Source organism: Mesorhizobium sp. M1D.F.Ca.ET.231.01.1.1, assembly GCF_003999155.2.
Classification (GTDB): domain Bacteria; phylum Pseudomonadota; class Alphaproteobacteria; order Rhizobiales; family Rhizobiaceae; genus Mesorhizobium.
The window spans coordinates 1-57,671 of sequence record NZ_RZOZ02000010.1 but is presented as its reverse complement, the minus strand read 5'-3'; the positions used below and the strand labels follow the sequence as shown (position 1 = coordinate 57,671).

The window sequence follows — 57,671 nt, the reverse complement described above, 5'->3', positions numbered from 1 at the left end:
TTTGCGGAGGATGAGATATCTGCCGTGGAAACCGCTGCAGAACGAGCGGGGCTTTCCATTTCGGCTTTTTTCCGGTCGCTCTCGCTCGAGGGCGCCGGTGTCCGGCCGTTCATGAACAGGGAAGATCGGGCGATCCTCGAGATGCTCATCCAGGACATGCGCGCCGTCGGCGGCAACCTCAATCAGATTGCCCGGGCCCTTAATGGAAGTCGGTCTGTGGCTGGCTCGGATCTCAAAGGAGCAATCGACGATGCCCGCGCGATCGCAACCACGGTTGCGGCCGAGCTCGCTGCGATGACGAAGCGCGCCGGGGCTGCCCGGCGCGGTGAGGCGACGTGATGGAGTTCTTCCTGGGCGCCTTCGAGCGGGATTGGGAGCGCCGGCGCGCCGCGCTGCTGCACGAATTACAGATGGGCGAGCACGAAGATCTCGACTGGGACCGGCCGCGAAGGGGAGGGGTTGCCCATCTGCCGGCGGGTGTTGGTGGTTGGGGCGGCGCGCGGCGGCAGGGCCGCGCCGTTGCATTCCGCGGAACCGGTGGCGGCCGGCCAATGCATGCTCGGTTTGCGGCGCTCGCTCGAGGAAGCCAGCCGGCGGTGGTCAAGCTTGCCTCCTATGGCGGCGGCATCCGGGCGGCAGCCATGATGAGCTACGCCTCGCGTTCCGGTGAACTCCCGGTTGAGAACGAAAAGGGCGAGCGCATCATCGGCAAGCAAGCGCTCGCCGAATTGCGCGGGGACTGGGAGCATCTCTTCGACAACCGCACCGCCAGCCGCGATGTGGGCATGTTTCAAGCGTCTATTACCGCGGCATCGGTCGCGGGCATGGACGATCGGGAGGAATTTGCTCGTGAGGCCTTGAGAGCAGGCTTTGGCGAGCGGCGCTTTGTCTACGCCATTGAAGAGAAGAAGGCGGACGAGCTCGAGGTGCGGGGCGTCGTGGTGCTGCGCGACCCAGGCGGCGAGCGCCTGACCGCTGACGCCAAGGCAACGGCGATCGTCCAGGAGAGGGTAGACAATTCCGATGTCGGACGGGAAGCGAAAGTCCGTTTCCGGTTCCGCGGTTACGGCAATGGCGTGGAATTCGCAACGGCGCGGGTACGAGATCTGGTCGAGCGCATGCAACAGGGTGGCGTGCGAGATGAGACGGCCCGCATCGTCGGAGACTTCGAAAAAGCCGGCGACCTGGTCCAGAAGGAATGGCGGCGGGAGCTGCACAGCCGCAAGGGCAGGGACGTCATGCATCTCATCGTCTCGGCACGCGCCGGCACAGATGTAACGGCATTCCAGGCCGCGGTGCGCGATTTTCTTGGTGAGCAGTTTGGCGGTCACCGATACGTGTTCGCACTGCATGATCCGGCCGACGATCCGAAGGAAATGGGGCAGGGCGGACAGCGTCCGCATGTCCATGCCCATGCCATCGTCACCATGCGCTCTGAGACGGGTGATCGGATCGTGACCAGCCCGCAAATATTCCGGCAATGGCGTGCGCTGATGGCCGAGAAGGCTAGGGAGCATGACATCGACATGGAGATGACCGACCGCCGCGAATTTGGCAATCCACCGGCATATGCGCGCAATCAGGTGCGGCCGGTGAGTTACGCCGGGCGGACCGAGCACGAAGGCACGAGCAGGGCCGCGCAGGTCCGCTATGATCGCAAACGTACCAACCAGCGGTCTGCGGCCCGATCGCCGAGCAGCACCGACTACGCTGTCGAAGCGGTCCAAGCCTGGGACGAGGTCATGCGCGGAAGGCCCGAAAAAGCCGTCGCGGACTTTGCGACCGAGCAGATAGATCGCCTTCAGACGGCATTAGGAGAGAGTCAAATCGACATCGGGAAATTTGAAAACTCGCATAATGCTACAAATTTGAAAGCCAATATGATAGAGTTAGAGAAATTGGTCGCAGCCGGAGGCCTGCCCATGCATTCGATGACACGAATGGAATTCGAAGCCTATGAAAAGCGCGTCGAAGCAGTGCTCGCAACCGTCGAGGCCGCCATCGAGCCGGTCGAGAAAAAGGATTTCGACGAGATCGCCGCGACGGCACGCGAGGTGGTGGAAATCCGTCGCGAGTATCTGGAGCTTTCGGAGCGAGAGGCTCAGGCCGAGCGTCTCGAGGCTGCTCCGCAGGGTCAGGGCGAACGGGACGCGCCGCGGCCTCCGCAGGATGCGGTCAAGTTCCAGATGGCGGAGCGGGCCGGTGCTGACGGCGCAGTAGAAGGAAAGGTGAAAGATAACCCTGATCAGAGGCGCTTCGATAGCGAGGCACGCGTCTCGCGGGACGATCTCTTCGACAGTGCAATCGCTCGCCATGGCGAAAGGGCTGTGCGTGAAGGAGATGAGATCTTGGCCGGGTATGATGCTGCCGCCCAATCACTTGAGCGCGCCACGACCAGGTTCTCGAACGAGTATTCCGGCAGTGACCTATCCGATGACGAGCGTGCAACCATTCGCGCTGACTATCTTGCGGCGTCAAGTCGATATGACGCCGTGCTTCAACGCTACGCCCGGGAAGCACTCGACGGAAACACCTATCTCTACGAACAATCGAAGGGAGAGGAAAACCTGCAGAAGGCGCTGAAGGAGGAGGCTCAGCACCGTGCTTCCCAGCGGGCGATCGACATGTACGATCCTACAAGGAATCTCCCTGCACGACAGCATGACGAGCAGATGGTGCGAGCCGGTGACGAGTTGTTCGCCCGCATCGACGCCGCAAGGATCGCCGCTTATCGCCTTCACGAGCCGGAAAATCGCGACAGCCGATCACCCGCTTCGAGCCTTGCCGAAACAGAAGCCGAGCGTGACGCCCGGATTGCAAAATTGAGCGAGGCGGAGATCCGATACGCCGATCTGTTGCGGGAGGCTGCCCGAGCCGCGATCGACGGCAACGGCTACATCCGCGATATGGCAACGATCAGACACGATCTGAACAACGAAATCCACATGGAGAGCCGGCGCAGAGCGGAAGCTGAACAGGAACGTGACGATAACGTACGGGTTACATCTGGACGGTCTGAACCGGGCAGCCGTGCGGCGAGGTTGAATGAGGAGTACCGGGCGGATCCGCCACAACAGCAGGTTCCGCGCTTGCGCGAGTTGGAGCGTGAAGTCGAGCAGCGGCACGACCGCGAGCGTAGCGAGCAGGAACGCTAGGTCAGGACAATGAGGCAGCATTGGCACATTAAACCACTTCCGCCGCCCGACGACAGTGCTGATCGTCCGGATGGCTTTGTGGGATTTGCACTGTTGGCTCTGATTGTCATCGGCCCATTGATTTTGTTCGGGCATGAGCTGGGTGCTATGGAGACGTGGCTGGTCGACGTCTACAAAGCGGTCGAAAGCTGGCTTTCACCCGTTCGGGATTGGTTTTTGGGCTAGTAGCGTGCATCTCCATTGTATTTTCCGGCAATATGCCCTAAATTTGTAGGCACATTGCCGGAGTTGAACCATGGCCACTGCCATTGCTGTCATTGAAGAGGTGTCACGCAAGCTCGGGGGACCGAGCGTGCTGGGAACAGATGTTCGTTCTCAGGCAGATCTCGCCATGATCGTCCGTCGCAGATTGCCCTTGGCCACCTTGAAGGGATTGTCGCTTGCCGGCCTCAGCGAGCAGGAGATCGAGCGCTTCGTCATCCCGCAGCGCACCCGTCGCCATCGGGCCGAGAAGAACCAGCCGCTGACTGTGGAAGAGTCCGATCGCGCCGTAAGACTGGTTCGCATCCAGGCGCTGGCGGAAGAGACCTTTGGGGATGCAGCAAAGGCCAATCGGTGGCTGCGTAAGGAGCTCGGCGAATTGGGTGGCGAGACGCCTTTGAGCGTCGCCCAGACCGAGGCCGGCGCCCGCGTCGTGGAAACCATCCTCGGGAAGATCGCCTGGGGCGCCGCCGCCTGATGCGGTTGTGGCGGCTTTCGAGCCTCCAGTATGCGAATGCGATGGACGGCGGCTACGGCCTGCTGTTCGATGGCCGCTGGAATACGGTCGGGCATCCAGTCACCTACGCCGCCACGTCGCCCTCGCTCTGTATCTTGGAGAAGCTTGTCCACGTTGAAGACCCGGCATTGTTGCCGGCCCTCGCCATGGTGGCATACGATATCTCGGATGAGATACCGGCATCGCATCGATCCGTCCGTGACCTTCCTGCAGATTGGCGCCAGCAGGAAGCCATGACGCAGCGCCTTGGCGACGAATGGCTCACCGCAAATGACACGGCGCTGCTCTTTGTTCCGTCGGCAATCGTACCGATCGCGGATAGCCCGGACCGCAATGTCCTTATCAATCCACGCCACTCTGAGGCCGCAGCGGTTCAGATCGCGCGCGTCGAGCGATTCGAGCTGGACATCCGGCTGTTAAGGGAATGAGATGGGAAATGACCTTTTTATTTCAATGCGTTAGGTCGTTACGCCAAGACTGAGGCAAGTGACGCACCAACCCCATACAGATCATCGCTTTACACAGGTCAGCGCCCCCGGACAGACTTACCCAACAGAAACCGCTGCACGCTCAACCCGGCCAACAGAACGTAAGGCGGCACGCCAAGCGAATAGTGACCACAGTTCAATTCCAAAATATTTGGCCTAGCTCCGGCGTCCTTTAGCCTCTGCATGAACCTCTCCGAGAGTGCCGGCAACACCACTTTGTCTCTCTTGGCCAACACAGCGTGAAGTTCGAGATCAGGGCGTGCCAAATTATGTGCGTAATTCTCCAGGTTAAGTGGACCCCAGGCCCTTCTGAGATCCGTCACCTCAATCTCAGGCTCAAGGCTATCGCGTATCAATCGTGTCGCGCGACCCGTCCAAACCATGTCCGCCAGACTCCCCGCCGTCAGAAACAGCGAGGCTTTTGACACGGCTTGGTCGCGTGCAGCAATCAACCCCGCGACCCAGGAACCCAAGCTCATACCAAGAACCGAAATCTCTCTATAGCCTTCGCTCTTCAACCAACGGATGAGCTTTCGCCCATCCAATACTGCCTGCCTTATGGACTGGATCGTTCGACCGAGATTGGGGCTAAGCATATAGTCGGCGTGGAGGGAGCCGGGACGGCTGCGCTCGAAGTGATAAGGCATGGCAATCTCGACAACGGTGATACCACGCCGGGAGAAAAAGTTGGCAATCTGACGGTTCCGCGCGCTTGCATTCCAATGGTGAAAGATCACCATCGCTCGATCGATCGACCCGCTTTCTGTGACTTTCGCCCACACAACATTGTTCGCTGCGATATCAGTCGCAATGTCCGAGGGAAACTTTAGCCACCCATCTTTCCTTTCAAAACCCTGATCGCTCTCACTCGGCTCATCGAAAAAGGCTGGATCGGCCACGGCCTGGTCGGCAAGCACACAAAACTCCTCGATGCTTGCAATCTTCCCCGCCCCCGGAAAGGCGCGGTCCGCGTCAAGGATGAAATCCGATGTCCTCTTCCCTTCCTCACCGCGTCGAGCACGCCGCTCATCCCAACGATCAAGCCAGCTATGATACACTGTGATTTTTTCCTAACTCGCTCGCTCGCCATCGCCCAAATCCGGGATCAAATAAGCCGTATGTCGCGAGCAGCACTCCAACGCCCAGAAGGATCGAAAAGCCAGCAAATGCACCGATCAGCAAGTAGCTAGCAACGAGTAACGCCAAGACCGCTGACATCTTCCACAAAGGCGCTTGAATCCGACTTCCGAAACCTAAACGGATGGTCCCATACACAAAAACAACGCAGGTCGAAATAACGATAAGAAAGCTGCTGTAATGCGTCGGCATCCTATACGCGATCCCGTCGCTCACGTCGTTGCCGCCATATAAGGCTGAAGACATATCGCCGACCAACCAAGCCACGATATTTTCTCCACGCGATGTCAGGTAAGCGCTTTGGGCCTTCATGCATATGGCGATCAGAACGCCCAAAACAGTACATCGAAAAATCCCACGCATCACCCTGAGGCCGACTTCATTGACCTCACGTTGGTAATCCGCCTCCGACCCGCTTTTCGATGCCCCGCCAATTGTCCAAAGATCATGGACAACCGTGTAAAGCAAAATGAGACCGACAAAGAACAGATAAAAGCACAGGCACATATAGAAGTAAGCGAGCCCGGTGAACACGACCTCTTCTGGCACCGATATGAGCTCAGGGCGCACAATCGCCAACTTGCCCCAGTCCGTCGCATAATTGCCACCGCCTTTCATCAGCGGGAGCAAACACACGCCGATCCACTGAAAAAGACCGGCGAACACCACACAAATCAAAAAAACCGCCCAGTATGAATACGAAGAAGCGTCTACGTTGTGCGCCCATGCATCGTCGTTCCTGATCCGGTCGCCCTCCGTTACAAGCTTTAAGCGCCCCTCATTTTTCCAAAAGACAAGCAGCTCTGTCACGAATGCAAAAAACAGGGGCAAAAGCACCATGAACAGGAATGTCCAATTCGGCGCCCAAAGAAACCCAACCTGTTTAACGAGGCCTGCCCGGACGTAGGTAGCGTCGTGAATCCCCGTAATATACGACAAAAACCCAAGAGCGGCGGCACCCGCAAACACCGACGCCGGTAAATTCAACGGAGATCCGCGACTAAAAAGCGCTTCCGATCTCCCCGCCAAACTGAAACGCTGCCTCGGCCCCTTGGCGTCAGGATCCCGTGCCAGCGCCTCCGGGGGGTCTGAGTCGTCTTCGAAGGTCGTGGCCTGAGCCATATCTGGAACCGCCAGCGCAACATCGCTTCCGGCGCTCTTCGATTCTCGTCTCTTGGCCGCTAACCGCGATTGCGCGGCACTCAGCTCCATCTGCCATTCGCTGGTAGCCACAGGATCATCGCAGCCAAAAACCCTTGCCAGCCAACGGATGTTGGCAGCGCTAATTCCCTTCTCGTTCTCTTGAAACCAAAGCTGCACTGTTCGCAGATCGACCCCAATCCGGTTGGAATCAATTTGTGTAATCGCTTCTGCAAGAAGCTCGGGCGTCCATGGGCCTGCAGGAAATCCATCTTTGCCCAATGGCCGGCCAGCACCCGCAGCGGCTAATCGTTTAAATAATTCTTTGAAATCACTCCCGTCTCTCGGTGGAGGGAGAAATAACTTTCCATTTTTAAACAAAGACTTGCAGGCTCTGATTTCGCTTCGTTTCGTATCCTATCGTGCCATCGCTCCTGATCAACGTATTTCTCGACTCGATGCAACGGGCGAGGGGCGGGCCGCGAATCACTCGGAGCAGGACAATGGCTGTTGAACTGGCATGCAGCAATGGAAAGGTGCAGGAGGCAGACGCAGTCGTCGATCTGATCGCGGCGCACCGCCGCGCCATTTCAGAGCTGGAGTGTCTCGGGAAACGTATGATGCACGCCGGAGAGGCCGAGGCGGCGCTGATCGGGCCACGGCTTGACGCCATCTTCGCGGACGAAACGGTTATTCGACGGCAGGCAGCGATGGCGCCGGTGGCCGATGTCGGCGATCTGAAAGATGAAGGCCGAATATTTCGCGCGGCTCATCTTCCTTCGGAGCTGGCAAGAGGATGGCGGCCCTTGAGAATAAGGGGATACAGCCTGACGAGATCAGCGGGAATGTGATTTCGTCGCCATGGCGCGCACTAGAAACTTCCACTGGCTACGCATGGTTAGTGACCGCGGACTCGCCCCATCGAAGACGATTGCTGAGCTCGACCGGATAGGCGCTGCCAATCGGAGACTTCAGCGAATCTTGCGCTTGCGCTGGCAACCGATCAGATTGCCGCTGACTTGGATTATCAGACGAGATATGCGACGGGCGGTTGCCAAGCTGATCGCAGCTGAGCCCACGAACGCGCCGGACGCTTGCGATAAGATACTTGGTGTCGCGGCCGTCATGATCGCCACTGGCGCCGACATCGATGACGAACAACAAGCCCGGCTTCTTGCGTCCACGGCACGCTTCCGGGACGAAGTCGCGGAACTGCTTTGCTCGAAGCAACCGAATCCGAAGCCAGGTTCGCCAGGCGGATCAAGCGCTAACGCCGGAGATTGAACCAGTGCCGGGACACGGACCCGTCTTTGGCAGAAATATCGAAGTAATACGGATCCCGGCGTGACGGGCGAGGCATCGAAATCGTATCACTGCATCCTTCGCGACGGCTGCATGTATTGCGATCCTTCTGGACGCACAGACTCAGTTCGCTGCGCGTCCCGTGACCGACCTCGGAATATCCGACGCTCCACCCGGCCGGACAATCAGCGTATTTTTCGTAGCCGGGCGAGCCGGCGCCTGCTTCGGGGCAGGTGGGCCACGAGAAACCCCAGCCGCTCATGGCCGAGATCAATCGATCCATGGGCGGGTGGCAGGCAGGCACGCCATGCCAGGATGGGTTTGATGACGACGCGCACAAAAGGACTTCGCAACCCCACTCGCTGGCCTGTGTGCCAACAACGCTGGCTGCTAGTGAAGCGAGGGTAGTTGACGCAAGGATGATAGTGGATCCGATGGGGCGCATGGTCATTTTCTCCTGGGCATCCAAGTTCAGTGGTCGGCTCGGCGCGGCCGTTTATGCGCGTCGGCGAATGGCGGAGAGATTTCTCGTCCGCGCTCCGCCAGCAAATTGAAGTCGGCGATCGGGCGTCTCTCAAGCGTTCGATCGACGGCCTTTCCGCGCCACTCGTCCATGTCGAGCACGTAGGTGGCCCACATCCCATAGCGAGCTGCCATGGCTTGGCGTTGCCACGTGGCGTACCCAGGAAGGGGAGGGGAGGCGACCCGCGCCCAGCCGACGCGAAGCATCTCGACAGCGAGGTCGCGTCCGCTCATGGAACAGGAACCGACATAGGTACCGTCCGAATCGAACGCAGTCACCCGACACGTTACCTGATCGTCGCTGACCGCCCTTTTGAGCCAGGCCTTGGCAAGGGGACCGCACGGCACGGGCTTCAGCGCAGTCTTCTTGCCGTATCGGGTCGGGTCGAAGGCCCACTGAGGTAGTTCGCACACGTCGATGCCGGCAAGACGGACTTTCTCGGCCGATCCCGGAAACCAGAGTGTCCGTCCATCGATGATCGCTACCCGGCCGGTGATTGCTTTAGAGACCGCTTCACTGGGCAGCGAGGACGGCGTAGTCCGCAGACCGACGGCATCGGCCGACCAGCAAGGGGAGGTGGCAACCGACACCGCGAGAAGAGCAGCAAAACAGGTCGCCTGCATTCTCATTGGGCTGCCGGGCTCCGTGCCACGGCACGGCCGAGCAGGATCGCTGGGTGCTGCACGTCCTTGAATTGCCACAGGCCTGCACGCTTTTCGCGCGCGACCTGCTCGGCAACCGCATAGGCAGGCGAATAGGGAAGGCCATCCGGCTGCAGGGCAGCGAAAGCATAGCCGGACGTGATCATCAGATTGCCGAGATCCAGTCGGTCGGCGCCAACCGCGGCGTAGCAGACGACATGGGCAACGTTGGCAATCGTCGCCACCGGCGCGCAGACCGGCTTTGTGTCGGCAATGAATGCCGCCATGACGGCAAGGGACGCCTCGCCGCAATCCTCTCGATGGCCGGACCGATCCGTGTAGAACGTGCCGCGAAGGCAAGCTTGGACGCCATAGAGATGGTACCTGGCGCCAGCCTCTGTCCAGCTGTCACCGCTCTCGAGCGCCACGCCGGGCCGGAGGTTGAAATAGCCTGCGGGGGCGGCGGCCACAGGCCCCGAAATCACGGCCGCCAATACGACAGCGAGCGATCTCATTTCGTCTTGATCCGGGGATCTGCCCACATGCCGTAGCCGCCACCCCGGCCAATCTTTTCTGCCTGCTCAAGATCGGGCCGCGCGAGGCCTCCGCCCGGCTTCCTGGCAAGTCGATGCGTGCCGAGCGATACCAATTGCTCCTCGAACATGTCGACCGTGTCGAGACTGCCGGGGTAGTTGTAGTAGCCGTAACAGGTCGCGTCCTGGATAGGCGCGTTGGCTTCGCTGACGAAGGCGCGGCAATAAATCACCTTTGGCGACTTCAATAGTGTCTTGAGTCCCTGCTCGGCATAGTCGGCGCAGCTGCCGGCGAAGTTCTCGCGACGGTTCACCATGTCGCCCTCGCAGGGCTCGATACCGAAGAGGTGGACGGTGATCTTGTCGTCGACCGCGAAATCGGTCGGCGAAACCGTTTTGAAGCCACTGGCTGAGGCGAAGCCTCTACGATCCGTGACGCCGCCCTTGCCGTCGTAATATTCGATGACCAGCACGGTTTTCCCCGATGCGGCGAGCGAACGGATATAGGCCTGGTCCACGGGACTCGCGGCAAGCGCCGGCATGGCCATCAAAAGGGACAGACCAAGGCTGCTGAGGCAACGTTTCATAGGGACCGTTTTCCTCGGTTGCGGGCGGCGGGGCGAATTGCAATGTGCTCTTTTCGCATTCTCGACGCAAGAAAAAATCATAGGCAAATTGACATTCTTTTTTATCTGACATACCGATTCTTGCATTCGACGTTCCTGCCTCGGATGATCTGGAATGGCCTTGTCACGTTTTCACTCGCAAGTTTTGCCATACGTCGCGCCAGTCCTGCTCGCGACCATAGGAATGCATTCCGCCGGCTCGGCACTCTCGGCAGAACAAAGGCATGAGACTGCGCAATCTACCGTCAGGTCCGCTCAAACTGCTGGTCCAGAGACCGATTCCGAAGCAGTGGACAGCGTCTTTCGCAATCGTTGGCTCGATGGTGCCCGGCAATACGTTGTTTCCGCAGATGGCAAGCTTCAAACGGCAGATGGTTCGCTTGGTGACGTCGATGTGGGAAAAGCGACGATTGCCGGGACTGCCAATGATGGCTCTGGCCAGCAGAGTCAATTTGACCTTTCTACAATCAAGCCTGCATTGCCATGTGGCCCATCACCTCTAACGGCAGCGGAAATTGCTCGTCTGGTGGTCGAGGCGGCACAAAAGTACCGGGTCGATCCCGCTTTCGCGCTCGCCGTTTCGACGGCCGAGAGCCGTCTGGATCGCGATCGCAATTCGCCCAAGGGCGCTCGCGGGCCGATGCAGCTCATGCCTCCGACCGCAGATTTTCTCGGGGTCACCGACATTTGCGATCCCGCTGCGAACATCGACGGTGGGGTCAGGTTGTTGAAGTCGCTGTTCGAGACCTACCGGAATCCGCTGATCGTCGCGGCTGCCTACAATGCGGGCGAGACCAACGTCCAGAAGTACGGGGGCGTGCCGCCATTCCCGGAAACCGTCCGCTTCGTCGCCGAGGTGATCAATCGCCAGATCGGACTGCCCCTGCCAAGGGCAAAGGACCAAGGCACGAAGGGGACTTTGACCCAGAGAATTGACGACGACGCCGCGGCCGGCGTGCTTGCCAATGCCAAACCGCGCCAGTGGGTTGGCGGCGTCATGCAATTCTAGAAGGAGACCGACATGAAGAACCACATCCTCTCGCATTTGGGGTCGCCCGCCGCTCGGCCCGCGTTGCTTCTGCTGATGGTTGCGGCATTGGCGGTCACAGCTGCCGAGCCGGCGCTTGCCCAACAGACATCGGGCGCGTTCGCACCGCTGGAAACGGCCGTCCAGATGATCGTCGATTTCATCACTGGACCTTTCGGGCGGCTGCTGGCGATCATTGCTGTGATCGGTCTCGGCTTCCTCGCCTTTGCCGGGCGGCTCTCCTGGTTTACGGCCGGCGCTGTCGTGATCGGTATCGGCCTTGTCTTCGGCGCCCCAGCGATCGTCGACCAGATGATCTCGGCGGTGGGGAAGTGAGCCATGAGCGACCTCTCCGACGACAGGCCGTATCTTACGCCGCTGGTCATCGGCCTAACGCGGCCGCCGATGATGTGGGGCATACCGCTCACTGCCTTCTATCTGATCATCGGCCTCACGCTGATCACTTTCCTGGTGACGACCAGCTTCTGGGCCGCGACGATAGCGCCCGTCGCCTATCTGGCGCTCTTCGCACTCACCAGCCGCGATATCCGCATCCTTGACCTCGCCCAGGTGGCTGGTCGCCGCACACCGCGGACGCCGAACAAGCTGTTCTGGGGCACGAACTCTTACGGGCCATAACCATGCTTACTGTCGTTGCCGACGAACTGGGTTTCGGACGCGAGCGCCGCCGCGAACGGTCGATCGCCTCGCACATCCCTTACATGCGCCACCTTTCCGATACCGTCATCGGTCTCGAAAGTGGTGCCGTCCTCAGCGTCATCAAGCTCGATGGGTTGTTCTTCCAAACCGAGGACCAGGCCGAGCTCAACATGCGCGCCAGCGTGCAGAACACCTTGATCCGCGCGCTCGGATCAAGCCGCTATTCGCTCTGGTCGACGGTGATGCGCAGGCAGGTCAAGCCGGAGCTCGGCGGCTCGTTCTCCGATCGCTTCTGCGACCTTCTCAATCAGCGCTACTCGGCGGTGCTTAGCGAGAAGCGCATGTTCGCGAACGAACTCTATTTGACGATCGTACGGACCGGCATGCGCGGTCCCTTAGGAACCGCGGAGGCAATCTCAAGGCTGTTCGATCGGTCCACGCGGCCGCAAGTACGCCGGCAGCGAACCCATGAACACATCAACGAGCTGGAAGAAGTCGTCGGCAACGTCACACGCGAGCTGCAGAAATACGGCGCACGTGCTCTCGGCGTCACCTATCGCGACGACGAGCCCTATTCCGAGCCGTGCGCGTTCTTCAACGCCATACTGACCTGCGGCCTGTCGCGGGACATGCGGCTGCCCCGGATGGGAATCCGCAGTTATGTCGGGACCTCGCGGCTGCATTTCTCACGACGAACGTTGCAGGCGCAGGGTCCTACGGACGCCGACAATCGCTTTGGCGCGATGCTGTCGATCAAGGAGTATCCGCCGTTTTCGGGCCCGGGCATGCTCGACGGCCTGCTCCAGGTCAATCACGAGTTCATTCTTACCCAGTCCTTCACGCTTGCTGACAAGCCAGTCGCGCAGGAACGGATTTCACGCCTGCAGCGGCAGATACGAGCTTCCGACGAGGCCGGCAGCACGGTCGAGACGGACATCGATTTTGCGCTCAACAGCCTGGTCAATCAGGAAGCAGTGTTCGGCTATCACCATTTCAGCCTGCTTTGCCTGTCGCGCGAGTTGGCCGGGCTCGACAAGGCGGTCTCGGAGCTTGGCGCCTGCCTCACCGACATGAACGTCAACTGGCTGCGCGAGGACCTGAACATGGAGGCGTCCTTCTGGGCGCAACTGCCGGGCAACCATGCGTACATCGCGCGCTCCTGCATGCTGTCCAGCGCCAACTTCGCCGGCTTCTCCTCCATGCACAATTTCGCGACGGGTCAGGCGTCCGGCATCCATTGGGGCCTGCCGATCTCGATCCTCGAGACCACGTCGCAGACACCCTACTGGTTCAATTTTCACCAGCGTGACGTCGGGCATTTTCTGGTCACGGGCCCGACGGGATCCGGCAAAACCGTCGCACTTACGTTCCTGCTTGCGCAAGCGTTTCGCATCTCGCCCGAGCCTCGGGCAGTGTTCTTTGACAAGGATGAGGGCGCCTCGATCTTCATTCGCGCCGTCAACGGCAACTATGAGGTCCTGCAGCCGGGCACGCCGACCGGTTTCAATCCGCTGCAACTGGAAAACACCCCCGCGAACCGCGAATTCCTGGTTCGTCTTCTGAAGGCCATGCTGTCGCCTGCGGACGGTCACGGCTTCTCCCAGGAAGAGGAAGACACGCTCGAGCGCGCTATCAGGCGCATTTGCGAGGAGCCGGTCGAGCAGCGGACGCTCGCCAATCTGTCCGGGCTTCTCATGGGGCGCTCACGCTCGGCCGCCAATGATCTCCAGTCGCGGTTGAGGCCATGGTTCGAAGGCGAGAAGGCATGGCTCTTCAACGCGCCGCACGACGCACTCTCCTTTTCCGGCAGGCGCATCTTCGGGTTCGACATGACGCATATCCTCGATAATGAAGACGTGCGCACGCCGGCACTGATGTATCTGTTCCACCGCATCGACGAACTGCTCATAGGCGATCCGGTCCTGATCTTCATGGACGAGGGCTGGAAGCTGCTGCAGGACCCAGCGTTTTCCAGCTATATCGTCGACAAGATGAAGACGATCCGCAAACTGAACGGGATCGTTGGCTTCGGCACCCAGTCAGCCGCGGATATAGCCCGCGCGCCGCAATCGCACACTTTGATCGAGCAGTCGGCGACGAATCTGCATTTCCCGAACCCGCGCGCGGATGAGGAAAGTTACATCCGACGCTTCGGTCTGACGGCCAAGGAATTTGCCTTCATCCGCAACACGCCGCCGGAGCGGCGGACCTTCCTCATCAAGCATGGCAACGATTCCGTCATTGCCCGGCTGGACCTTTCGGCGATGCCGGACATCGTCAAGGTGCTGTCCGGCCGCAAGGACACGATCGAAGCCTGCGCGGCGCTGCGTACGCGCCTTGGCGAGGATCCGGCGGCGTGGCTGTCCGAATTCTGCGGCTGGGGGAGGGCGGCATGATCCGACGAATTCCCCTGTTGCTCGTTCTTCTCGCGACGCCGGCCGCGGCCGATATTCCGACCATCGATGGAACAACACTGGATGAGCGCCAGGACCGGAACGACAAGACCACCGAAATCGACAAGGTCGATCGCGATCGCTACACCACCAATGAAAGCGTCACCTGCGCGGTGTATCGGCCAGGCCGAAAGGATGATCCGGTCGCCGCGGCCAACGCGAATCCGTCAATCGCAGGCATGGTGAGGCGCGTCGCGCGCGAAGAGGGGATTGACGAGAACCAGTTCCTGGCGCTCGTCTATCAGGAGAGCCGCTTCAATCCTTGCGCCAAGTCCAGCGCCGGGGCGATCGGACTGTCCCAGCTCATGCCGGGCACGGCCTCGGACCTCGGCGTCAATCCTTACAACATCGAGCAGAACCTGCGGGGTGGCGCACGGTATTTCAAGCAGCAGCTTAAACGCTTCGACGGAAACGTCTCGCTGGCGCTCGCCGCCTACAATTCCGGTTCGGGAAATGTCGAAAGCTACGGCGGCATTCCGCCTTTTCGCGAGACGCAGGATTACGTCCGCGTTATCACGCAGAAATGGCTGCCGGCCTTCGGCGGGTCTGACAAATCGGGCATTCCTTTAAACTATGGCGGCACGAGCACGGCCTATGAAGGCATGCGCTCGAGCACCATCAATTCGATGGGACTAACAAGCGCCACGGGCGACGGGTCAGGCGATGTCACGTCCTGGTTCCAGCAGTTCGGTGCGAAAGCGACCGGCACAGTGCAGGACAGTTGGGACCAGAATTCCGGCGCCCGCAACGCCAACATCGATATGCTCAATCGTATGATCGGTCTCGGCGCCAGCCTGGCCGATCTCGTCAACTCCAGAAATGCGGTCACCCTCAGCGACATTTCCGGCGCCAGCCGCTCAGGCCGTTACCAGGACGGTGACGGCGGTGACAATCGCGCCATTACCGGCTTCTGCGACGATCGCACCGGCCTGGTCTGGAATCCCGAGATCAAAGCTTGCGTCCAACAACTCAACCAGAACGCCGAACTGCTCCTCGTTCCTCAATGACTGGAGATTCCTCATGAGACGCATTCTCTTCCTTGCTGCCGCCACGGCCATCACTTCGACGGTAGCGCGTGCCGATATACCGGTCATCGACAAGACCAACTACGCCGTCGCCAAGGATACGGCTGAGAAGACCTCCAATATCCTTGACACGAATAAGGATATCCTGACGACGGTCGAAAAGACCCTCGAGGCGGTCACCGGCGATCGAGGCAGCGATGCCGGATCGCTGAAGGACCTCGCCATCGGCAACGGCTTCAGCGTCACCTCGGTCCCGTCCTTCGACAGTCTTCTGCAGAGCGGCATGCCTAACTTCGGCTCGATGGGGCCCGAGATCGCGAAGGCGGCGACGCTTTTCGTAAACGGCCTCCAACTGTTGAAATCGCTCTCCGGCAAAGACGATAGTTCGCTTGCGAGCGACAAATCCTATGAGGAACTGGTCAAGACCGTGCTTGGCGTTTCGGCCCTGATCAATGGCTCGCAGCAAGCCGTCGAGAGCCGACGGGCAGCGCTCGAGAGCGCGGGCCAGGGGATCGGAACCTCGAAGGACATCAAGGGCTCGATCGACCAGAACACGCAGCTTCAGGTGCAGACCGGCCTTACGCTGAACGAGATGATCGGCACGATGAACGGCGCGGTGCAGTCGCTGCAGGCCGACAACCAGCGCAAGCTCACCGACATCTCCAACACCAGGAAAGCGCTCAGCTACAAATGAGTGCGGTGAAGGTTTCCACCCTCATGTCCATTGTCGCGATCTCGCTCCTCGCTGCCGGCTGCGGCACGCCGAAGGAGAAGACAGCACCCTGCAAGCGGCCGGCCAGTCTCACCGGCTACGCTGCCGATCCGCGTGTCGAGTGTGGACCAATGCGATCGATCAATCCGGACCGCGGGGCGGCGCTGGCCGCGATCCGATGGCCTGGCCGGACAGGCAGAGTAGGATAAGGCAGTGGAGGACTTCATTGGCGAACTGCTGCAGCGTATCGACGCGTCGGGCCAGAATTTCTCGCAGCGTGCTTACGAAGCACTGAGCGCCAATCTCGAGCCGCTGCTTCGGTTGCTCTTCGTTCTCGTCGTGCTCCTTTACGGAACGCAGCTGTTTCTCGGAACATCCCGGCTGAGTGTTGCCGAGATCATCGGCCGTCTTGCCCGCGTCATCGTCATCTTCATCCTTGTCGGCACCTGGTCCAATTTCGACACGCTCGTCTATGACTGGCTGACCAAGGTGCCGGAAGCAGCCGGTCGCGCCGTGCTCGCCGCCTCAGGCACTGGCGTGACGGAACCGACCAATGGCCTATCGCAGATCTGGAAGACGGCGAATGTCGCGGCCTCGACTTTTTCCGAACAGGCCGGCTATTTCTCGGTGCTGCCGGCACTGATCGGCATGGTTATCATGGTCTTTGCCGGGCTCTTCGTGGCGATCGCGCTCGGCATCCTAGTGCTTGCCAAGGTGATCCTGTGGGTGCTGCTCGGCACCGCGCCGATCTTCATCTCCTGCACGCTCTTCAATCCGACCCGCAATTACGCCATCGGCTGGCTGAACCAGTCACTGCTTTATGCGCTGATTCCGCTCTTCGTCTATGTCATCGCCGCTTTCCTCATTGCGGCCATGGCGCCCGAGCTCACCAAGATCAACCAGATCTCCGGCAACCGGGAGCTGAAGCTTAGCGACTTCGCCGCCTTCATCATGCTCTGCCTTGCCGGCTCCTTCGTCCTGATCCAGATCCAGGCATTAGCGCAGGGTATTGTCGGCGGTCTAGCGACGCCGATCGGACATCGATCACGCTCCTTCACCGACCGCGGCATCATGCTCGGGCGCATGGCGATCGGCACGTCGTCGCGACAGATGCAGGCCGCCGTCCATCGCGTGCAGGCGCAGCTTCACCCGCCGCGCAATATGGCCCGTGAGGCAATGCAGCGCGCCATCACAGCCAACGGAACACCCGGATAGTCGCTCGACCCCCGACCGATGATTGTCCAAACCAAACTCGACGGAAAGCATGGCAGACAGCACCGACGACAGACTGCGATCGTACTTCCAGCAAGGCGATATCTGGGAAGCAGAAATCATCAAGCGGGCGAAACGCTCGAGCCGCATCGCCTGGTTCTTCGCTCTGGCGTTTGCCGGCATTGCCGCACTCAGCCTTCTGGCAGTCGTTCTGATGCTGCCGCTCAAGAGCTTCGAGCCATACTTGGTCGAGGTCGACAGGAACACCGGCTCCATCGAGGTGAAGTCGGGTCTGACCCGGCCGACCAATCTCACCGAGCAGGAAGCAGTGACGCAGGCCAATGTGGTGCGCTATGTACGCAGCCGCGAGGGCTACGATCCTTACGCGATCGAGGAAAATTTCGGGATCGCAGCACTTCTGTCGACAAGGGATGCTGCGCGCGAGTTGCAGGCGCTTTACAGCGCCGCCAACCCGCAGAATCCAGCCAAGGTCTATGGCAAGCTGAAACGGGTCCTGGTCGACATCAAGTCGGTCAGCTTCCCGAACAGTTCGACCGCGATCGTGCGTTTTTCCACCACGGAAAAAAGCGAGACCGAAGCGACCGACCGCCATTGGATCTCGGTCGTGCGCTTCCGCTACACCGACACGCCGATCAAAAACGAATGGCGTTTCGAGAACCCGCTCGGCTTTCAGGTTTACGACTATCGCCGCGACCAGGAAACCGTGACGCCGGGAAGCCCGTGATGAGGACGACAATGGTCCTTGCCACGGCACTATGCCTTGTCGCCTTCGGCTCCGCCGCCCTCGCCGCGCAGACGCCAAAAGGCGGATCTCTCGATTGGCGGATTACCAGCGTGGTCTACCAGGAGAACAATGTCGTTCAGGTCTTCGCCACCTACGGCATCTCGACCATGATCATTTTCGATGAGGACGAGAAATTCCAGACGATCTCGCTCGGCGACACCGACAGCTGGCAGGTCGTCCCGGCCGACAAGGGCAACATCCTCTTCGTCAAGCCGATCGCCAAGAACGTGATCACCAACATGAACGTCGTCACCGACAAGCGCATCTACTATCTCGAGTTGCGCGACAATGCGCCGGAAGCGAGCAGGGAAGTCTTCGGCATTCGCTTCATCTACCCTGAAAAGAACCTCAATGCGGCGTTGCACAAGGAGGCCGAGCAGCGCGCCGCCTGGCCGAATATTGCCAGTATCGACAAGGCCAACGTCAACATCGACTATTCCTTCTCGGGCGACGCGCGTCTGAAGCCGCTCATGGTTTTCGATGATGGCGCCAAGACCTTCTTCAAGTTCGACCGGCGCGTGCCGGCGATCTTCGCCGTCAATTCTGACTTCTCCGAGACATTGGAGAACTTCCGCAAGGAGGGCGACTATATCGTCGTCGACGCAACGGCCACGCAGTTCACGCTGCGCGACGGCGACCAATGGGTCTGCATCTTCAATTTGAGAAAACCCGATTTTGGCGCGCCTGACCCCGGTGTCCTTGGACCTGTCGAGGATCCTCATGCGACGAAGCGCAGGAGGAGTGGCAATTGATCCAGCGCAGCCCCGAGCTCGAGGTTCTGGCGAGCGGCGATGAGCCGGCGATCGCCGACAGAAATGTTCGGCGCAAGCAACTCATCGGCGGCGGCGCGCTCATCTTGGCCGGCATGGTCGCGGGCTATGTCGTCGTCGCCGGCGGACGGCCGCAGCAGCGCGATATGCTATCCGGCGACGAAGAGTTTTCGACCACGACGTTTCGTCCGCCATCCTTCGTTCGTGACGGCGAGCCGCAGGCGAAACCGGCGGAGCCGGAAGTCCTGCAAATCCCGCCGCCACCACCGCCGGTGAAGGAGGAAGCAAAGCCCGACACAACGGAGTTCAACGTGCCTCCTCCGCCGCCGCCTGCAACCGCGCCCTCATCTGTTACAGCGGCACCTCCGCCTGAAGATGAATTCCCGAAGCGTTACCGCTCCAACATGGTGGTCTTCGATAACAAGGGCTCGAGCGGCGAGCAGCTTGGGTCGTCGGGGGCAGAAGGGGCGGGCGCTACCGTCGCTGGCGAGGACCGCAACAGCAAATTCCTGGCTGCCTCAATCAGTGTGGGCGACCGTACGGCGAAGGCCAGGAAAATCGACCGCATCGATGCATTGGTGCCGGAAGGAACGCTGATCCCGGCCATCCTGGAGACGGCCATCGTCAGTGACCTGCCTGGCCAGATCCGCGCTATCGTCTCACAGGACGTCTATTCCTTCGATGGCCGGCGCGTTCTCGTTCCGACCGGCACGCGGCTGATTGGGGAATATCAGTCCGACATCGTGCGCGGCCAAAAGCGTATTTTCGTGATCTGGAGACGGATGCTGCGCGATGACGGCGTCAGCGTCCGTCTCGATTCCATCGGCGCCGACACTCTTGGCCGCTCCGGCCTGACCGGCCAGGTCGACAACAAGTTCCGGGAACGCTTTGGCGCCGCGATCCTGCTGTCCATCGTCGGCGGCGGCGCCAGCTACCTAACCGGCTACGGAAGCCAGTCCGCGACCAGCAACAGCGACGACAGTCAGCGTGCAGAGGATATTGCTCGCACCACGCTCGCGCAGACCTTCTCCGACATGGCCAACCAGGCCCTCGGCGACAGCCTCAAGATCCCGCCGACCATCAGCGTGGCCCAGGGCGAAAGAATCTTCGTCTTCGCCCGCCAAGACCTCGACTTTTCCGCGCTCTATGATGACCCGGTATCCGAGGCGCTCAAGGAGATCCGTCATGAACGTGGTCTCAACTGAGTTCGGCCGCAACGATCGCCACTATTTTCTCTACCGCGCGCTGGAGCCGCTCAAGCCGTTCCTCGATGATCCAAGGGTCGTCGAAATCTCGATCAATCGGCCAGGCCACGTCTATGTCGAGCGGCTGGGCGACGAGCATATGGCGTTCTTTTCTTTGCCGGAACTGACGACAGCAGAGATCGTCAACATCGGCGAGCGTGTGGCGGCGTCGACGAACCAGTTCATCAGTCCAGCGAGCCCGGTCCTGAGTGCCGCCTTGCCGACTGGCGAGCGCATCCAGGTCGTTTTGCCGCCTGCGGCGCCTGAGGGCGGCGCCGTCTCGCTGCGCAAGCAGGTCGTCAGCGACTTCAGCCTCGATGACTATCGCGATAGGGGCGCATTCGAACGGGTATCTGTCGCCGTCGGTGGTGTGAATGATGTCGACCGCGAACTGATCGAGCTCCTGCGCAAGGAGGATATCTATGGCTTCATTCGGTCGGCGATTGTCAATCGTGTTTCGATCCTCGTCAGTGGCGGCACCTCGAGTGGCAAGACGACATTCCTCAACGCCTGCCTTAAATCGGTCGACGAGCGTGAACGCATCATTACGCTCGAGGACACGCGGGAGCTGTTTCCGCCGCAGCCGAATGCGGTCCATCTCCTGGCTTCCAAAGGCGACCAGGGCACCGCCAGCGTGACAATTCAGAGTCTGCTCGAGGCCTCGCTTCGCATGCGGCCTGATCGGCTGTTTGTCGGCGAGGTGAGGGGATCGGAGGCTTTCTCGTTCCTGCGCGCCATTAACACCGGGCACCCCGGCTCGATGACGACGGTCCATGCTGACACTCCGCTCGGCGCCTATGAGCAGTTGGCAATGATGGTTTTGCAATCAGGTCTCTCCGCCGCTTACCCGAAGGCAGACCTGATCTCCTACATCCGCAGCGTCATCCCGATCGTCATTCAGCTTCGCCGCGACGGCGGCCGTCGCGGCGTTTCCGAGATCTTCTTCGCGCGTGGGGAATGATCATGACCGGCTCCCTACGGCTCGTCTACGTCGCGTTCTGTCTGGCGATTGCCTTCGCCACCTGGCTGCTTGGCTATGGCCTGGCGCTGAAGCTTCTCTACGGTGACGGCCGCATCATTCAGGCAACGATCACCACAAACCCGTGGGCGCCTCTCCAGCAGCTCGCGCTCTACGCCGGCAATCCTGTGCTGCGGCGGGTCTGTTTCGGGGCGGCGGTCCCCGCGTTCCTCGTCGCCGGCATTGTCGCCTATGTCGGTCTGCGGCCCGTATCCAATCCGCTTGGCGACGCACACTTCCAGAACGCCATGTCACTTCGCCGCCGCAAATGGTTTCGACGCAAGGGGCACATTCTCGGGCGTTTCGGCCGCCAGATCCTGCGCGTCGATGACGAGCGTCATCATCTGGTCATCGGACCGACACGCTCAGGTAAGGGGGCTTGCTACGTCATTCCGAACGCGCTCGCGCATGAAGGCTCAATGATCGTTACCGACCTCAAGGGCGAGATCTTCCGGTCGACCGCCGGCTATCGCAAATCGAAAGGCAACCAGGTCTTTCTTTTCGCGCCGGGATCGGACCGGACGCATCGCTACAATCCGCTGGATTTTATCCGGCCCGATCGCGGCGATCGCACGACCGATATCCAGAACATCGCCGGCATTCTGGTTCCCGAAAGCGTGGATTCGGAGAATTCGATCTGGCAGGCGACGGCACAGCAGGTCATGGCCGGCGCGATCAGCTACATCAATGAGAGTGTCTTCTACCGCGGCCGTCGCAATCTCGGCGAGGTCACAGCCTTCTTCAATAGCGGCGTCAACCTGCAGGCGCTGATGGAATTCATCAAGGAGAAGGAGCCTGGCCTGTCGCGCTTCACCGTCGAGAGCTTCAACGCCTACATCGCGCTTTCCGAGCGCGCCGCGGCCTCCGCGCTGCTGGACATCCAGAAGGCACTGCGGCCTTTCCGCAACGAGCGCGTGGTCGCGGCGACGTCGGCCACCGACATGGATCTGCGCTCGCTGAAATACAGGCCGATCTCGATTTATCTGGCTCCGAACATTACCGACATCACGCTGCTGAAGCCGCTGCTGGCGCTGTTCGTCCAGCAGACGCTCGACACGCTTCTGCTCGAGCATGATCGCCGGTCGCTATCGGTTTATTTTCTTCTCGATGAGTTCCGGCAGCTGAAGAAACTCAGCGAGATCACCAGCAAGCTGCCCTATGTCGCCGGCTACAACGTCAAGATGGCCTTCATCGTCCAGGATCTGAAAAACGTCGACGAGATCTATGGCGAAACCGCACGGCAATCCTTGATGGGAAACTGTGGCTATCAGCTCGTCCTCGGCGCGAACGACCAGGCGACCGCCGAGTCGGTCTCAAAAAGCCTTGGCCGGCGTACCGTCCGGTATAAGACAGAATCTCGGACGATCGAACTGATGGGGTTGCATCGCCGCACCAAGGTGGAGCAACTGAGGGAACGCGATCTGATGATGCCGCAGGAAATCCGCCAGCTTCCGCCTGAAAAAATGCTCGTATTGGTCGAAGGACAGAGCCCAATCCTCGCCGACAAGCTGCGCTTCTTCGCCACGAAGCCGTTTCGCGAGCGGGAGGCTTTCTCGCGCAACCACGTCCCCTCGGTGCCAGCGATGGAATTCTTCCCACCGAGGGCCGTGCCAGCGACCACTGGGAGCTACGCCAGTTCGGGCGAGGAGCATGAAATTCTCTCCCATTTGCCGCCTACGGTTGGGTCATTTGACCCATCGAAGGAAAACGACAGCAATAAGTCGATTGTGAAAGGCAACACGGCTGTCGCCTCTCAAAGCTCTCGGCGTCGCGAACCGCCTTTCGAGGCGCTGGAATCGCGCTTCGATTCAGCTACGGCGAAATTGAAGAAACTGGTGGTGGCGAAATCGACAGGAGGCCCGAGAGATTGGTCGATGGTATTTGATGAGACCGTTCCAGACGCTGACTTGGAACGCGGGCTGGAAACGGCGTGAGCCAACCATATCGGATGGGTACCTGCACTCAGGATTCGGTGTCGGTGAGCCAGTTTTCGACCACCAGCCCAGGCACACGGAAGAATTCGCGCTCATTGTCGGTGACCAAGACAGCGTTGATGGCGAGAGCCTGTGCTGCGATCCAGGTGTCGTTTGCACCAATAGGTGTACCGTGACGCTCAAGGAAGGCACGGATTTTTGCATAATGCCGTATTGTGTCCTGGTCGATGCCGACCAGCGGTAGGCGCTGCGTCAAGGTGGCCAGACGGGCGCGATTGCGGTCACCATAGGCACTTTTCTCCGCGCCGAACTCCAATTCGCCCATTACGATCGCAGAGAGCCGGATAGCGCTTATTTGCTGGGCCTCCAGCCGTTTTCGCACCTCCGGGCGGCCTTTCATGGCTGCAATGAGAATATTCGTGTCCAAAAGATAGAGCGACGCCACGATCTAGTCGTCCAGCGAGGCCACATCCTCCGCAGGCTTGTCCTCTGGTGCAACCAGATCGAACTCGTCGGCATCCGCCCAAAAATCACGAAAGGCGTCGGCGGCAACACGGCGATGGTCAGGCACCATGCGTGCGATGACCTTGCCATGTCGGGTGACAGCAATTTCCTCGCCCGCCTCGACTTCGGCAAGGAGCCCGGAGAAATTCGCTTTTGCCTCAACAACGGAGATACTCTTCATCGGCGCTAGTCCAATTTATGGCCACATGGCCAGAATATAGAGGCTATGGTAGTTTTCGTCAAATGCTTGGCCCGGCCTTGTAACTTGAGATTGCTTGGCGTACTGCAACTTAAAGTTGCATAATCTATCTTATGGAACTTGAAATTTACGTGTAGAAGCTAAGTTGGCGCGACATCTCCAATCGCTTTGCTGAAGACGCCTCGTCTTGCGCTAGATCGCCAGTTCGCCTCCGTCGATGCGAAAAGTGGATCCCGTGACAAACGATGCGTCGCTCGAGGCAAGATAGGTGAATAGTCCTGCCACTTCGGCAGGGGCGCCCATGCGTTGTAGGGGAACCGCGTTCTTGAGGAACTCTGCCCTGACGTCGGTTGCCTTGCGCCCGATCATGGCGCTCATCACCTCGAGATCGGAAGCATTCATCTCGGTGTCTATCTGCCCCGGAGCCACCGCGTTGGCGGTAATGCCGTGTTCGGCGAGTTCCACGCTCAACGCCCGCATCAGCGCCATCACGGCACCCTTGCTGGCGGCATAGGCAGTCGATGGGGCATGGGCCTCGCCACGAAGACCGGCGATCGAGGCGGTGGCAAGAAGCCGGCCCCCGTTTCCGGCTTCGATCATCGCGCGGGCCGCAGCCTGCAACGTCATCATCACGCCGACCAGGTTGACGTCGATGACGCGCATCCAGGAAGCGCGGGTCCCGTCGACAAAATGCTCAATCTGCCCAACACCGGCATTCGCCACGCAAATATCCACGCCTCCGAAGGCCTTGGCCAGATCGACGGCTTGGGCCAGGTCGTGATCGTTGGTGACATCCCCCTTCACCCATTTCAGCCGGGGATCCTGAAGCGTTTGATCGATGATGCGATCAAGCGCCACGACCTTTGCGCCCTCGCGCAAGAAGCGCTCCACCGTCGCGCGACCAATGCCGTTGCCAGCACCGGTTATGATTGCGACCTTGTCACTGAGAATTCCCATGTCTTCCTCTTGGGCATTGTGCCGAGCTACTGCGGCAGGTGATTGTTTTTTGATGCGCATGAAAGGGCGCTAGTTCCTTGGCAGTTCCTGATCATCATCCTCGACGAAGATGACATCCTCTGGCGACCAGCTCATGAAGATGCGAGCGCCGGCCGGCGGTGGTGCAAATGCATGAGGTCCGGCTGAGACCTGGATGTTCAGGCCGCGATCGGTGAGCACATGAATGTCATATTGCGAACCGGTGAAGACGCAGCGCTGTATGATGCCTGCGAGTTGATTTGCTTTCGCCGGAGTTTCCTGTTCGGAGATGGTTGCCCGTGCACGCGGCAGCACCGCCGCCAAGCGGGGACAGTCGGCAAGCCAGGACTGGGCCGGTCCTTCGAGCGTCAGGTTGGGGGCTTCCAGGCGAAGCTGGTTTCCCGAGCGTTTCACCTCGCCCCCGACAACGGTGCCAACGTTGATGAACCTTGCAACATGCGTCGTGCGCGGACTGCGATAGAGGTCTTGAGGGGTGTCAATCTGCACGATGCGCCCGCGATCCATGATCGCGATGCGATCGGCGATGGCGCACGCCTCCTCCTGGTCGTGCGTGACGTGGATAAACGTCGTTGCGGTTTCCTGCTTGAGGGCAACCAGTTCGTCCTGCATCTGCCGGCGCAATTTCAGGTCGAGAGCGCCGAGCGGCTCATCAAGCAAAAGCACCGACGGACGCGTTGCGAGCGCGCGCGCCAGCGCAGCGCGCTGCTGCTGGCCGCCTGACAATTCGGCGATCTTGCGTTTCTCCATCCCGTGAAGGCCAACCAGGTCCAGCACCTCTCGGGCACGTTGCTCGCGCTCTCTTCGGCCGCGCCCGGCCATTTTCAGGCCGAACTCGACATTTGTGCCGAGGCGCATGTGTGGAAAGAGCGCGTAGCTTTGGAAGACCGTGTTGGTCGGGCGCTGATAGGGCGCCCTTCTGGTGACGTCCTGGCCGTCGATGGTGATCGAACCGCGGTCGGGCTCGACAAAGCCGCCGATGATGCGCAGGATCGTTGTCTTGCCGCAGCCGCTCGGGCCGAGCAAGGCGAAGAGCTCTCCCCGCTCGACTTCGAACGAAACACCCCTTCCCTCATCGCCCAACGCAGGTCCTTGCTGCCCTGGATATCGCTTGGCCAGATCGGTGCACAGCAAGGCAGATGACATCACAAGGCTTCCTCATTGTTTGAAACGGGCTCAGGCAGCCGCATCTCAAGCGGCGTGCTCGAGAGAGAACGGGCCGGCGGCACTGCTTTTGTCTCTGCGCTGCCCGATGTTGGATACGAATGCACCAAGCACGAGCAGGATGAAGGAGACCGTAAGCAGCATGACGGCAACGGCGACGATCGCCGGTGTCACGCTGAATCGCAGTTGCCCGAAGATGTAGAGAGGCAGCGTGCTGTCGGAACCGGTCACGAGAGCCGTCAGGATGAATTCGTCGATCGATAGCGCAAAGGTGATCAGGGCGGCCGCCACGATACCTGGCAGGGCTTGCGGTACCGACACCAACAGGAACGCTCTCGAGGGCGTCGCGCCCAGATCCATGGCGGCGAGTTCAAAGTTGGGGTCCAGGCCTTCTAGGCGGATCAGCACGAGGAGGGTGACGATGGGGAGACTAAGCACTGTGTGGCCAGCGACGATGGTCCACAGACCGCGTTCGACCCCCAACGCGTTGAGCCCGATGATAATGGCAAGGCCCAGCAACATCGGCGGCAGGAAGATCGGCAGCGATACGATCGCCATGCTGACCTGGCGCCAGCGGCCCGGGCTGCGCGCAAGCTGGACGGCGGCCACCGTACCAAGGACGAGGCTGATCCCGACGGCGGTAACCGCAACGATCAGGCTGTTCTTCATGCTCTCGATCATCAAAGGGTCCTGGAAGACGGCGACGAACCATTGCGTGGTGAACCCGAGGAAAGGAAAGCCGATGCCTGGGTTTGCATTGAAAGCAAATATGAACAGCAGCGCGATCGGCGCGTAGAGGAAGCCAAGAAATAGGTACGAATAGGTCCGCAGCAACGGCGCACGTGTGGGCGTGAAAGCCCGCGAGAACGTCCCGACCTGGGTTGCCCCTCCAGTGGCCCAGCGCAGCATCAGTAGCAGGCCGAAAACCACAACCATCAGGATCAGAGCGAGCGCCGATCCAAGACCCCACTGGACCGATGAACCAAACTGCAGCTGGATGATGTTGGAGTAAAGATAGCCATCGGTGCCACCAATCAACTGCGGCGTCACGTAGTCGCCAAGGATGATGATGGCGCCGAACACGAAGCCGCCCAAGATACCAGTCCGGGCGATTGGCAGCGTGACGTGCACGAGCCCTTGCCAAGGCCTGGCGCCGAGATCGGCCGCCGCTTCCAGAACGGTGGGGTTGGATCGTTCGAGCGCGATGAATGTGGTCAGGAATGCCAGGGGAAAAAGCAGGTAGACGAACGTGATGACAATCCCAGCCTTGTTCAACCCAAAGATCCACAGTGGCTGGTCAATCAGACCGATCTGCATGAGCCCCTGGTTGATCAGACCGGTGTCGCCAAGCAGGTTCATCCAGGCGAAGACGCGGATCAAATAGCTGGTGAAGAACTGCAAGACAGCGAACAAGACCCATATCAGTCGCTGGTGCGGGGGGACCTTGGTTGCGACGAAATAGGCAAAGGGAAACGTGACGCAGACCGTCACCGCCGAGGCCACCCCGGCAAACAACAGGCTAAGCAGCAGTACGCGCCAATAGACGGGTGCAGCGAAGAACCGGGCGTAGTTGCTCAGCGTCCATTGCGGAACGATTTGCTGATCAACTGTCGGCCAAAGGGAATAGACCGCGAGCACCGCCATCGGCAAAAAGACGCCGATGACGATTACTGCGACCGCTGGAAGACTCAGCAGCGGGCTTTCCAGTCCGCGCCGCATCCACTTGCGCCGGCGAGGCGGCATCGCGGCTACCTTGGCTGACTTCATTGTGACAAGATCGGCCGGGATGTCGTGGGGAACCGAGAACACACTCAGCCTCCGACAACCTCGACATAGGCCTGCGTCCATTCGGACGGATTGGCCGGCGGTCCCTGGAACAGCAATTTCTGGACGGCGTTGGGTTTATCTGCGCCGCGGTCAAGAAGCTGTTGCGCGCCATCGCCACCCTGGGCCAGGGTCCGCTCCGTCGCGGTCTTACTACACTGCGGGAATCCGTAGGTTGCGTAGAGGTAGGTCTGGATTTCCGGGCTGTTCCAGACCTCGATGAATTTGAGCGCGCCCTTTCGGTTCTTGGCGCCCTTGACCACCATGGGACCGTCAATCCAGCCAAGGCTGCCTTCTTCGGGGATGACGGCCTTCACCACTTCCTTACCCGCGGCTCGGTTGAGACGGGCTGCCAATGCAAGGCTGGATGTCTCGCCGATGAACGCCTTGCCGGTGCGCAAGGCATCCATCAGGACCTCATCGCTAGGTGCGATCTGGAACGGCTTCAACTTTGCCAGATGCTGGGCGGCCGCCTGAAGCTTGTCGCCTGTCATCGAGTAGATCTCGTTTCGCGGCACGCCCAGGCTCAGTCCGCTGATCGCCAGGAAATCTTCCGGTCCATCGCGCATGATCACCTTGCCTGCCGGAAGCTTGGCGTCCCAAAGGGCGTTCCAGGAAAACGGCTCGGACGGTTTGAATTGCTCGACGTTCCAGATAAGGCCTTCGGTGTCCCACATGTTAGGGAACAGCATCAGCTTGTTGGGTTCGACCACGTACGGAAACGACGTATCCTCGCGAAAGACGGGCCACAGCTGATCCCAGCCCGGGATTTCCTTGATATCGAGGGCCTCGATCAGCCCAGCCTTGTAATAGGTGGGCGAGAAGCCGCAATTGGCGAAGACGATGTCGTAGGACCCCGCGCCGCCGGCCTTGACCTTGGTGAACATGTCCTGATCGGTCGCGGCCGGGACGCCGCGCACGTTGACGCCGGCCTTCTTCATGATGGCGACGATTTCCGGCGTGATGTAGCTCGTCCAGCCAAGCACGACCACGTCCTCTTCTGCCGCTCGGGCGGGAGCAGCCCTCAGAGCGCCCATCCCCAGCGCGATACTGGCTGTGCCGGCCAGAAAGCCGCGGCGTGACAATTGCGGCTGCGCAACATTGATAGACCCATTGCAGGACTGCGGTTTCATGGCTTCCCCTTGACGTTGTTGTTTATTGTTCGATTTGCGCCTCCACGGCCTTGAAGGTTTCGTGGAACGTTCCACGACTATCCCGCTCCCTTAGGTAAGCTGTCAAGAGGATTTGCAAAAATATTATCTAACGTTTGGTAGATACGGCGCGGTGGAGCCTCGCACAACAAGGCGAGGTGGCAGGCCAATGGTGGTCGACAGCTTGCCATCGGCTCCGGCAGAAGGCCCGTCTATGGCGGTGTCTACCACCAGCCTTGCCAGGTCCTTCATAGGCTGCGCGATCGTCGTCAGCGCTATGCGACTGTGGCTGGCGATGGTTATGTCATCGAAACCGACAAGCGACAGGCTTTCAGGAATCCGTATCCCGAGTGCGTCGGCAGCGGAGATGATTTCGAGGGCGACCCGGTCGAGCGCGGCGACGAGCGCGGTCGGGCGGTTTTTCCTTCCCAGGAACTGCTTGAGCACCTCCTGGTAGTTGGGACGCGGCTCGCTGTTGCGATTGCCGACCTCGCGCAAGAGATGCCCCTCCTCTATGCCAAGTCCCGCGACCTGCATGCCATGCTGGTATCCCTTGAACCGCGCAGCTTCCACGTTCGGATCATTGCCTAACATGGCGCTGACGAATCCGATCTTCGTGTGGCCCAGCGCCGCCAGATGCTCAACAGCGAGGCTGGTGCCGGCGCTATCGTCGACAGCAATGGACAGTTCCTTGGCCATGCGGATGCCGACGAAGACCTTCCGTATTTCTGGGCCGACGAGTTCAAGCGCTTTCTTGCCCGGTGCCGACAAAAACATCATCGCAGCCACCCGATGCTCGATAAGGCTTCTCACCCGGCTGCTCTGGTTCTCCAGTTGGCTGCCCGTGACCACGAGCAAAATGCTGTGCATTCGCTTGGCGGCGCAAGCTTCGATATATGTGGCGAGTTCGGCGTGAAAAGGGTTGGTCAAATCGTCTACCACCACACCGAGTACCTTCGAGCGCTGGCGCATGTATCGGGCGCCTGCGTTTGGCCTGTAGCCGAGTTCGTCGATGGCCTTCAGGACGCGCTTGCGAATGTCCACATCAACCGTCTTCTTGCCCTGCAGAACGTTGGATACCGAGGACTTCGAGACTCCGGCGTAGGAAGCGACATCGATAATCGTCGGTGGCCTGCGCATTTTTCGAACCAGCCTTCTTCAGTCCGTCCAAGAATTCTTGCGATCCAGACACGGTGCGCGCCGGGTCGCAACGTCACGGTATCGGCAATCTTTAAGATGTCGGCAAGCGGCGATCTCACACCTCAAGCGGGTAAGGTTCAGGGTTCTAAACCTTGTCATCTTTGCGCCCAAACCGCTCGAGCCTTCAAGCGGTCAGCAACTCGCGTTGGTCGCTGTGATAAATTTGCCTGATCTGGCGATATCACCGATCAGAATTTGACACTGGTGGTCCGAAGCCTGACGCTGACACCCCAAGGTGGCAGCTAGGCAACAGAGCCGTCTGGTGGGAACCGGCGGCACAAGATCCGGGCGCGTGGCTCGCCCTCAAGCGGGAAGTTGAAGCGAGGATAGCGGCCGGCAGGACATTTGCCCGCGCAAAGCACGTCTGTCCTCAGATCCATTGTTTCACCTGCCAGCCATCGCCGTCCAACTGGATGCCTTTGTCTCGATCGCCATTTTCGGCGCCGTGCCACCCTGCAGTCGGCGCTTGACAAGAATCTAACATTCTATCTTATTAATGAGCGTTAATTAGGGGAGAACAGCATGACATCGCATATCCATAAAAAACAGGGAACCTCATTCACTCGTGCGCTTTTCAAACGGGCCGCGCTGGCGACAGCGATGCTGTCGGCGACGTCCGCAATGTCATGGGCCGACCCGGTCACGATCGGATTTGCCACTGCGCAGTCGGGCTGGATGCTGGCCTATGACGGCGATGGAAGGAACATGGCCCAGTTGTGGATAGAGGATCGCAACAAGGCGGGTGGCCTGCTCGGCCAGCCTATCAAAACGATCCTAGCCGACACCAAATCGGATCGCGTCGAAGGCGCGCGCGCGGGTCAGTCCGTGGTCGATCAGGGCGCCAACATCGTCATCGTGTCGTGCGATTACGACCAGGGCTCGCCCGCGGCGGGCGCTGCACAAAGAGCCAACCTGATCTCGGTCTTCCTGTGCGCGGAGGATCCGAAGGCCGGTGTGCAGGGTGTCGGGCCGAATTCATTCACCACTTCGGCGGCTGCGCATGTGCAAGGCGCGGTCGCGTTGCATTGGGCGTCTGAGAACCTTGGCGTCAAGCACCCCTATGTCCTGCTCGATACAGTTGCCGAGTACGACAAGTCGCTGTGTGCCGGGTTCCGCTGGGCGGCGTCACAGACCGACGGTGTCAAGATTGTAGGCGAGGACACCTTCAAGAACGACGACCCTTCAATTCAGTCCCAGATCACCCGCATCACTGCTTCGGCCGACCAGCCTGATGCCATCATGCTGTGCAGCTTTACGCCCGGCGGCGCGAGCGCGATCCGCCAGATCAGAGCGGCCGGCATCAAGGCGCCCATCCTGTCCGGCAGCGCGATGGACGGAACTTATTGGACGGATGCCGTTCCCGGTCTGAGTGACTTCTACGTTCCGGTCGCAGCTTCGGTGCATGGCGATGACCCCCGCGCGGAGGTTCAGGCCCTCAATGAGCGCTACAAGGCTCGCTACGGCACACTCCCAGCGACGACCTATGCCTACCCAATCTACGCTTTCCTGGATCTTTGGGCGCGAGCGGTCGAAAAGGCGGGGACCGCTGACTCAGCCAAGGTCACCGACATCCTAAACACGATGCATGATGAACAGACCTTCATCGGGCCGCGCAGCTTCACGCCAGACCTTCACATCCAGCAGAACGCCAAGATGCAGATCCTTCAGTACAAGGACGGCAAGGTCAAAATCATAAGCAACTACGCGCTACCCCAGCCGGTGCCGGTCGACGTGCTCTTCGGCCAGAACTGACCTCCCTTTCTGGTCGACGGGCCCCGGCAGGGCGGACGCCGGGGCCCGAACGATATTTCACCGATGCGCGCGAGTAAGAGACAGATGGCGTACGTTATTTCGCTTGATACCGGCGGCACATTCACGGACGTGGTGGTTGTCGGCCCGGACGGTGCGCCAGTGATTGGCAAGGCGCTGACAACCCACGACCGGATCTTTTCCGGCATGCGGGAAGCGATTGCCGCTGCCGCGGCGGAGAAATCTCTTTCATTGGAGCAGTTGCTCGCCGAGACGGCGCTGCTCGTCTATGGAACAACGCGCGCAACCAATGCCATTGTAACGAAACGCGTCGCAAAAACTGCCTTCGTCACAACCGCCGGGTTCCCCGATATTCTCGTTTTGAAGGAAGCCGGCAAATTCGACCCGCACGACTTCCGCTCGCCTTATCCCGACCCTTACATTCCCCGCCGCCACACCTTCGAGGTGAGCGAGCGCATGAGTTCGGAAGCAACGGTCGCCACCCCCTTCGACGAAAGCCAGGCTCGGGCGATAATCGGCGAGATTTTGGCGCAGAAGTTCGAGGCCGTCGCTGTCTGCTTCCTATGGTCGGTTGCCAATGGTGAGCATGAGCGACGCTTCGGGCAGCTCCTGGACGAGCTTGCCCCAGGTTTGCCCTATACGTTGTCGCATGAGCTGATCCCCATCGTGCGCGAATATCGTCGCGCTTCGGCGACCGCCATAGATGCCTCGCTCAAGCCGTTGATGCAAAGCCATTTGCGGGGGCTCGAATCGGATCTTCGCAATGCCGGCTACAAAGGCGAAATTCTCGTCTCCACGACCTCCGGCGGATGCACGAACATCGACGCGATGGTCGCCAAGCCCATCTACACGATCGGTTCAGGGCCCGCGATGGCGCCGATCTCAGCGAGGGCCTATGCGGCCCAGGAGCGCTTCGGCGACAATGTCATAGTATGCGACACCGGGGGCACGACCTTTGACGTCGGCCTGGTGCGTGACGGCAGATTGACGTTTACGCGTGAGACTTGGCTCGGCCCACAATACACCGGCGATCTGATGGGCATCTCGGCCGTCGACATGCGATCGGTCGGCGCCGGCGGTGGCTCGATCGCCTGGATTGACGAAGGCGGGCTAATGCATGTGGGACCACAGTCGGCGGGATCGGAGCCCGGCCCCGCCTGCTATGGCCGTGGTGGCCTGCAGCCAACTGTTTCGGATGCCGCCGCCGTGCTTGGCTATTTCGATCCGCACTACTTTCTTGGCGGGCGCATGGAGCTTGACGTCGCCGCGGCACGTCGCGCCATTGAGACCATCTCTTCGCGCATCGGTTTGACCGTCGAGGAATGTTCGTTCCGCATTCTGACGCTTGCCAGCGAGCTCATGATCCGCGCCATCGGTGACATCACGATCAACGAAGGCCTCGACCCGCGTGAAAGCGCGATCGTCGCTGGTGGTGGCGCTGCCGGCATGAACATCATGCTGATTGCAAAGGAGCTTGGCTGCAAGAGGGCCATCCTGCCCAAGACCGCCTCGGCGCTCTCCGCCGCCGGTATGCAGTACGCCAACATCGTCGCCGAAGAGACAGCAAGCCACGTCACATCGACAGAAGGCTTCGACCTCGCCGGTGTTGGTCGGGTACTCGATTCCTTGACCGCCAAGTTGCGCAGGTTTGCAGAAGGCTTGGCGCATGACAGGGCCGATCACGCGATCGAATATATCGCGGAAGCCCGCTATGCGGGACAGGTATGGGAGCTCGATACGCCGATCCCGTCGGGCCATCTCAAGGACCTCGCGTCCGTCGCTGAACTGCAGGAAGAGTTCCATCGCACGCATGAACGCGTCTTCGCTGTCCGCGATGAGGGTAGTGCTGTGGAGTTCATCAACTGGAAGGCGCGGCTCAGCATTCCGCTGGCCGATCCTCCATCTCCGATCGCGGATGTCGACATCGTCGATGCGGCGTCAGGCGGCAAGGATGATGTTGCGAGGCGGGATTGCTATTTCGGTGAAGCGACCGCCGTCGCAACTCCGATCTACAAGGCGAGCAGTATTGCGCCCGGCATGCGTGTCACCGGTCCGGCCATCATTGAAGAGCCGACCACGACACTGGTGGTCTATCCAGGCATGTCGGTGACGCTCAGCGCCGCTGGCAACTACCTGCTTGAGATTTGAGGGGCGGCTTTGATGGCAATCGCAGACACGTCTTCCTTCGATCCGTTCCTCACGGCAATCATCGCAAATCGGATGGACGCCATCATCCGCGAGATGACCAACACCATGCTGCGTGCCGCTCGTTCGGCTGTCATCAACAGCGCGCGCGATTTCAGCTGCTCGATCGTTACCGCTGACAACCAGTTGCTGGCTTCGGCCGAGGGGCTGCCAATCCACATCTTCGGCAGCGACCTTCTGACGTCGGCAATGCAGCAATTCCATCCTGGTGATATTCGCGAAGGCGACTGTTATCTGCACAATGACCCCTATAGCGGAAACAGTCACGCTGCGGATCACGCCTTTCTTGTGCCGGTGTTCGTGGAAGGCGAACACATGTTCACGGCGGTCGCCAAGGCCCACCAGGCGGACATCGGCAATGCGCTGCCGACGACCTACATGGCTGGTGCCCCCGACCAGTATGCCGAGGGCGCGTTGATTTTTCCCGCGGTCCGGATCCAGCGCGACTACAAAACCAATGATGATATCGTGCGCATGTGCCGGGCTCGTATCAGGGTTCCCAACCAATGGCATGGCGACTTCATTGCCGGGATCGGCTCTGCCCGCATCGCCGAACGTCGGCTGAAGGAACTGTGCGCAAAATATGGCAAGGAGACGATCCGCGCCTTCATCGCAAACTGGCTCGATTATTCCGAAGACCTGATGGTGAAGGCGCTGCGGTCGATGCCTCCGACACGTCTTTCCAATTCCGGCAGGCTCGACCCGCTGCCGGGTCTCTTGCCACAGGGAGTGCCACTCAACGTCTCGCTCGAAATTGATCCGGCCAAGGCCACGGTGAATATCGATCTGCGTGACAATATCGATTCCGTTCCGGTGGGCCTCAACCTGAGCCTGGCCAGCGCTTCGGCGGCCGCGGTGGCCGGGGTGTTCAACTCACTCAGCTTTTCGGTGCCTCGCAATGCTGGATCATTTCGCCGCATCAAGTTGCAATTTCGCGACGGCTCAGTGATCGGAAAGCCAAAATTCCCACACAGTTGCTCGGTTTCGACGACCAATCTTGCCGACAGGCTCATCAACACGGTGCAAGCCGCCTTTGCCGAGGTCAGTCCTGATTGGGGGTTGGCCGAAGGTGGGCTGGGAGTAGGCCTGGGCTACGCCGTGGTCTCCGGGCGGGACCATCGCTTCGGTGGCGAGCCCTATGTCAACCAGTTGGTCTTGGGTTCGGCAGGAGGTCCCGGCAGCCCCGTCGCCGACGGCTGGCCGACCTACGGCATTCCCGTCGTGGCAGGACTGATGTATCGCGATTCCATCGAGATAGACGAACTCAAGCACCCGCTTCAGGTGGTATGCGTGCGACTGCGCACAGGAACGGCCGGCGCCGGCCAGTTCCGTGGCGGAGCGGCGCTGGAGATGGCGGTAACGCCGAAGGAACTCCCCATTCAGTTCATCTGGGCCTGCGACGGTGGAGAGACACCGCCAAAAGGGGTCCGCGGCGGCCAGGACGGCACCCATGCGGCGCATTTGATCATTCGTGGGGACGGGACTGAGGAACTGCTTCCCAGCCTGGTCATCATTAGCCTTCAAAAAGGCGAAACACTGAAGGGCTGGCATACATCGGGCGGGGGCTATGGCAAGCCCCATGACCGCGATCCGGCACTCGTGCTCAAGGACGTACTTGAACGATACGAGACCCTTGAACGCGCGAAGACCATCTATGGAGTGGTCTTGGGTGGATCGGTGGCCGATGAAACTCTCAGCGTGGATGCCGAGGCGACAGCAGCGCTGAGGAGGGCTTCTTGAGTGCACGAAGCGCGTTTTCGAAACAGCCTTTTCCGCCCGGAGAGCGATGTGAGCGTCTTTAGCGGGATCAGACTTGCAACCGAGGCAGTTTCGGTAAGCTTCGAGGGCCTTCGAGCCCTTTCGGACGTAACGTTGTCGGTCGCCAAGGGAGAGATCATAGGCCTGATCGGCCCCAATGGCGCCGGCAAGACGACGCTGGTCAACTGCCTCACCGGCTTCCAGAAGCCCTCGGCCGGCCGGGTTACGCTCGGCGGTCGCGACACGACCAAGTGGAAGACAGCCACGTTTCGCCAGGCAGGTGTCGCGCGCACCTTCCAAGGCGGACGGCTTTTCCGCGAAATGACGGTGCAGCAGAACGTCGAGGTGACTGCCGTTGCCCTGGGCCTGTCGCGCCGCGCGGCCGCCCATGAGGCTGCATTGCTTTTGGACTGGATGGGTATCGGGCACATGCGCGGACAACTCGCAAGCACACTGCCTTACACCGACGAACGCAGGGTCGCCATTGCTCGAGGGCTCATTCGTTCGCCTGATTTCCTGCTGCTGGACGAACCGGCTGCGGGCATGTCGGATCACGAGTGTGAAGAACTCATGTCGCTGGTACGCTCGATTCCCAAGGATCATGGGTGCGGCGTTCTGTTGATCGAGCACAATGTCGCCGTGGTGCTCGGCCTTTGCGCTCGTATCCACGTCCTCGACGGAGGTCGCACGCTTGCGGAAGGCACGCCCGCTGACGTTCGAGCCAACAAATCCGTGATCAGCGCCTATCTCGGCGCGGAGGCGGAATGATGAGTGCCGACCACATCCTGCGTGTCACGGATCTGCGCATTGCATACGGCCGTGTTCAGGTCCTGCACGGCGTGTCCTTTGATGTACCTTCCGGCGCGCTCCTGGCAATCGTCGGGCCAAACGGTGCCGGCAAATCCTCGACGCTTTCGGCGATCGCAGGCGGCGTTTCAGGCGCCGGCGACGTGCGTTTCGATGGTCGGCCGATCCTGGGTCTCAAACCCGAAGCGATCGCACGCTCAGGGCTTAGCTTCGTGCCCGAAGGTCGCCACGTTTTTGGCAGTCTGAGCGTGGAGGAAAACCTCAGAATCGGGACTTTCATGCGCGGCGACCGCCAGCGAGTGGAACGCGACCTGCAGCTTGTGCTGAACTATTTTCCGAAGCTCAAAGAGCGCATTCGTCAGGCAGGGGGAAAGCTCTCCGGTGGCGAGCAACAGATGCTGGTGATCGGGCGTGCGCTCATGACGCGACCCAAACTCATACTCATAGACGAACCGAGCCTTGGCCTGGCTCCTCGCATTGTCGAGGAGGTTTACGCCATCTTGCATCGATTGCGATCGCAAGAAGGCGTCAGCATCCTGGTGAACGAGCAGAGCTCGCGTCGGGTGATGAACTTTGTCGATGAAATCATCGTGTTGCGCGACGGTCGGGTGCAATTGAAGGGCCGTCCCTCCGATTTGGCGAAGAGTCATGCCTTGCACGACGCCTATTTCGGCACTGGAACGTTTGATCGCGATTCCGGGGAGGCGGTACACTGACATACTTTGTCCAGACGTTCATCGATGCGCTTAGCCTCGGAAGCCTCTATGCGCTTGCCGCCTTGGGGATTGGCCTGCTGTTCGGCATCATGCGACTGATCAACTTTGCGCATGGCGAGTTCGTGACAATGTCGGCCTATGCGCTGATTGTTCCTTCGGCTGACGTCACCGCCAAGCTGTTAATCGGCAGCTGGAGCTGGCCTCTGTTGATCGTCGCGATCCTGGCGTTTGGCATAGCAGTCGCGCTGCTTTCGAACTTGCTGGTCTTTCGACGCTTGCGCAATGCCGCACCCCAGAACTTGATGGTCGTGTCATTCGCGCTCGGCTACATCATCCAGAATTTGCTGATGATGGTCTATGGCGCACGCCCAAAGGCCATTGGTCTGTGGTCCTCCCTGACACAAGCCACCGAGCTCGGCGGGATCAGGATTCCGCTCCTTCAACCGGTGACCATCGGCGTAACGTTGCTGCTTTTGCTTGCGATCCTGCTGTTCATGCGCAAAACGTCTTTCGGCATCCAGATGCGTGCCGCGGCTGAGGATTTCCGGATGGCCCGCTATTTGGGGGTACGCGCGGATTTCGTCATTGCCTTGTCCTTCGCATTGAGTGGCCTTCTCGCCGGCGTTGTCGCCTTGCTTTACGTCGTGCAGACCGGCCTCCTCGCCCCGACCATGGGTGTCAACATCGTGACATTCGCCTTTATCGCGACCGTCATCGGCGGAATGGGCAGCCTGCCCGGGGCAGTGCTCGGCGGGCTGCTTGTCGGGATCGCCACTTCTTTGCTGCAGGCTTATCTGCCCGACAGCATCCGGGCGTTCCGCGACGCATTTGTTTTTCTGTTCGTCATCCTGCTGCTGCTGGTTCGCCCTTCGGGGATCATCCGCCTGAAGCAGTTCGAAGAAAGGGTCTGAGATGCAAGCTCAAGGCCAGGTCTTGACTTCGATCGCGTCCGAAGGAACACGCTCAGTCTGGACCCAAGCGCAGACGCCGATAGTGCTTGTAATTATGCTGGGACTGATCGCGTTGGTCAGCAGCCACCTTGGCGGTTCGGCACAGACGGTGACTGAGATGATGATCCGCGTGGTCCTTGTTGTCGGTCTCTATGTCTTCGTCGGCAACTCGGGAATCCTGTCGTTCGGCCACATCAGCTTCATGTCGATCGGCGCCTACGCCTTCGTGTGGTTGAGCTGCTGCACGTTGCCGATGTTAAAGCCCATGAACCTGCGGGGTCTGCCGATCTTCCTGCAGCACATAGCATTGCCCTCGCCGATCGGTCTGCTTGGCGCAGCCGCGCTGGCTGGCATCGTGGCGATTGTGGTTGGGGCCATTTTGATGAGGTTGTCGGGAACCGCAGCTTCCATCGCCACCTTCGCGTTCCTTGCTGGGCAATATGCGTTCTACATGAACTGGAGTGGTGTTACAGGCGGGACAGCGCTTCTGGCGAACTTGCCCGTATTTGTCGGTCCGGCAGTCGGCACCGGCCTGGCGGCGTTGGCCATATTGATTGCCTGGTTTCATCAGGAGTCTCGATACGGATTCATGCTTCGGGCGGCGCGCGACGATCAAACCGCGGCCAAGGGGTCTGGCGTCAACGTCTGGTTCGTTCGAACAGTCGCATTCAGCCTCAGCGGCCTGATCGTCGGCGTTGGCGGCGCGATGCATGCCGGCTTCCTCGGTATCGTGACAGTCGATGCCTTTTACTTGCCACTTACCTTCCTGACATTGGCGATGCTGATCGTTGGCGGTTCAGGAAGCCTATCGGGTGCGGTCATCGGCGTTGTTGCCCTTACTGCGGTGACCGAAATATTGAGGCGCTTCGAGGCCGGAATCCCGGTCGGCGGAACCATATTGAGTCTTCCTGCCGGACTGCAGGAAGTAGGTCTCGGCTTGGTGATGATCATGGTCATGATGTTTCGGCCCGCCGGAATCATGGGTGGTCGCGAACTTACATTTGGGTCGATCTGGCCTAAACGTTGAGCACCTTGCTGCTGCCCTTGGGTTGCGAAACGTTCCGCCTGCTGCGGTACATCTGGCCTGCATATCAGGGCATGTCGGCTGCCCTGCGCGTTTTGCCAGGGCAGTCAGCTTGGCCGGCAAGTTGACCCGAAACCCTTGGCATACAAACAATTTTTGGCAAAACAGAGTGGTTTGCCGTATATGATGACGAGCGTTGACGACATCGATCGAGCATGACGCAGAGCGAAGGTGAAAGAGGAAGGCCAATGGCCGACACTGAAGCGACCATTGAGCTGAAATCCAACCAGGCCACGCGCGGGATTCCGCGCTCGACCACTCGCGACAGGCTGATTGAAGCCGCAGTCGAACTGTTCGGTGCCAACGGCTTCAATGAGACCTCTATGCGCGATCTCGCCACAGAAGTCGGCATCAAGGCACCGGCGCTGTACAATCATTTCCGCTCAAAAGAAGAGATTTTTATCGAGGCGATCACCGTCACCCTTGGAGACTTCCACACTGCGGTCACCAAGCGCGACGATCCCAATTTGTCAGGCCTCGAGCGTCTCGAGAACATAGTGTCGCGACATGTCATCTACCAGATCGATCATGCCCGCACCGCGAAGGCCAACGACCGACTGATCGAATCGTCTGCAATGGACCGCCTCAGTCACGAGCAGCGCGAGGCGATCAGGTCAATGCTGCGCAAATACCTCGACACAATGACAGACATCTGCACCCAGGTCGTGCGCGATGCCGGTCGCGAGCCTAAGGATGTCCGCTTGGTCGCGCTCGCGATCGGATCCATGTGCGACAAGGTGCTTTCATGGTACCGTCCCAATGGTCGATACCCGAAACAGAAGATTGCGGCGCACTTTTCCAAACTGGCACGCAGCATGCTCGAGGCCGAATAGCTTTAAAACGATCTTCGGGCCAAGCTTCGAGAGCTTTCAAGCGAGCAGGTCTCTAATCCGCATTCTGTCGCCAGCACGCCCCTTCACTAGGGATGACAGGGTCAGGCCGCCGCCGCCGACGCTTACATCTCGCAGCACCGAGAAAAAGTCCTTGGGCGAGACGACTTCGGGCGGGAACACGCCCTTTCGTTCGATCAGGCCTTGCATCAGCAGGATCGCGCCAACGGCTGCGGGGATGCCTGTCGAATCGTCCATTCCCCCGTCACTTCCGGAGGCAAAACGCAATCCGTTGCCGTTTGTGTGGACATCGATGACCAGGCCACTGCCAATGCGCGGGGCGCCTGCCCGCTGATCACGATAATGCAAGAACAGATCAACCGCAGTGTCAGTCAACTTGCCCTTGGTCCTGCGCTCATCGGCGATATGCGCCAAGCACCAGCCCGTGATCAAAGCCTCTTCGGGATTCAGGCCTCCGAAATTGGAAGCCCGTTTTACGGCCAAGTACTTTGGTACCGTTATGGGTTCGGGGTGTGCCAGTCGCACGAGCCGCTGACGGCCGACGGGATCGGGAAAATCAATGTCGCGGAATTCAAGCTGGTCCCAGCCCGCGACATCGTGCGTGCTGCCGTCGGGATCCACGAGATTGAAGCAATGCCAGAAATGCCTTACCGCCGCATTCGTCATGTCAGCCAAATCGACTGTCCAATATATGTCAACGTCATCCACCGGCCCCAGCTTGTCGACCGCGGCCCTGATGAGGATGTTCGTTGTGCCTGGGGAAGATCCCATACCGATCAGCGCGGAAATGCCGGCCGCCTCAGCTGCTGCATTTCGGGTGAGCATCGGGATCGTGACGTCGGCGTCGTCCGAGATGTCGAGGTAGTTTGTATTGTTGGCGATCGCTCGGTCAAGGATAGCCGTGCCTGTCCTGTAGTAGGGACCTGCCATGTTAACGACGAGCTCGGTCTGCGAGAGCAATTCGTCAAGCTGGCCGACGTCGGCGAGGGCATCCATCTGTTGGGTGACGAACCCCATTGACTGAGCAGCTTGCCCGGCTTCAGGGCGCCAGGCACGGTCGACCGCCAGCCAGCCCTGCGTTGCCCCACCGCGCGCGAGGGCTCGCAGCATGGCTTGTGCCTGTGAGCCGCCCGCGCCTATGACAACGGCCTTCCACTTCCTTGCCATCTCGTGGCCTCCTATTTGGGTTTCCTGTGCGTTTCCAGGTAGCCGGCGCGGATCGCGCGGCGGTCGAGCTTGCCCGACGCCGTACGCGGCAGATCGGTGCTCACGATGATGTCTTCCGGCACGGCGTAGCCCGGCAACCGATGGCGCAGAAACTCACGGACATCCGCAACGTCGACCGCCATACTTGGGCGCGGCTCAGCGGCCGCCAGCACACTGTTTTGAAGAACCGGATGCGGGACCGGAAACACCACGGCCTGGGCAATAGAGGGGATCTCTGCCATAACAGCTTCGATGAACGAGGGAAGGATCTTTTCGCCACCGCGATTGATGACGTCATCGCGACGCCCGACATGATAGATCAGACCCTTGTCCCGTCTTTCCGCCAGATCGCCAGTGCGCAACCAGCGCCCGTTAAGCTTCTCGGCCGTGACGTCCGGTCGCCGCCAATATTCGCGCATGCGCGTGTCTCCGGCGACCCAGATCTCGCCGACGGTGTTATCGGGAACATCCTCGCCGTCCTCTCCGACAAGGCGCAGTTCCACACCTTCGGCCGGATATCCGATAGAATCGCCGTATGTCAGGATCAATTGAGCCGGCAGTACCGTGCAGCAAGAGGTGAATTCGGTAAGTCCATAGCCGTGCCAAAGCCGTAGGCCTGGCCAACGCTTATGCATCTCCAGCGACCAGGGGGCAGGCATTGGAGAGCCGCCAAACAGCACGTCCTTGGCTGGACCATAGACAGCGTCGGCTCCCTCCGCCGTCATCATCATCCGAAGCACGCTCGGCACCGCGGTCACAAATGTCGTTGGCCTGCGACGGCAGGCTGCAATCGCTTCTTGTGTGCGATACCGCAGCAAAAGGTCCGCGCGCCCTCCGCAAAGCAGCATCGTGCCCAGTTGGTCGACGAAACCTGTGTTGTGGAAAAGCGGGGCCACAATCAGCGTTGAGGACTGCTCGCCTGCCCCGATGAGGTTGACATAGACCTGGGAGGCCTTGCGCAACGCATCATGGCTGATCACGGCGCCTTTCGGCGTGCCGGTGGTTCCTGACGTGAAGCTTATGACAGCGTTCTCTGCCGGGCGCGGCATGTCGGGAAGGACGGAAGTTTTGTCAACGGAAGAAAACGGGGCAGCGAAAGTACCATTGATCGAGTATACCTGCAGCCCGACGCAATCGCTGAACATGTGGGTATGCGAATCGTCAGCCAGTGCAATCCGCGCATCCAGCAACGTGACCAGGTCACTTACCTGCGCGGGGGCCAACCGGTTGTTCATAGGAACCGAAATTGCACCGACACGAAGGATCGCGAGATAGGCGACGACCCATTGCCATGTATTGTCGCCGACAACGATGACGCGTTCCTGGCGCGCCACCCCAAGTGTCACCAGGCGCGCGGCCGCAGCGTCCACTTCGGCCTGAAGGCGAGCGTAGTCAAGTTCCTCGTCTGCGTCTGTGAGCGCCGTGGTTTGAGGCCCGAGCAGGGCGCGCCCCATCAAGGCATGGACGATAGTTGGATAAATCTGCTGGCTCACAATTTCATTCCGAATTACGTCATCGGTCCTGACCGATCAGATGACCGGCGCTGCTGCCGCCGTCGACCAGATACACGCAGCCATTGGTGTAGGCGGCCTCGCGAGAGGATAGGTGGGCTATGACCGCCGCGATCTCTTGCGGTTCGCCAAACCGGCCCATTGGAACAGCATTTTCGAAGGCCTCGCGGGTGCCAGGAGGAGCTTTTGAAAAGATGCGCGTCGCCATCGGTGTGTCCACGAAACCGGGACACACCACATTACTGCGAATACCTTCGCGCCCATGATCCAAGGCCATCGCTTTGACGAGCCCGATCACGCCATGCTTGGAGGCGCAGTACGCGCCGTAAGCGACAGATCCCAAAACGCCCGCGTCCGAGCCGACAGCAACGAATGACCCGCCGCCGCGACGCTGCAAAAGGGGCAGGGTCTGCCGCGCCAGCAGGAACGTTCCCTTGAGATTGACGCCGATGACGTGATCCCAGGCGGCTTCCGACATACGCTGGATGAGTCCGCCGCGTGCGACGCCTGCAGCCGCAATCACAGTGTCGAGCCCCTCGCTCGCTTCCGCGAAGGAATCTATTGCGCTCGCGAGGCTTTCCAGGCTGCTCACATCGGCCGCAAGCGGGGTAGCTTTTCCGCCCGCCTCCACGACCAATCCGACGGTTTCCTGAGCGCTTTCGCGCGAGAGATCGAGGACACCGACATGCGCGCCGCGAGCGGCGAGGACGAGCGAGACGGCTCGCCCTATACCTGAGCCGGCACCACTGACCAACGCAATCTCGGGCTTAGTCATCGGTCGGACCGCATCATTCCTTGGGGAGGGTTTCAGCGATATAGAGGTTAGCGAGAGTGCCGCAATCGACCGGCACATCGATACCGGTTATCCCGCTCGCCTCATCGCTGCCAAGAAATGCAACAGTGCGCGCAATCTCGTCGACCTCGACCAGCCGGCCAAGCGGAACGCGCGAGAAGCTCTCGGTCATGTGCCTGAGGGCGGCCTCGCTGACATGATCCTTAATCATGGCGGTCAGTGTCCACCCGGGGCTCACAGAATTGACGCGGATCCCATAGGGCGCAAGCTCGACCGCCGCGGTCTTGGTCAAGTTGACAACGCCGGCTTTTGCTGCGCCGTAAGCGGACTGCCGCCCGTCAGTCCCGGCAGCATCGATGGAAGCTACGTTGACGATGGCCCCGCCGCCTGAGGCCCGCATGCGCCGCGCGCCCCTTTGCAGGCTGAGGAAAACACCGGTCAAATTGATGTCGAGGACCGAACGCCAACGCGCCAGATCCATCTTCAAGAGCGTCTTGTAGTCGGACACACCGGCATTGTTGACCAGCAATGACAGCGGTCGAGAAGGATCGTCGAAGCGCGACATGAGGCGCTCGACGTCATCCTCGTTGGTCACGTCTGCGGCGACTGCCTCGACCGGCCCGAGTGAATTGAGGTTCGAAACGGCGGCCGCAAGCTCCATCTCGTTGCGGCCTGCTATCGTGACGGCATAGCCTCGCGCCAAAAGGCAAGCCGCAATGCCAAAACCGATCCCCTTCGACCCACCGGTCACGACGGCATTCAATGGCATGGCGCCCGTTTCTCCTGGCTTGTAAGCTCGTCCATCGGATCCACTTCGCCTTGATCCTCTTGAACTATGAGGCCAGCGTCATCAGCTTACGGTACTCATCAGCCCCCATCAGGTCGCGTCCCAGAGCCGAGGCAATGCCGCTGACTTGACGGAACACTTCCACGTTGCTCTGGATCTTGTCGTCACGGTGCGGCCATTTCCATACAGTGTCTTCCATACCGACACGAACGTGCACGCCCATAAGGATCGCAAGCGTCGCAAGATAGCTGCTCGAGCGTCCGCCGGTGCAGGCGACGATAACCGATTCAGGATCGATATGGCGAATGAGCCGGACCAGTCGCATGAAGCCGTCAATCATGGTTTCAGGGCTGTAGGTAGGGCTGCAACCGGGTAGGCCGGGCAGGACAAGCCAGTTCAGGGGACCCTGAATCAGTCCGCTGTCGATCAGATAGCGGCGGGCGTTGTCGATGTCAGCGTCCGAATAGACCGCGATCTGCGGCGTCAGGCCCTGGGCAAGCGCGCGTCGCGTCTTCTCGATCATGGCCGCCGGCGACTTCACAAAGCGATTGTCACCGAGAACGATCGAGGTGGCGTTTACCGGTACGCCCTCCATCACCCCCAGTGACATCATTTCGCTCATCATCTTTTCTTCTTCATCGTTGACCGCAACGAGGCAGGCATCGAGTGCTATGTGGTTGTTCTGACGCCGAAGATGAGTCAGCGTCTCCTTGAAGAGGCCCGTGTCCAGCACGTTGTAGCCGCGTTCATCGCGGGCATGGATGTGGATGATCTGCGCGCCAGCGTCGATGCACTCCTGTGCCGAGCGGATGATCTCGTCCGACGAGATCGGCTGATTGGGGTTTTCGTCCTTGCGGAAGAAGGCACCGTTGATAGCCACCGACAGGATCAGCTTCTCGGGCTCGGCCCAGCGCGGCATCGGCTCGGCATCCGAAAAAGCTGTCTTGTTGACCGCCATGATCGCCGGCGCGCCATAGACTTGCCAGTTCGCCTGCACGCCCTCACGTGCAACCCATTGGTTTACCCGCTCCCAGTTGACGGTGTTTGGCTTCCGAGCCATCGCGATAGCCTCTTCTTTCTGATACATGAACGAACGTTAATGCGAGCGAAATGACCTGTCAAGCAGCCCGGAGGGGGCTCCCGGCCGCTTGATACAAGCTCTGTGGCAGCAGATCGCCTACAATTCAGACGCGCCTAGCTTGACGAAAAGCGAGGACAAAATTATGAATTAACGTTCATTATTGAGGAATCGTATGGGCAAATTGATCTTGCTTGTTGGAGCGGGCCACATGGGCCGCAGCGCGCTTTGCATGCTTGCGCGCCAGCTTCCTGACGCCCGCTTCAAGGTTGTCGATCGATCACCCGAAAACCTGGCGCTCGCCATCAGCATGGACCCGAGCCGGGTTGAAGGAGAATTGCGCGATATTTCGCGAAATGGTGTCGATGCGGCGGGCGTGGACTTGGTCCTGAATTTCGCCGGTCCATTCTTCCTGGGCTCCGACGCTGTTGCCCGCGCGGCAATTTCTGCCGGCGCTCCGTATGTCGATGTCTGTGACGATGCTGAAGGTACGCAGACAATCCTCGATCTCCACCAAGCGGCTTGCGAGCGCAAGGTGCCGGTGATCACCGGCGGGGGCAATTCGCCGGGCATCTCCAATTGGCTGGCATGCGACATCCTCCAGTCGAACAGCAACGTGAACGGTATCCAGATCGTATGGATCACGCGAGAGCGCGACCCCGGGGGCCTCGCCGTGCTTCGTCACATGCTTCACATGACGGTGGCGCCCTGCCCGATTTGGCGAGGCGGCCGGATGGAGTACTCGAAGGGATTTCAGCCCCAGACGGCCATGTCGTTCGATGTCCCCCCTCCTTTCGGGAGGATCGAAGCCTACGATACCGCCCACCCCGAACCGTTGACGCTCGCGCGCCATAGACCTGACCTCAAGCTGGTGCAGTGCAAGGGTTCCCTGTATCCAGGATGGGCCAACCAAGCATTCTCGACACTTGGTCGCATTGGCTTTGGCCATGACGACCTCACCGTCACTGTCGGAGATCAGACGATCCAGCCCGTAGAAGTGCTTTGGAAGCTCCTATGGGCTCGGCACAATGCCAGCCCACCGCGAGAGCGCCCCGCCTTTACACAAATCAACGTAATCGGCCTCCAAGGCGACCGGCCGGTCGTGATGCACACCATCACTGATGAGAGCGAGATGAGCCGCGGAACCGGGATAGGCATGGCCGCGGCCGCGCTTGCACTGCTGGAAGGCAACGTGCCGCCTGGCGCAAACGGCGTCGAGGCCATTCCATTCGAACGAGGGCTCAAGCATTTCAGGGCCCTCTCGGTTGCCGAAGGCGCGTTTGCAGATGGCATCGTTGTGACCCGTTTCTGACCGGTCTCCAGGAGATTGAAAATGACCTCTACCCCGGCTGTGATCGTGACAGGTGCCGCAGGCGACATGGGTCGGGCTCTTGCCAGACGTTTTGCGGCGGATCGCCGTGCAATCGCATTGCTCGACCGCACCGATGACGCACTCGGCGCCCTTGCCGACGAACTCAAGACACTGGGAGCGAGTGAGGTTGGCGTCTACGCAGCGGACCAATGCGATCGAGGCGCGATCGACGTAGCCGTTGCGCGGGCTCGATCTGATCTCGGTCCAATCGGGACGCTGGTCGCGAATGCCGGTTATGCTCGCCTCGCGAGCTTCTTGGACATGCCGGAAAAGATCTGGGATCGGCATGTGGATGTGAACTTGAATGGGACCTTTCACACCTGCCAGTCCGTGGCCCGAATAATGGCGGAGCAACGCGCGGGCGGCAGCATCGTTGTCATCTCGTCCTGCCTGGCGCTTTACCATACAGACCAGACCGGAGCTTACAACGCGACCAAGGCAGCGCTTTTGATGCTTATCCGCACCATGGCGGCCGAACTCGGCGTCTACCGTATCCGCGCCAATGCCGTCCTTCCCGGAATAGTGGACACGGCCATGACCCGCGAAACCCTTGCCGAACCTGGTCGACTGGAGGCGGTCTTGGCAGACACGCCGCTCGGTCGCATCGGTCAGACCGAAGATGTCGCGGAGGCTGTTTATTTCCTCGCAAGTGAAGCTGCAGGGTTCATAACCGGTGCTTCATTGTTGGTTGATGGCGGAGCCTCTGTCTACGGCCAGCCGCAATGGGTAAGACAAGATCGACGCGTGCCTTACGAACCCAGTTGGGACTTCCAACCGCGAAACGCTCCCCGGACCTGATATGGTTCGCGCCACAAGTGTGCGCGGGGGCCATCGGCCGCACGGCTGAAATTGAATACCTGCCTCGGCGGACCCGTCGCATAGGTTCATGTCGTCGAGCGTCGGCGTTAAGCGGATTTCCGTATCGTAACGGCAGTTCTGAGATACGGCCTTAGCTCGGGCTCGTTGACGTAGAGCCAAGCCAGCAGATCGTCGATCTTGCCCTTGGACGGACGGCAACCGTCCGCACACCAATGCAGTCAGCCCCTCCCCGCCCTCGCGGAAGTCCACCGGCTTTGTCGCCTCGCGTACCGAACCGCGCCACCGTTGCAGCCGTCAATTGCAGCCGGGCAGCGCCAAGGAACTTTCACCAGCTTGGCTGCCCGCTCACTGGGTCTTTGCGCGTGACGGCGGAGCTTCGCCGAAACCGCCGCCCGTCGGCGTGACGATGGTGATCGCCTCGCCGGCCGCCAGGATTGTTTCAGCGCATCCTGCCAGTTCCTCAATGCTGCCGTTAAGCCTGCGGACCAGGTTGCGGCCCTTCTCGCCGGCATTGCCGCCCTTGAGGCCGAACGGCGCCACCTTGCGATGGCCCGAAAGGATAGCGCAGTTCATCTTCTCGCGGAATCGGATGGTCCGGCTGGTGCCGTCGCCGGCGCGCCAGCGGCCACGGCCGCCCGATCCCTCGCGGATGTGGAAATCCTCCAGCACCACCGGAAAGCGTAGCTCGAGGATTTCCGGATCGGTCAGCCGCGAATTGGTCATGTGCGTGTGCACCGCCGGCGCACCGTCGAACCCCTCGCCTGCCGGAGCACCGGAGCAGATGGTTTCGTAATACTGGTAACGGTCGTTGCCGAAGGTGAGGTTGTTCATCGTGCCTTGCGCGGCGGCCAGCGCGCCCAGCGCGCCGAACAGGCAGTTGGTCACTGCCTGGCTGACCTCGACATTGCCAGCCACGACCGCCGCCGGTCGGCGCGGCGACAGCATCGTGCCATCCGGCACGAGGATGCGTATGGGCCTGAGGCAACCGGCGTTCATCGGGATCATGTCCTCGACCATGACTCGGAAGACGTAGAGCACGGCGGCCCGCGTCACAGGCTCGGGCGCATTGAAATTGTCGTCGCGCTGCGGCGAGGTACCGGTGAAATCGACGATCGCCTCGCGGCTCGCCCGGTCAACACTGATCCTGACCCTGATCTCGCAGCCCTGGTCCATGGGATAGCGGAATTCCGAGTCGGACAGGCGGTCGATCACTCGCCGCACGCTTTCGGCAGCGTTGTCCTGAACATGGCCCATATAGGCCTCGACGACAGCGAGGCCGAATTGCGCGATCATCTTCTTCAGTTCCGCCACGCCGCGCTCGTTGGCGGCGATCTGCGCCTTCAGGTCAGCGACATTCTGGAACACGTTGCGCACCGGATAGCGCGCCGTCGTCAGGAGCTCGACCATCTCCGCCTCGCGGAAGCGGCCTTGGTCGACCAGTTTGAAATTGTCGATGTAGACGCCCTCCTCCTCGATGGTGCGCGCATTTGGCGACATCGATCCGGGCGCCGTGCCGCCGATATCGGCGTGGTGGCCGCGCGAGGCGACCCAGAACAGCACCGACTTTCCATCCTCGTCGAAAACAGGGGTGCAGACGGTTATGTCCGGGAGATGGGTGCCGCCATTGTAGGGCGCGTTGATGACAAAGACGTCGCCCGGATGGATAACCGGGTTGTTGCGGATCACCGACTCCACCGAACGGTCCATCGATCCCAGATGCACCGGCATATGCGGCGCATTGGCGACAAGCGCGCCATCGCGGTCGAAGACGGCGCAGGAGAAGTCGAGCCGCTCCTTGATGTTGACCGAATAGGCGGTGTTCTGCAGCGTCAGACCCATCTGCTCGGCGATGGACATGAACAGATTGTTGAAGATCTCCAGCATGACCGGGTCGGCATCGGTGCCAACGGCAACGCGCCTAGGCAGTGCCACCACCCGTTCCAGCACCAGATGGTCGAGCGGCGTCACGGTGGCGGCCCAGCCGGGCTCGATCACCACCGTCTGGTTGGGTTCGATGATCAGCGCTGGGCCGTGGACCTGATGCCCGGCTTGCAGCTGTTCGCGCAGATAGACGACCGCATCGTACCACGCGCCGCCTGAGAAGAAGCGGGTTCGCCGCGCCGGATCCGGCAGCGCGCCCGTCGCCGGCGGCAGCGTGGCGGCGGCGCGTTTGCGGCCACCGCCGATCGCTTCAACCGAGATCGCTTCGACCACCATCTCCTTGTTGCGATCGATGAAGCCGAAGCGGGCTTTGTGCGCCGCTTCAAAGGCTTCAGCCATGGCGCGAGGATCGAGGTCCGCATCATCCGGCCGGACGCCGGCAGCCACTGTCAGCGCCGGAACCTCGATCGTAGTATCAGTGCCGGCGTAGCGGACATGGGCCCGGACATGTACCGTGACATTCGCTTCAGCAACCCCTTGCGCGATCACCTCGGCGCCGGTTTCCACGCATGGCGGCGCCGCCGCTTCGATGATCGCTCCGGTCGCTTCGCCAAGCTTCCTCTCGACCGACATCTGCCGGATGGCGCGGATGTCGGCGAGACCCATGCCGTAAGCCGAGAGCAGCCCCGAGAACGGATGCACCAAGACCCTGGTCATTCCTAGCGCGTCGGCCACCAGGCAGGCGTGCTGGCCGCTGGCGCCGCCGAAGGCGTTCAGCACATAGCGCGTCACGTCATAGCCGCGGGCGATGGAGATCTTCTTCACTGCTTCTGCCATGTTGGCGACGGCGATCTTGAGGAAGCCGTCGGCGACCGCTTCCGCCGAACGGCCATCGCCCGCCTGGGCTGCCAGTTCCTGGAAGGCGAGACGCACGGCTTCATAGTCCAGCGGCTCGTCCTGAGCAGGGCCGAAGATCGTCGGGAACAGTTCGGGCACCAGCTTGCCGGTCATGACATTGGCGTCGGTGACAGCCAGCGGCCCGCCGCGGCGGTAGCATTTGGGGCCGGGGTTGGCGCCAGCCGAATCAGGACCGACGCGAAATCGCGCGCCGTCGAAATGCAGGATGGAGCCGCCGCCGGCAGCGACCGTATGGATGAGCATCATCGGCGCGCGCATCCGCACGCCGGCTACCTCCGTCTCGAAAGCGCGCTCGTATTCGCCATCGTAATGGGCAACGTCGGTCGACGTACCACCCATGTCGAAGCCGATGACACGCGAGAAGCCGGCCTCGGCACCGGTCTGCGCCAGAGCCACGACGCCACCGGCCGGGCCGGACAGGATAGCGTCCTTGCCCTGGAACAGGTTTGCCGCCGTCAGACCGCCGGACGACATCATGAACATCAGCCGGGCGCCGGTGCGCGCGACATCGAGTTCCTCGGCCACCTGCGAAACGTAGCGCCCCAGGATCGGCGACAAATAGGCATCGACCACAGCGGTGTCGCCGCGGCCGACGAGCTTCACCAGCGGCGAGACCTCATGGCTGGCGGAGACCTGGCCGAATCCCATGTCGCGAGCCACGCGCGCCGCCATCTGTTCGTGTGCGGGATGCCGGTAAGCATGCATGAACACGATGGCCAAGGCGTGATAGCCGGCTTCGGCCAGGCTGGACAACGCAGCACGAAGCGCACTTTCGGACAACGGCACCTCGACCGTCCCGTCCGTCAGCACCCGCTCGTCGACCTCAACCACTCGATCGTAGAGCAGGTCCGGCTTGACGACATGCTTGGCAAAAATCTCGCTGCGCGCCTGATAGCCGATGGCGAGCGCGTCGCGGAAGCCGCGCGTCGTCACAAGCGCGCAGCGCTCGCCCTTACGCTCCAGCAGCGCGTTGGTGGCAACGGTGGTGCCCATGCGCACGTCGCCGATCAATCCGGCCGGAATAGGCTCGCCGGCATTCAGGCCGAGCAGCGAGCGGATGCCCGCCACTGCTGCGTCGCGGTAGGCGTCGGGATTCTCCGACAACAACTTGCGCGCAGTGAGCTGACCGTTTGGATGGCGCCCGATCACATCGGTGAAGGTACCGCCGCGATCGATCCAGAAATCCCACTGTGCGGGCATTGGCAGCCTCCTTCTCTTTTTCATCGTCACTACATCGATAAATTATCGACATCTTGTCGTCAATATGTTATCGTCAAAAAAATGGAGACAGGTCGGATGAGTAAGAGCGCAGACACCACGGAAATCGGCCAAGCACGGCTTGGGCCTATCGTTTCGTCGGGACATCTGGCCGGCGGTGCATTGCCGGCCCTATCGGAGATAGAGTTCGGCATGATCATGCTGAGCCATGCCTTCAACCGCTGGATTGTGCGCTGCATGGCGGCCGCCGGCGTGCCGGATCTTTCGGCCATCGACGTACTTGTGCTTCATAACATCGCCCACCGCGCCAAGCCGAAGACGCTCGCTGACCTTTGCCTCGTCCTCAACGTCGAGGACACGCATGTCGTCGCGTACGCGCTGAAGAAGCTTGAGCGGCTCAAACTGGTCAGGGCTGGCCGGCGCGGCAAGGAGAAGCTGGCGATGATAACTCCAGAGGGCGAGGCCGCCTGCCGTCGCTACGCCGCGATCCGCGAGGAGCTGCTAGTCAAGTCGGTGCTGTCGACGGAAGTCTCAAGCGAGACACTGTCTTCGGTCGCGTCCCGTATGCGCGCGCTCTCTGGTCACTACGACCAAGCATCGCGCAGCGCTGCCTCCATGTGATTGCTGACGCTCGGGGGCGGCCTCTGCTGCATACGATGCGGCGCCGCCGGGGTGTCCGGATAGCCTAAGGCGAGCCCGGCCAGGCCGGTGATCGGAGCAGAGCCTCGACAGCTCCACTGCGGCCAACAAACCTCGATGAGTGCTTCTGGGCGGAACACGAGACCTCGGAATTAGCCGAGCGAGAACTGTGAGTCCGTATGTTGGCTAAACCAACAGTCGTCTCGTCGTGGTGTGTGCAGATCTCACCATGTCGGCCGTCGGGTGGCGGGGGCGTGCGGGAGATGAAATCTTTTGTGCCCGTCCAGTCTGGGCCGCTTTCTCGATGGCCAAAAGCACGCGCAGATCGGCAAGACCTTCATCTCCGTCAGCCTCTGGTTCGGTGCCGTTGCGAATGCAGTCGGAAAAATAAGCAATCTGTCCCGCAAATTGATCGGAAAGCGGATACGAGAACGTCTCAACTTTGCCGTTCGTGTTCAGACGGAAGCGATAGGCCTTCTCAAACCGAAAAGCAGGCTCCATCGTCAGATCGCCCTGTGTCCCCAACACACGATACGTGTCGATCTCCGAACTGCCGAAGCTGCAATAAAACTGGGCCAGCCTGTCTCCCGGAAAGCGCAGGATTGCTGAGACTGCCTCGTCGATCTCGCCGAAACGGGGATCCTTGGTTGACTTCGCGGACATTGCGATCGCCTCGACCGGTTCCGAGGCGAAGATGTGTCTCGCGGCGTTGACGCAATAGATGCCGATGTCCTGGAGCGGGCCGCCCCAGTGACGTGCTTCCAGGCGATGATTGCCGCACTGAGATTGAAAGCCAAACATTGCTGAGATGTGGCGCGGTTCGCCAATCCTGCCGGAACGGACTGCGTCCAGCGCGGCCACGGTGCCCGCCTCGTGGTGAAGACGGTAAGAGGTCATAAGCAGCACCCCGTTGTCGCGCGCCGCTCGGATCATTGCCTGCGCGTCGGAAACGGTTGTTGCAATGGGTTTCTCCACCATGACATGCTTGTGCGCCTTTGCAGCTCGAATTGCGTAGGTCGCATGCAGCGGATTGGGCAGCGCAATGTAGACGGCATCTATTTCAGCGCTTTCGATCAAGTCGTCGAACGAGTCGTACCCCAGCACACGCTCTACCCGATAGAAATCAGCGAGCTTTCGCGCCTTGTCCTGGTTGCCCGATACAATCGCAGCCAAGGTGGAATTTCCCGTTTGTTCGATCGCCGGCATGAATGCTTCCTGAGCGATCCAACCCGCTCCGACGACGGCGTATCTAATCATGCGTATCTTCCTGGTTTTTTTTCGGCGAACTCACAAGCCGGCGACAGATCGCGTCTGCGTTTTTTCCCGTTACCGGCTGAGTAAGTCACGCTCAGAAGAAAGCGTGCCCAGCGAGGCAAGAGCCAAAAGCCACCATTGAGCTCGCAAGCTCAGCTGTAGAAGCTAGGGCGCGGCGGAAGCGAAAGTCGCGTCAGCGTCCGCGTTTCCAGCGCCGCCACCACCTGCTCCGCGATCGAGGTCGTCACGTAGCCATCCCAGGCGTTTGCTCCGCCACAACTCTGGCCGCTGGTGGCAGCCATCACCCACGCATTCATCTGGTTTGCATAGGCGGTTCGAAACCGGGGCACCCAATTGTCAGGGTAGCCAAAGCCATGCCTTCCAGAAGCGTTAGCGAGGGTCGCGACAGGTACCGCAGTCTCGATTGTGCCGTTGCGACCTACGAGTTGCGCGTGCACATGATAGCCGTAGCGGCAGTTCATGAACACCTCGGTCGAAACGATCTCGCCCCAATCGGTCACCATGGTGATCATCAGCGGATCGCCACTTTCTCCAAAGTGAGCTTGGGCTGACACCAATTCGGAGCCCAACAGCCAGCGGCTTACATCGATTTCGTGAACGAAGGCGTTGGTCACCGACATCGCGCCGGTGAACCATTCCGGGACCACGGCATTTCGGTGAACATTGTGCAGGATGACGGGAGTGCCGATGTCACCGCGTTCCCGCACGCGCTTCATCTCAATGTATGGCGGATCAAAGCGCCGCATATAGCCGACCTGAACGACCCGACGGCCCTTGGCGACCTCTGCCTCGACCACCTCAAATGCTTCCGCTGCTGTCACCGCCAGGGGCTTTTCGCACAACACCGGCTTGCCTGCCTCTATGCAGGCCAGTGCGAGGACTTTGTGCGTGGAATCCGGCGCAGCAATGACCACGGCGTCGACCCGATCGGAATTGATCAGGGCCAATGGGTCGGTAAACACCAGCCCTTCACCATCGCCAGCTGCGTGAGCCCGGGCTTGGTCTGCATCGCAGACTGCCGCAAGGTGGGCGCCAATCGTCTCCTTGCGAAGAATGCGGGCATGTTCAGAACCCATCACGCCCGCGCCGATCACACCAACTGCTAAACTCATCTCGCACCTTTCAAGGAAAGATTAGAAGCAACCTAGCGGCACGTTGGGGCAAAGTGCCTTGGAGAAAGTCGCACCGCTGCAACCGGACAGAGCGACTGTTTCCGACACCCCGGTCCGAAACAGCCTGCCAAATACCAGGAAGGTTGAACGGCTGCGGTGATGGCTTTCCATCAACCGCAGCCGCCGCGATACACCCGTCTTGGGAGGGTGAAGATTTTGCCCACGCGCCGGCATCAGCCGAAAAAGCCAAGCAATTCCCGTGCAAGCGCTTCGGGTTGTTCTTCCGCCAGATAGTGGCCACAAGCTTCTATGGCTGTGCCGCGGACATTGGTCGCAATCTTTTGCAGTTGCGCAACCAGGTCCGGCATCGATCCCTGGTCGGCGCGCACGGCAAGCACCGGCATTTCAAGTTTTCCCTTGGCGCTCAACTCACGATTCTGCTCGGCAGACATTGAGACTGCACGGTAGTAGGAAAGGCCACCTTTGAGACCGCTGGTCAAAAAGGCGCGCAAATACTCTTCGTGATCGGCGTCCGAGAAAATCTGCGGATTGGCCGCTTTGCGCTCCAGGAACCAACGAAGGTAGATGTGCTCGCGGCCGTCGATGAGAGCTTCCGGCAAATCCGGCACATTGTGAAACGCGACATGCCAGGTACGCCAGGCGACTTCCGCAGACCAGGGCAGCGCGTCAGGCAGACTAATGCCAGGTATGCCGGTGTCGAGGATCGCCAGACCTTTGACACTCGCCCCGTGCAAGGCGGCGTATGGGTAAGCGACCCAGGCGCCAATATCGTGGGCGACCAGGAAGTGGCTGCCGACATCCAGCTTATCGAGAAGTTTGCGAACAATCTTGGCAATGCCGGCGGTATCGCAACCGGCCCGGGGGCGATCAGAGTCTCCCTGCCCTGGAAGATCGGGCGCGACGATCCTGTAGCGCTCACCCAGCGCTGGCAGGATCTTTCGCCATGCGTACCAGCTCTGCGGAAAGCCGGCGAAGAGAACCAGGACTTCGCCGTCGGGACGACCTCCCGTCACGTGATGGATCCTGATGCCGTCAACGGTTGTGAAGCCCCGCGTGAAGCCAGCAATTCCGCTGCCCGGCCATTCATTTGCAACCATCTAAGCCTCCTAGCGTCGCTTCAGTGGAGCCGCTTGTATTTGGTCAGGGTAACCGACTGGATCCACTGGCCAGCTTTCGCGCCGAATGCCTTCATATTGTCGGTGTTGTTATGGACATTGAGCGCGTCTTCATCTTCCCAGATTTCGTAGAAGAGAAACTGTCCGGGGTTCTCGAGTGATTCATGCAGGTCGTATTGAACAAAGCCCGGTTCCTTGGGGGCGGCCTCTACGAGCGTCATCAGGCCCTGCCGCAACAGATCCTCGCTACCTTTGTTGGCGTTGACCAGCGCAACCACGACAAGCTTTTCTTTCATTGAATTTCCCTTTCGATACTGAACTTGTGGCATTCGATGCGAGGGCCGGAGCCGCCGTGCACGTCATGCCAATGTTATCGTTTACATGAGTTGGAAACATGGTTGATTTTCACGAAATTGTCGACCTCTTTCCATTCTCGGAAGTCAAACTAATAGCTGGTTTTGTCAGAACGGATCCCTGGCCGCGGTCAGCCAGCCGCCGTCCATCACATAGGCACTTCCGTGGACATAGTCGGCATCGTCGCTACCAAGGAACGCTGCCAGTCTGGCGATCTCCTCTGGCTTGCACCAGCGTCGCGCCGGAACCTTGCTGATTGCCAGATCCATGTCCGGGGAGTTGGATGTCGTATGCTCAGGCATCGCCAGGGGTGTGGCGGTCGCGCCCGGACAGATGGCGTTGATCCTTATGCCCCGCGCGCCATACTCGAAGGTCATCTGGCGCGTCAGTCCGATGACGCCGTGCTTCGAGGCAGTATAGGCCGAGCCGCCCCCGGCGGCGCTGAACCCGGACGTCGAGGATGTGTTTATGATGGCGCCTTTGCCCTGCCTCAGCATTTGCGGAATAACAGCACGCGACATCAGGAACGGTCCGGTCAGATTGACTGCAATGACGCGGTTCCATTCTTCAAGGCTCACCTCATGGGCTGGAGCGTGTCCGTCGAGGATGCCGGCATTGTTGCAAAGAAGGTCGACCCGGTCCCAGCGCGCGATGATGGCGTCTACCGCGGCTTTAACGCTTTGCTCATTGCTTACGTCGACCTGATAGGGAAAGGCAGCTGGCGGGCTGTCCAGCCTCTGCACGGTTTCGATAGCCCGATCGAGATTGATGTCAAGCGCCGCCACACAGGCTCCCCTGGACAAGAATTCTCCGACCATGGCGCGGCCCATTCCGGAACCGGCTCCCGTAATGACGACCACTTTGCTGGTATAGTTGCTCACGCCGTTTACCTTCCTGTTTCGGCTGACATTTTGCGAGTGGACTTCCTGACGTCGGCCCACTCAACCCTGTCCAATGTTGTTGAGGATCTGGCTATTGACGGAAGAAGCTGCCTCCATCTGGGGCATGTGGCCTGTGCCCTGGATGATGGTGAGCTTTGCGTTGGCGGGCAGGTCTGCGGCCTGGGGCACGGGCACGATCTGGTCCTGGTCGCCCCAGATCAGGAGCACCGGGCATTTGAGATTGGCGAGTTGGTTGGCGATCGACTGGCGCTGTCCGTTGTTGTCGGCGATGGTGTCGGCGATGGCCGTCAGCGCTTCGGGCACGCCCTCCA

Annotated in this window: 55 protein-coding genes (1 of these 55 running past the window's edge); 30 read left to right on the top strand and 25 right to left on the bottom strand. The window is 60.4% G+C overall.

Annotated features, from left to right (window positions below; translation table 11 throughout):
• From mobC to EN874_RS23900, 5 genes are all read left to right on the top strand, one after another.
• Nucleotides 1-339: the 3' portion of a plasmid mobilization relaxosome protein MobC gene (mobC, locus tag EN874_RS23920; RefSeq protein WP_127426875.1), read on the top strand. Its footprint begins 66 nt before the window's first position; 339 of the gene's 405 nt are visible here — the last part of the coding sequence; the start codon falls outside the window, past its left edge; its stop codon occupies nt 337-339.
• Nucleotides 339-3,155: a hypothetical protein gene (locus EN874_RS23915; RefSeq protein WP_127426874.1), complete on the top strand. Its 2,817-nt coding sequence runs from the start codon at nt 339-341 to the stop codon at nt 3,153-3,155. The genes mobC and EN874_RS23915 overlap by 1 nt, the downstream gene beginning before the upstream one ends.
• 9 nt (nt 3,156-3,164) lie before the next feature.
• Nucleotides 3,165-3,380: a hypothetical protein gene (locus EN874_RS23910; protein ID WP_127426873.1), complete on the top strand. Its 216-nt coding sequence runs from the start codon at nt 3,165-3,167 to the stop codon at nt 3,378-3,380.
• Between the two features lie 70 nt (nt 3,381-3,450).
• Nucleotides 3,451-3,894, top strand: coding sequence for an antitoxin Xre/MbcA/ParS toxin-binding domain-containing protein (locus EN874_RS23905; RefSeq protein ID WP_127426872.1), 444 nt, complete (start codon nt 3,451-3,453; stop codon nt 3,892-3,894).
• Complete coding sequence (locus EN874_RS23900; RefSeq protein ID WP_127426871.1) at nt 3,894-4,361, top strand: RES family NAD+ phosphorylase; 468 nt, start codon at nt 3,894-3,896, stop codon at nt 4,359-4,361. The genes EN874_RS23905 and EN874_RS23900 overlap by 1 nt, the downstream gene beginning before the upstream one ends.
• A 98-nt stretch (nt 4,362-4,459) precedes the next feature.
• On the opposite strand, the gene EN874_RS23895 is transcribed toward EN874_RS23900, so the two are convergent.
• Both EN874_RS23895 and EN874_RS23890 read right to left on the bottom strand, forming a co-directional pair.
• Nucleotides 4,460-5,479: a dienelactone hydrolase-related enzyme gene (locus tag EN874_RS23895; protein WP_127426870.1), complete on the bottom strand. Its 1,020-nt coding sequence runs from the start codon at nt 5,477-5,479 to the stop codon at nt 4,460-4,462.
• Entirely contained in the window at nt 5,469-7,079 is a 1,611-nt protein-coding gene (locus tag EN874_RS23890; RefSeq protein WP_127426869.1) for a hypothetical protein, read from the bottom strand. The genes EN874_RS23895 and EN874_RS23890 overlap by 11 nt, the downstream gene beginning before the upstream one ends.
• Nucleotides 7,080-7,201: 122 nt before the next feature.
• On the opposite strand from EN874_RS23890, the gene EN874_RS23885 reads away from it, so the two are divergent.
• Nucleotides 7,202-7,549 carry a hypothetical protein gene (locus EN874_RS23885; RefSeq protein WP_127426868.1) on the top strand — a complete coding sequence of 116 codons (348 nt, stop codon included), beginning with the start codon at nt 7,202-7,204 and terminating at the stop codon, nt 7,547-7,549.
• Nucleotides 7,550-7,586: 37 nt separating this feature from the next.
• On the opposite strand, the gene EN874_RS23880 is transcribed toward EN874_RS23885, so the two are convergent.
• From EN874_RS23880 to EN874_RS23860, 4 genes are all read right to left on the bottom strand, one after another.
• Entirely contained in the window at nt 7,587-7,862 is a 276-nt protein-coding gene (locus EN874_RS23880; RefSeq protein WP_127426867.1) for a hypothetical protein, read from the bottom strand.
• 609 nt (nt 7,863-8,471) lie between these two features.
• Nucleotides 8,472-9,146: a thermonuclease family protein gene (locus tag EN874_RS23870; RefSeq protein ID WP_127427007.1), complete on the bottom strand. Its 675-nt coding sequence runs from the start codon at nt 9,144-9,146 to the stop codon at nt 8,472-8,474.
• Nucleotides 9,147-9,148: 2 nt separating this feature from the next.
• Nucleotides 9,149-9,679: a thermonuclease family protein gene (locus EN874_RS23865; RefSeq protein WP_127426866.1), complete on the bottom strand. Its 531-nt coding sequence runs from the start codon at nt 9,677-9,679 to the stop codon at nt 9,149-9,151.
• Nucleotides 9,676-10,284, bottom strand: a complete 609-nt coding sequence (locus EN874_RS23860) for a hypothetical protein (RefSeq protein ID WP_127427006.1) — start codon at nt 10,282-10,284, stop codon at nt 9,676-9,678. The genes EN874_RS23865 and EN874_RS23860 overlap by 4 nt, the downstream gene beginning before the upstream one ends.
• Nucleotides 10,285-10,438: 154 nt before the next feature.
• Between EN874_RS23860 and EN874_RS23855 the strand changes: the two genes are divergently transcribed.
• Genes EN874_RS23855 through EN874_RS23795 form a run of 13 tightly spaced genes read left to right on the top strand, consistent with a single transcriptional unit; the run spans nt 10,439 to nt 23,183 of the window.
• Nucleotides 10,439-11,332: a lytic transglycosylase domain-containing protein gene (locus tag EN874_RS23855; RefSeq protein ID WP_127426865.1), complete on the top strand. Its 894-nt coding sequence runs from the start codon at nt 10,439-10,441 to the stop codon at nt 11,330-11,332.
• 12 nt (nt 11,333-11,344) lie between these two features.
• Nucleotides 11,345-11,686, top strand: coding sequence for a TrbC/VirB2 family protein (locus tag EN874_RS23850; RefSeq protein ID WP_127426864.1), 342 nt, complete (start codon nt 11,345-11,347; stop codon nt 11,684-11,686).
• A 3-nt stretch (nt 11,687-11,689) separates the two neighbouring features.
• Complete coding sequence (locus tag EN874_RS23845) at nt 11,690-11,989, top strand: VirB3 family type IV secretion system protein (protein ID WP_127426863.1); 300 nt, start codon at nt 11,690-11,692, stop codon at nt 11,987-11,989.
• A gap of 2 nt (nt 11,990-11,991) precedes the next feature.
• Nucleotides 11,992-14,406, top strand: a complete 2,415-nt coding sequence (locus EN874_RS23840; RefSeq protein WP_127426862.1) for a VirB4 family type IV secretion/conjugal transfer ATPase — start codon at nt 11,992-11,994, stop codon at nt 14,404-14,406.
• Nucleotides 14,403-15,470 carry a lytic transglycosylase domain-containing protein gene (locus tag EN874_RS23835; RefSeq protein WP_127426861.1) on the top strand — a complete coding sequence of 356 codons (1,068 nt, stop codon included), beginning with the start codon at nt 14,403-14,405 and terminating at the stop codon, nt 15,468-15,470. The genes EN874_RS23840 and EN874_RS23835 overlap by 4 nt, the downstream gene beginning before the upstream one ends.
• A gap of 13 nt (nt 15,471-15,483) precedes the next feature.
• Entirely contained in the window at nt 15,484-16,182 is a 699-nt protein-coding gene (locus EN874_RS23830) for a type IV secretion system protein (protein WP_127426860.1), read from the top strand.
• A complete protein-coding gene (locus EN874_RS34455; protein WP_127426859.1) occupies nt 16,179-16,409 on the top strand; it encodes a hypothetical protein in 231 nt (76 codons plus the stop codon). The genes EN874_RS23830 and EN874_RS34455 overlap by 4 nt, the downstream gene beginning before the upstream one ends.
• A gap of 4 nt (nt 16,410-16,413) precedes the next feature.
• A complete protein-coding gene (locus EN874_RS23820) occupies nt 16,414-17,415 on the top strand; it encodes a type IV secretion system protein (RefSeq protein WP_127426858.1) in 1,002 nt (333 codons plus the stop codon).
• Nucleotides 17,416-17,464: 49 nt separating this feature from the next.
• On the top strand, nt 17,465-18,157 hold the full coding sequence (locus EN874_RS23815; protein WP_127426857.1) for a type IV secretion system protein: 693 nt from the start codon (nt 17,465-17,467) through the stop codon (nt 18,155-18,157).
• On the top strand, nt 18,157-18,969 hold the full coding sequence (gene virB9 / locus EN874_RS23810; RefSeq protein WP_168247574.1) for a P-type conjugative transfer protein VirB9: 813 nt from the start codon (nt 18,157-18,159) through the stop codon (nt 18,967-18,969). The genes EN874_RS23815 and virB9 overlap by 1 nt, the downstream gene beginning before the upstream one ends.
• The gene (gene virB10, locus EN874_RS23805; protein ID WP_127427004.1) at nt 18,969-20,192 is read left to right on the top strand and encodes a type IV secretion system protein VirB10; all 1,224 of its coding nucleotides are present in this window, start codon (nt 18,969-18,971) and stop codon (nt 20,190-20,192) included. Before virB9 ends, virB10 begins: the two co-directional genes overlap by 1 nt.
• Nucleotides 20,173-21,192 carry a P-type DNA transfer ATPase VirB11 gene (gene virB11 / locus EN874_RS23800; protein ID WP_127426856.1) on the top strand — a complete coding sequence of 340 codons (1,020 nt, stop codon included), beginning with the start codon at nt 20,173-20,175 and terminating at the stop codon, nt 21,190-21,192. Before virB10 ends, virB11 begins: the two co-directional genes overlap by 20 nt.
• 2 nt (nt 21,193-21,194) lie before the next feature.
• Nucleotides 21,195-23,183, top strand: coding sequence for a type IV secretory system conjugative DNA transfer family protein (locus tag EN874_RS23795; protein WP_127427003.1), 1,989 nt, complete (start codon nt 21,195-21,197; stop codon nt 23,181-23,183).
• Between the two features lie 28 nt (nt 23,184-23,211).
• Here the strand turns inward: EN874_RS23795 and EN874_RS23790 are convergent, their stop codons facing one another.
• From EN874_RS23790 to EN874_RS23760, 7 genes are all read right to left on the bottom strand, one after another.
• Nucleotides 23,212-23,628, bottom strand: a complete 417-nt coding sequence (locus EN874_RS23790; RefSeq protein ID WP_127426855.1) for a PIN domain-containing protein — start codon at nt 23,626-23,628, stop codon at nt 23,212-23,214.
• A gap of 3 nt (nt 23,629-23,631) precedes the next feature.
• On the bottom strand, nt 23,632-23,868 hold the full coding sequence (locus EN874_RS23785; RefSeq protein ID WP_127426854.1) for a type II toxin-antitoxin system prevent-host-death family antitoxin: 237 nt from the start codon (nt 23,866-23,868) through the stop codon (nt 23,632-23,634).
• A gap of 210 nt (nt 23,869-24,078) precedes the next feature.
• On the bottom strand, nt 24,079-24,903 hold the full coding sequence (locus EN874_RS23780; RefSeq protein ID WP_245513649.1) for an SDR family oxidoreductase: 825 nt from the start codon (nt 24,901-24,903) through the stop codon (nt 24,079-24,081).
• Nucleotides 24,904-24,912: 9 nt separating this feature from the next.
• On the bottom strand, nt 24,913-26,025 hold the full coding sequence (locus tag EN874_RS23775; protein ID WP_127426853.1) for an ABC transporter ATP-binding protein: 1,113 nt from the start codon (nt 26,023-26,025) through the stop codon (nt 24,913-24,915).
• Between the two features lie 45 nt (nt 26,026-26,070).
• Entirely contained in the window at nt 26,071-27,852 is a 1,782-nt protein-coding gene (locus EN874_RS23770; RefSeq protein WP_245513648.1) for an ABC transporter permease subunit, read from the bottom strand.
• 2 nt (nt 27,853-27,854) lie between these two features.
• On the bottom strand, nt 27,855-29,000 hold the full coding sequence (locus EN874_RS23765) for an extracellular solute-binding protein (RefSeq protein WP_127426851.1): 1,146 nt from the start codon (nt 28,998-29,000) through the stop codon (nt 27,855-27,857).
• A 123-nt stretch (nt 29,001-29,123) separates the two neighbouring features.
• Nucleotides 29,124-30,158, bottom strand: coding sequence for a LacI family DNA-binding transcriptional regulator (locus EN874_RS23760; protein ID WP_127426850.1), 1,035 nt, complete (start codon nt 30,156-30,158; stop codon nt 29,124-29,126).
• A 582-nt stretch (nt 30,159-30,740) separates the two neighbouring features.
• On the opposite strand from EN874_RS23760, the gene EN874_RS23755 reads away from it, so the two are divergent.
• From EN874_RS23755 to EN874_RS23720, 8 genes are all read left to right on the top strand, one after another.
• On the top strand, nt 30,741-31,970 hold the full coding sequence (locus EN874_RS23755; RefSeq protein ID WP_245513647.1) for an ABC transporter substrate-binding protein: 1,230 nt from the start codon (nt 30,741-30,743) through the stop codon (nt 31,968-31,970).
• 63 nt (nt 31,971-32,033) lie between these two features.
• Nucleotides 32,034-34,136 (top strand): hydantoinase/oxoprolinase family protein, encoded by a 2,103-nt coding sequence (locus EN874_RS23750; protein ID WP_210236001.1) that lies wholly within the window; start codon nt 32,034-32,036, stop codon nt 34,134-34,136.
• A gap of 12 nt (nt 34,137-34,148) precedes the next feature.
• Nucleotides 34,149-35,933 (top strand): hydantoinase B/oxoprolinase family protein, encoded by a 1,785-nt coding sequence (locus EN874_RS23745; protein WP_127426848.1) that lies wholly within the window; start codon nt 34,149-34,151, stop codon nt 35,931-35,933.
• Between the two features lie 66 nt (nt 35,934-35,999).
• On the top strand, nt 36,000-36,719 hold the full coding sequence (locus tag EN874_RS23740) for an ABC transporter ATP-binding protein (RefSeq protein ID WP_127426999.1): 720 nt from the start codon (nt 36,000-36,002) through the stop codon (nt 36,717-36,719).
• Nucleotides 36,716-37,474 (top strand): ABC transporter ATP-binding protein, encoded by a 759-nt coding sequence (locus EN874_RS23735; protein WP_245513646.1) that lies wholly within the window; start codon nt 36,716-36,718, stop codon nt 37,472-37,474. The genes EN874_RS23740 and EN874_RS23735 overlap by 4 nt, the downstream gene beginning before the upstream one ends.
• On the top strand, nt 37,471-38,385 hold the full coding sequence (locus EN874_RS23730) for a branched-chain amino acid ABC transporter permease (RefSeq protein WP_127426847.1): 915 nt from the start codon (nt 37,471-37,473) through the stop codon (nt 38,383-38,385). Before EN874_RS23735 ends, EN874_RS23730 begins: the two co-directional genes overlap by 4 nt.
• Before the next feature lie 94 nt (nt 38,386-38,479).
• Nucleotides 38,480-39,451, top strand: coding sequence for a branched-chain amino acid ABC transporter permease (locus EN874_RS23725; protein WP_168247573.1), 972 nt, complete (start codon nt 38,480-38,482; stop codon nt 39,449-39,451).
• Nucleotides 39,452-39,696: 245 nt separating this feature from the next.
• Complete coding sequence (locus EN874_RS23720; protein WP_168247572.1) at nt 39,697-40,341, top strand: TetR/AcrR family transcriptional regulator; 645 nt, start codon at nt 39,697-39,699, stop codon at nt 40,339-40,341.
• Nucleotides 40,342-40,377: 36 nt separating this feature from the next.
• On the opposite strand, the gene EN874_RS23715 is transcribed toward EN874_RS23720, so the two are convergent.
• The 5 genes from EN874_RS23715 to EN874_RS23695 all read right to left on the bottom strand — a co-directional run bounded on the left by EN874_RS23715 (nt 40,378) and on the right by EN874_RS23695 (nt 45,743).
• Nucleotides 40,378-41,526, bottom strand: coding sequence for a saccharopine dehydrogenase NADP-binding domain-containing protein (locus EN874_RS23715; RefSeq protein WP_127426844.1), 1,149 nt, complete (start codon nt 41,524-41,526; stop codon nt 40,378-40,380).
• A gap of 11 nt (nt 41,527-41,537) precedes the next feature.
• The gene (locus EN874_RS23710; RefSeq protein ID WP_127426843.1) at nt 41,538-43,058 is read right to left on the bottom strand and encodes a class I adenylate-forming enzyme family protein; all 1,521 of its coding nucleotides are present in this window, start codon (nt 43,056-43,058) and stop codon (nt 41,538-41,540) included.
• Between the two features lie 19 nt (nt 43,059-43,077).
• Nucleotides 43,078-43,851 carry an SDR family NAD(P)-dependent oxidoreductase gene (locus EN874_RS23705; protein ID WP_168247571.1) on the bottom strand — a complete coding sequence of 258 codons (774 nt, stop codon included), beginning with the start codon at nt 43,849-43,851 and terminating at the stop codon, nt 43,078-43,080.
• Nucleotides 43,852-43,864: 13 nt separating this feature from the next.
• Nucleotides 43,865-44,638 (bottom strand): SDR family oxidoreductase, encoded by a 774-nt coding sequence (locus EN874_RS23700; protein WP_127426841.1) that lies wholly within the window; start codon nt 44,636-44,638, stop codon nt 43,865-43,867.
• 64 nt (nt 44,639-44,702) lie between these two features.
• A complete protein-coding gene (locus EN874_RS23695; protein ID WP_245513644.1) occupies nt 44,703-45,743 on the bottom strand; it encodes a 3-keto-5-aminohexanoate cleavage protein in 1,041 nt (346 codons plus the stop codon).
• 166 nt (nt 45,744-45,909) lie between these two features.
• Between EN874_RS23695 and EN874_RS23690 the strand changes: the two genes are divergently transcribed.
• Entirely contained in the window at nt 45,910-47,046 is a 1,137-nt protein-coding gene (locus EN874_RS23690; RefSeq protein ID WP_245513643.1) for a saccharopine dehydrogenase NADP-binding domain-containing protein, read from the top strand.
• A 21-nt stretch (nt 47,047-47,067) separates the two neighbouring features.
• A complete protein-coding gene (locus EN874_RS23685) occupies nt 47,068-47,904 on the top strand; it encodes an SDR family NAD(P)-dependent oxidoreductase (protein ID WP_127426840.1) in 837 nt (278 codons plus the stop codon).
• Nucleotides 47,905-48,270: 366 nt separating this feature from the next.
• On the opposite strand, the gene EN874_RS23680 is transcribed toward EN874_RS23685, so the two are convergent.
• Entirely contained in the window at nt 48,271-51,924 is a 3,654-nt protein-coding gene (locus EN874_RS23680) for a hydantoinase B/oxoprolinase family protein (RefSeq protein ID WP_127426839.1), read from the bottom strand.
• Between the two features lie 96 nt (nt 51,925-52,020).
• On the opposite strand from EN874_RS23680, the gene EN874_RS23675 reads away from it, so the two are divergent.
• Entirely contained in the window at nt 52,021-52,563 is a 543-nt protein-coding gene (locus EN874_RS23675) for a winged helix DNA-binding protein (RefSeq protein WP_127426838.1), read from the top strand.
• Nucleotides 52,564-52,767: 204 nt separating this feature from the next.
• On the opposite strand, the gene EN874_RS23670 is transcribed toward EN874_RS23675, so the two are convergent.
• The 6 genes from EN874_RS23670 to EN874_RS23645 all read right to left on the bottom strand — a co-directional run.
• Nucleotides 52,768-53,838 carry a Gfo/Idh/MocA family oxidoreductase gene (locus tag EN874_RS23670; protein ID WP_127426837.1) on the bottom strand — a complete coding sequence of 357 codons (1,071 nt, stop codon included), beginning with the start codon at nt 53,836-53,838 and terminating at the stop codon, nt 52,768-52,770.
• Nucleotides 53,839-53,987: 149 nt separating this feature from the next.
• Complete coding sequence (locus EN874_RS23665) at nt 53,988-54,968, bottom strand: Gfo/Idh/MocA family oxidoreductase (protein WP_127426836.1); 981 nt, start codon at nt 54,966-54,968, stop codon at nt 53,988-53,990.
• 233 nt (nt 54,969-55,201) lie between these two features.
• Nucleotides 55,202-56,086, bottom strand: a complete 885-nt coding sequence (locus tag EN874_RS23660; RefSeq protein ID WP_127426835.1) for an alpha/beta fold hydrolase — start codon at nt 56,084-56,086, stop codon at nt 55,202-55,204.
• Nucleotides 56,087-56,106: 20 nt separating this feature from the next.
• Complete coding sequence (locus EN874_RS23655; RefSeq protein ID WP_127426834.1) at nt 56,107-56,400, bottom strand: putative quinol monooxygenase; 294 nt, start codon at nt 56,398-56,400, stop codon at nt 56,107-56,109.
• Nucleotides 56,401-56,565: 165 nt separating this feature from the next.
• Complete coding sequence (locus EN874_RS23650) at nt 56,566-57,339, bottom strand: SDR family oxidoreductase (RefSeq protein ID WP_127426833.1); 774 nt, start codon at nt 57,337-57,339, stop codon at nt 56,566-56,568.
• Between the two features lie 60 nt (nt 57,340-57,399).
• The coding region (locus tag EN874_RS23645; RefSeq protein ID WP_135882224.1) for an alpha/beta fold hydrolase at nt 57,400-57,671 on the bottom strand (272 nt) is incomplete at its 5' end.

Coding starts and splice junctions, on each gene's coding strand:
- EN874_RS23660 (WP_127426835.1), bottom strand. CDS start 56,086: ATGGTTGCAAATGAATGGCCGGGCAGCGGAATTGCTGGCTTCACGCGG.
- virB9 (WP_168247574.1), top strand. CDS start 18,157: ATGAGGACGACAATGGTCCTTGCCACGGCACTATGCCTTGTCGCCTTC.
- EN874_RS23910 (WP_127426873.1), top strand. CDS start 3,165: ATGAGGCAGCATTGGCACATTAAACCACTTCCGCCGCCCGACGACAGT.
- EN874_RS23665 (WP_127426836.1), bottom strand. CDS start 54,968: ATGAGTTTAGCAGTTGGTGTGATCGGCGCGGGCGTGATGGGTTCTGAA.
- EN874_RS23845 (WP_127426863.1), top strand. CDS start 11,690: ATGAGCGACCTCTCCGACGACAGGCCGTATCTTACGCCGCTGGTCATC.
- EN874_RS23860 (WP_127427006.1), bottom strand. CDS start 10,284: ATGAAACGTTGCCTCAGCAGCCTTGGTCTGTCCCTTTTGATGGCCATG.
- EN874_RS23755 (WP_245513647.1), top strand. CDS start 30,741: ATGACATCGCATATCCATAAAAAACAGGGAACCTCATTCACTCGTGCG.
- EN874_RS23705 (WP_168247571.1), bottom strand. CDS start 43,851: ATGACTAAGCCCGAGATTGCGTTGGTCAGTGGTGCCGGCTCAGGTATA.
- EN874_RS23725 (WP_168247573.1), top strand. CDS start 38,480: ATGCTGGGACTGATCGCGTTGGTCAGCAGCCACCTTGGCGGTTCGGCA.
- EN874_RS23695 (WP_245513644.1), bottom strand. CDS start 45,743: ATGTATCAGAAAGAAGAGGCTATCGCGATGGCTCGGAAGCCAAACACC.
- EN874_RS23720 (WP_168247572.1), top strand. CDS start 39,697: ATGGCCGACACTGAAGCGACCATTGAGCTGAAATCCAACCAGGCCACG.
- EN874_RS23700 (WP_127426841.1), bottom strand. CDS start 44,638: ATGCCATTGAATGCCGTCGTGACCGGTGGGTCGAAGGGGATCGGTTTT.
- EN874_RS23915 (WP_127426874.1), top strand. CDS start 339: ATGGAGTTCTTCCTGGGCGCCTTCGAGCGGGATTGGGAGCGCCGGCGC.
- EN874_RS23865 (WP_127426866.1), bottom strand. CDS start 9,679: ATGAGATCGCTCGCTGTCGTATTGGCGGCCGTGATTTCGGGGCCTGTG.
- EN874_RS23735 (WP_245513646.1), top strand. CDS start 36,716: ATGATGAGTGCCGACCACATCCTGCGTGTCACGGATCTGCGCATTGCA.
- EN874_RS23885 (WP_127426868.1), top strand. CDS start 7,202: ATGGCTGTTGAACTGGCATGCAGCAATGGAAAGGTGCAGGAGGCAGAC.
- EN874_RS23655 (WP_127426834.1), bottom strand. CDS start 56,400: ATGAAAGAAAAGCTTGTCGTGGTTGCGCTGGTCAACGCCAACAAAGGT.
- EN874_RS23840 (WP_127426862.1), top strand. CDS start 11,992: ATGCTTACTGTCGTTGCCGACGAACTGGGTTTCGGACGCGAGCGCCGC.
- EN874_RS23815 (WP_127426857.1), top strand. CDS start 17,465: ATGGCAGACAGCACCGACGACAGACTGCGATCGTACTTCCAGCAAGGC.
- EN874_RS23685 (WP_127426840.1), top strand. CDS start 47,068: ATGACCTCTACCCCGGCTGTGATCGTGACAGGTGCCGCAGGCGACATG.
- EN874_RS23670 (WP_127426837.1), bottom strand. CDS start 53,838: ATGATTAGATACGCCGTCGTCGGAGCGGGTTGGATCGCTCAGGAAGCA.
- EN874_RS23760 (WP_127426850.1), bottom strand. CDS start 30,158: ATGCGCAGGCCACCGACGATTATCGATGTCGCTTCCTACGCCGGAGTC.
- virB11 (WP_127426856.1), top strand. CDS start 20,173: ATGAACGTGGTCTCAACTGAGTTCGGCCGCAACGATCGCCACTATTTT.
- EN874_RS23900 (WP_127426871.1), top strand. CDS start 3,894: ATGCGGTTGTGGCGGCTTTCGAGCCTCCAGTATGCGAATGCGATGGAC.
- EN874_RS23715 (WP_127426844.1), bottom strand. CDS start 41,526: ATGGCAAGGAAGTGGAAGGCCGTTGTCATAGGCGCGGGCGGCTCACAG.
- EN874_RS23830 (WP_127426860.1), top strand. CDS start 15,484: ATGAGACGCATTCTCTTCCTTGCTGCCGCCACGGCCATCACTTCGACG.
- EN874_RS23795 (WP_127427003.1), top strand. CDS start 21,195: ATGACCGGCTCCCTACGGCTCGTCTACGTCGCGTTCTGTCTGGCGATT.
- EN874_RS23780 (WP_245513649.1), bottom strand. CDS start 24,903: ATGCGCATCAAAAAACAATCACCTGCCGCAGTAGCTCGGCACAATGCC.
- EN874_RS23855 (WP_127426865.1), top strand. CDS start 10,439: ATGGCCTTGTCACGTTTTCACTCGCAAGTTTTGCCATACGTCGCGCCA.
- EN874_RS23745 (WP_127426848.1), top strand. CDS start 34,149: ATGGCAATCGCAGACACGTCTTCCTTCGATCCGTTCCTCACGGCAATC.
- EN874_RS23690 (WP_245513643.1), top strand. CDS start 45,910: ATGGGCAAATTGATCTTGCTTGTTGGAGCGGGCCACATGGGCCGCAGC.
- EN874_RS23765 (WP_127426851.1), bottom strand. CDS start 29,000: ATGAAACCGCAGTCCTGCAATGGGTCTATCAATGTTGCGCAGCCGCAA.
- EN874_RS34455 (WP_127426859.1), top strand. CDS start 16,179: ATGAGTGCGGTGAAGGTTTCCACCCTCATGTCCATTGTCGCGATCTCG.
- EN874_RS23850 (WP_127426864.1), top strand. CDS start 11,345: ATGAAGAACCACATCCTCTCGCATTTGGGGTCGCCCGCCGCTCGGCCC.
- EN874_RS23905 (WP_127426872.1), top strand. CDS start 3,451: ATGGCCACTGCCATTGCTGTCATTGAAGAGGTGTCACGCAAGCTCGGG.
- EN874_RS23680 (WP_127426839.1), bottom strand. CDS start 51,924: ATGCCCGCACAGTGGGATTTCTGGATCGATCGCGGCGGTACCTTCACC.
- EN874_RS23785 (WP_127426854.1), bottom strand. CDS start 23,868: ATGAAGAGTATCTCCGTTGTTGAGGCAAAAGCGAATTTCTCCGGGCTC.
- EN874_RS23675 (WP_127426838.1), top strand. CDS start 52,021: ATGAGTAAGAGCGCAGACACCACGGAAATCGGCCAAGCACGGCTTGGG.
- EN874_RS23775 (WP_127426853.1), bottom strand. CDS start 26,025: ATGTCATCTGCCTTGCTGTGCACCGATCTGGCCAAGCGATATCCAGGG.
- EN874_RS23835 (WP_127426861.1), top strand. CDS start 14,403: ATGATCCGACGAATTCCCCTGTTGCTCGTTCTTCTCGCGACGCCGGCC.
- EN874_RS23750 (WP_210236001.1), top strand. CDS start 32,034: ATGCGCGCGAGTAAGAGACAGATGGCGTACGTTATTTCGCTTGATACC.
- EN874_RS23870 (WP_127427007.1), bottom strand. CDS start 9,146: ATGCAGGCGACCTGTTTTGCTGCTCTTCTCGCGGTGTCGGTTGCCACC.